Here is a 56,339-nt window from a genome sequence, read left to right as displayed (position 1 = left end):
AGCGGATCGCGCAGATACACCAGGATCGCGTCGGCGAAGGTGGGCACGGTGGCCCGGCACAGGCCCAGCACGATCTCGTCCAGGTCGATGCCCCGGGCGATCCGCCGGGTCGCGGCCCCCACGAACCGCAGCCGGTCGCCGCCCCGGTCCCGCGTGGCGGCCTCGGCGGCGGCGGTGGATCCGCCCGCGGGCGGCGCCGTGGGCACTCCGCCCTCCGGCGCGCTGTACGTCACCTCGCCCGCCGAGGCGGCCGCCGCGTGGGTCTCGACGGCACGCTCCGGGTGCTCGCCCGCGCCGGCGCCCCGGCGCGCGGCTTCCCGGCCCCGGCCGCCGCTCTGGGCGGCCGGGGGCTGCTCGTCGGGGCCGGTGCCGCCGCTCGGCCCTCCGGGCCGGCCCGACGCGCCCCTTGCGGCATTGCGATCCGCGTCCCACACAGGCTCGCCCTCCGGTGTGCCGTGCTCCGGCTGCGCCGGGTGCTCGCTCTCCGCCGTGTTCCGGCGCTCCCTGCCTCCGCCACCGCGCGCCGCGGCGGCGCCTGGCCGCCCGTCGGTGCCGTCGGTGCCATTGGCGCCGTCCCTGCCGCGGCCACGGCGCCCGCGCCCGGTCCGGCCGGCGCCGTCGGGGGCGCCGCCGCGCTCTCTGGCGCGCGGCAGGGGCTCCCCTTCGGGGCCCGGGGGTCCGTCATGGGCCGCCGGGCCCGCGGATCCGGCGCCGACCGGACGGGGCGCGGCAGGACGCGGGCGGCCGTCGCCGGGCTCCTGGCCGGGGGCAGCCGTCTGCCGCACGGCGGTCCGCGGGTCCGGGACCGCGCCGTGCGCGTCGTCGGGCGCGGGTGCGCCCGGGGCGGCGGCAGAGGTGGCCGCCTGCCGCCTGTTGTGGGAGGTGGGGTGCTCCGTCACGCGTGGGTTTCCATCCGTCCGGGGCCGTGCGCCCGCAGGTCGTGGGCGCACCGAGTGTCAGGCACGTCGTCGGCAGTTCAGATAGAGCTGGATCTCGGGTGGTACGTCCGTGCTGGCCGGGGCGTACGCGTGTGAGTCCTCCCCGGCGATCTCGAAGCCCGCTTCGCGTACGACCTGGCGCAGCTCGTCCCGCAGATAACCGGATACCCGGACCGAGTTGCCGAGGAACGGGATGGGGAAGTCGTCGATGTCCGCCTCCACCATGCCCAGCCCCAGCAGCCCCCCGGGTCTGAGCACCGCGTGCAGGGTCCGCAGGGCGTACGGGATCTCCTGGCGGGGCAGCAGCAGCAGGGTGAAGTACGCGGCGATGCCGTCGAAGGGGCCGAGCTCCCGGGGGCCTCCCGGGCCGTACCGGCCGCCCACCCGCAGATCGACGATGTCCACATGGTGGAAGGTGGCCTCCGGCACATTGTCCCGGGCCAGCTTGAGCATCCCCGGGGAGATGTCGATCCCGACCACCTCGTGCCCCGCGTCGACCAGCTGACGGGCCGTGGGCAGGCCCGTACCACAGCCGACGTCGAGCACCCGGGAGCCGGGCGGCAGCGATTCGGCCAGCCACTGGCCGGCCGCGAGCTGGCCCTCCTTGTACGGAAAGGCCTCGTCATAGCGGTCGCCGATGGTGTCGAAGGCGTCCGCCTGACCGCTGCGGTCCAGTGCGAGGCGGTCGAAGTCCTCATAGCCCTCGTAACCGTCCCCGCACGCGTCCTCACCGCTCACGACTCCGCCCCCTCCTGTGACAATACGTCAGATCTTGCGCATCGCCCGTGACTTGCGCCGGCGTCTGGTGTCCCGCATGGGCAGTGTTCCGGACGACGATCCTACGTTTGAAACACTGGGACACGACAAGAGGTTCATGACCTCGAGTGTGCCGAGGTGTGCTTGTTGTCCGTACGGCCCCAGTCCGCCGGAAGGGCGGGCACGGACCATGCGGGGTCGGGCCGCCAGTCCTCCCACCCGTCCCGGAACGGCGCTCCCCAGGACTCGATGGCCGCCACGGCCGCCCGGCCCGCGGTCCGGACCCGCTCCGCCTGCTCGGGGCCCATCAGCCCGGCCCGCTGCGCCTGCGCGAACTCGTCCTCGTCCTTCCATTCCCAGCTGCGGTCGGGGTAGACCGCGATGTCCAGGAAGTGGTCCTCGGAGTCCACTCCGCGGGCCCAGCGGACCAGGGGCTCCTCCAGGTTCACGTACCAGTTCTTGAACTGCCAGCCCTGGTCCCAGAACAGCCAGACCGACCACGGCTCACCGGGCCGCGCCAGCTTCAGCACCCCGGTGCCGAACCACTGGGACAGCGCGGTGGTCCGCGGCTTGGTGTAACGGGTGGACAGCGGCTCGTGGTGCACCGAGGTGCCGTCGGTGAGCTGCGGTTTGACGCAGGGGGTGCCGGGGGCGAGCCAGACGGCGAGCAGCTCGGCGGTGTCCTCGACGACGGTCACGGGACGGCAGATGTGGATGAGCTCGGAGGCGTTGGCCCGATAGCGCCACAGGATATGGTCACCCGGTGCCCACCGGGCGATGTCCGCCGTCCCCGTCGTCTCCGCGATGTCCGCTGTCATGAGCAGATCTTAGGTGCGCCGGGGCCGCGATGCCGTGACCTATGCCGCAACCGGCGGCCAACGCCCGGCTAAGGATGCGTCATGCGCAGGACGTCCAGCGCCTCGTCGAGCTGCTCCACCGTCAGCAGCCCGCGCTCCACGTAGCCGGACTCCAGCACCACCGCCCGGATGGTCTTGCGCTCCGCCAGCGACCGCTTGGCCACCTTCGCCGCCTCCTCGTAGCCGAGGTAGCGGTTGAGCGGGGTGACGACGGACGGCGAGGACTCGGCGTACTCCCGGGCCCGCTCGGCGTTGGCGGTGATCCCGTCGACGGTACGGTCCGCGAGCAGCCGGGAGACATTGGTCAGCAGCCGGATCGACTCCAGCAGATTCTTGGCGATCACCGGGAGCATCACATTGAGCTCGAAGTTCCCGGCGGCCCCGGCCATGGCCACGGTGGTGTCATTGCCGGTGACCTGCGCCGCGACCATCAGCGTGGCCTCGGGGATCACCGGGTTGACCTTCCCCGGCATGATCGAGGAGCCGGGCTGCAGATCGGGCAGGGCGATCTCGGCGAGCCCGGTACGGGGGCCCGACGCCATCCAGCGCAGATCGTTGGAGATCTTGGTGAGGCCGACCGCGATCGTCCGCAGCTGCCCGGACGTCTCCACCAGCCCGTCCCGCGCGCCCTGCGCCTCGAAGTGGTCCCGGGCCTCGGTCAGCGGCAGCCCGGTGGCGCGGGCCAGCTCGGCGATGACGGCGGCGGCGAACCCGGGCGGGGTGTTGATCCCGGTGCCCACCGCCGTACCGCCCAGCGGCAGCTCGGCCAGCCGGGGGAGCGCGGCGCGCAGCCGCTCGATCCCGTACCGCACCTGCGCCGCGTAGCCGCCGAACTCCTGACCCAGGGTCACCGGAGTGGCGTCCATCAGATGGGTGCGCCCCGCCTTGACCACCTTCGCGAACTCGGCCGCCTTGCGCTCCAGCGCCTCCGCCAGATGGGCCAGGGCCGGGATCAGATCGCGGGTGACGGCCGCGGTGGCCGCGATGTGGATCGACGAGGGGAAGACGTCGTTGGAGGACTGGCTGGCGTTCACATGGTCATTCGGGTGCACCGGGCGGCCCAGACGCTCGCTCGCCAGGGTGGCCAGCACCTCATTGGTGTTCATATTGGACGAGGTGCCGGAGCCGGTCTGGAAGACGTCCACCGGGAAGTGATCGTCCCAGCGGCCCTCGGCGACCTGGGCCGCCACCTCCGCGATGGCCCCCGCGATGTCCTTGTCCACCACGCCCAGATCGGCGTTGACCAGGGCGGCCGCGCCCTTGATCCGGGCCAGCGCCTCGATGTGCGCCCGCTCCAGCCGCTGCCCGCTGACGGGAAAGTTCTCCACCGCCCGCTGGGTCTGGGCGCGCCACTTGGCGTGCGCCGGGACCCTCACCTCTCCCATCGAGTCGTGCTCGATGCGGTAGCCCTCCTGGGGGCTGTCGTCGCGGTGGCTCTCGTCGGTCATGGGGACACCTCCGTCCAGCACAGCGTCATCACGCCACCCCGTGTTCCCGCGCCCGACGTGCCGAACGAGTGAGCCCGGTCACCGTACGGCCTCCGGCGCCCGCGGGGTCTCCACCTCACCGGTGCGCTTGAGCTTCTGCCACGGCAGCAGGGCGCCGGTCGCCGCGGTGACACAGGAGTGCAGCAGCACCAGATACATCAACTGGCGGTAGGCGATCTGCTGCAGCGGCAGTACGGCCAGTGCCCGGTAGTTCTCGCGGTCCAGCCGGAACGCGTACGCCGCGCCCAGCAGCTGCACCAGCAGCAGCGCGCCCCAGGCCAGCAGCGAGCGCACCGGGTCCAGGAAGATCACCCCGTAGAGGGTGAAGAGGTCGATCAGCGGCGCGCACAGCGGGGTGAGGATCTGGAAGAGCACCACCAGCGGCATCCCCACCCGGCCGAACCGCCCCGAGGGCCCCCGGTCGATCAGCGACCGGCGGTGCTTCCACAGCGCCTGCATGGTGCCGTAACTCCAGCGGTAGCGCTGCTTCCACAGCTGGCCGAGCGAGCTGGGCGCCTCGGTCCAGGCGCGGGCGTGCTCCTGGTAGACCACCTGCCAGCCGGCCCGGTGCAGGGCGATGGTGATGTCGGTGTCCTCGGCCAGGGTGTCCGCGCTCATGCCCCCGGCCTCCAGCAGCGCCCGGCGGCGGAAGGCGCCGATCGCGCCGGGGATGGTGGGCATGCAGCGCAGCAGGTCGTACATCCGCCGGTCGAGGTTGAAGCCCATCACGTACTCGATGTGCTGCCAGGCGCCGATCAGCTTGCCCCGGTTGCCCACCTTGGCGTTGCCCGCGACCGCGCCCACCCGCGAGTCGGCGAACGGACGGACCAGCTCACGGATGGTGGTGGCCTCGAAGACGGTGTCGCCGTCCATCATCACGATCAGCTCGTGGCCGGCGTGGGCGATGCCCCGGTTGAGCGCGGCGGGCTTGCCCGCGTTGGCCTGGCGCAGCACCCGCACGTTGGGCAGCCCCATCGCCTCGGCGATATCGGCCGTGCCGTCGGTGGAGCCGTCGTCCACGACCAGGATCTCGATCGGGTGGGTGGAGGCGGACAGCGACTTCAGGGTGTTGGCGATGCACTCCTTCTCGTTGTACGCGGGCACGATCACGCTCACCGGATCCGTCACCTCCTGCACCCGGCTCCAGCGCCGCCGCTCCCGCGAGCGCCGGTGCCACCAGGCGAGGACCACCATCAGCAGCAGCCGCCCGATCACCGAGAAGCCCACCAGCCCCAGCAGCGCCATCAGCGCGGGCAGCGCGCTGTGGGTGAACGCGGCGGCCCAGATCAGCGCCCGGCCCTCCCAGATCGGCACGGTGCGGGCCGGGTGGTTGGCGCTGTGGGCGCCGAGCGCACCGGTGACGGTGGTGAAGGAGTAGCCCTTCTTCTGCATCCGCTCGATGTACAGCCCCAGAGCCTTCACGGTCCGCGCGCGGTTGCCGCCCGCGTCGTGGAAGAGCACGGACGCGCCCTTCTTCCCCTCGGGAGTGGCGTTCTGGACGATCTCCTTGACCGGGGGCCGCTGCCAGTCCTCGCTGTCGGTGTCCACGAACGCGCTGATGTAGCCCTTGGAGCCGATGTGCTGCTGCACCGGCCAGGTGCGGTCGTCCAGCGCACGGACCTTGGAGGCGTACGGCGCGCGGAACAGCGAGCTGGTGATGCCCGCCGCACCGGCCAGGGCCAGTTGGGACTGGGCCAGTTCGCGGTCCATGCGCCCCTTGTCCTGGTACGACAGGTCGACATGGGAGAAGGTGTGCACCCCGACCTCATGGCCCGCGGCCCGCATCCGGCGGACCAGCTCCGGATGGCGGACCACCATCTGGCCCAGTACGAAGAAGGTCCCCCGCACTTTGTGGCGGCGCAGGACGTCGAGGATCTCCGGGGTCCAGCGGGGGTCCGGGCCGTCGTCGAAGGTCAGCGCGATGGTCTTGGACGGGATGGCGTGCTCGGTGGCCTTCCCCTTCCGGTCGAAGGTGATCACCGGCCCGCCCTTGCGCAGCCGGTCGGGGACGGTGCGCGAGGCGTGTGAGCGGTACACCCGGGCGTCGTTGCCGACCTCGGCGTGCAGATAGCCGTCCAGCAGCAGGGTGCACACCAGCGCGAGCAGGGTGGCGAGGGCGAGCACCATCCGGGTGCGGGTGCGGAGCTTTCGCAGCTTGACGGTACGGAGCCCGGGAGCGTGGCCGCCGACTTTGAACAGCTTGGGGGTGCGGAGCCCGCCCTTGACCCGGAGCCTGCTTGTGACCCGGAGCTTGCCCATGACCCGGAACCTGCCCATGACCCGGAGCCTGCCCGTGAGCCTCGCGGCGCGGCGCCCGGAGCCGGTCAGCCGGAACACCGCGCGGGGCGCGCCGTCCTGACGGGGCGCGGGGGGTCGGCGGCGCGGCCGCGGCAGCCTCGGCGGTCTGCCGCCGCTCATGACTCCTCGCCCTCGGCCTCGGGGGTGCCCGGCCCACCGGCCGGGTTGCCGCCGCCGGCGGGCCCCTGGGGGCCCTTCGGGGGCTTGGGCGCGTTGGCCTGCGGGGGCTTCTGGGTCTGGGGCTTCTGGGGGGAATTGGCGTGGCCGGGCTTCGTGGCGTGGCCGGGCTTCGTGGTGTGGCCGGGCTTGGTGGTGTGGCCGGGGGCCTGCGGGCGGCCGGACCCCTTGGCCGGCGGCTTGGAGGTGGCCGGGTGCTTCTTCGGCGGGGTGTGCGACGCGTCCACGGGGTGCTTGACGGGCGGGTGGGCGGCCGGATGCGAGGGCGCGTGGGGGTGCTTGCGGTGCCCCGCGGCCCGGTGTTCCTCAGCGGACTGGCGGGCGCCGGGGCGGGGGTGCGCGGGGGAGTGCCGCGGCGCCGCGCGGTGGGCCTTGGGCGGGGCGGGCTGCGGGGGCGCGGGCCGCGGCCGGGTGGTGATGGGGGGCAGGGCCACGGGCTCCCGGGCGGCCTGGGGCTCCGGACGCCCGGAGTCGTGCCGGTGGCGCTGGTGCTGACGGTGGGTCGGGGCGTACGCGTACTCCCGCGCGTCCTCGCGCCGCTCATGCGATCCGGAGGGCCCCGTGCGACCCTCCGGGCTGTGCTTCGGCTGCCGGCCGAACGCCTCGGTGGAGACGGGATGCCCGGGGATCAGCGTCTGCGGCGCGAACGGCGTACCGCCCGCGTAGCCCAGCCCCAGGACCGCCGAATAGCCGAGGCAGGCGGCCCCCGCGACTACGCCCACATGTCGTACCAGTCGGCCACGGCGCCCGGAGAGGTCCACGAACACGGGCCCCTTCCGGGCCACGTCAGCGCGGAGGGGACGCGAAGGCGCGCGCTCGGCCACATCTGACTGAGGATCCATACGGAAGAGGCTAATGCAGAAAATACGACATGCGACATATAAGTCAAACATGCGGTGTGTCATAGTTCAGTAGGCTTCACGGAATATGCGAGGTTTGGCGAGGAGAACGGCTCGGGCGGCGCAGCCCCCGGCGCCTCGTACCGGACCGCAAGAAGGAGCCAGAGCCATGAGGGCCAGCCCCCGCATGAGCGGAATCGCCGTGGCCGGCGCGGTGGTCTGCGCCACCATCGCCGTATGGGCGGGACACCACAAGCAGTCGCCCGAGCCGCACGCCGCGCCCTCACCGCCGCAGGCGTCGCAGCCCCCCGCGGCGCGGCCACCCGCCGAGTTCGTGCCGTACGTCAACGCCTGGTCGGACTCGGGGTACGACATGGCCGCCGCGGCCGCCCGCGGGGTCAAGGAGTTCACCCTGGGCTTCGTCGTCGCGGGCGACGGCTGCGCCCCGGTGTGGGACGGCGGCACCTCGCTCGACGACGAGGCGCTGGAGGCCCGGGTCGAGGGCGTCCGCCGGGCGGGCGGCGACGTACGGATCTCCTTCGGCGGCGCCGAGGGCACCGAGCTCGCCACCGTCTGCACCGACGTCCCCGAACTCGCCTCCGCCTACGCCGAGGTGATCGAGCGCTACCAGGCACACCGGATCGACTTCGACCTCGAGGGCGAGGCGCTCGCCGACCCCGAGGCCGCCGCCCGCCGCGCCCAGGCGCTCGCGCTGATCCAGCGCACCCACGAGGGCCTGAACATCTCCTTCACCCTGCCCGCCATGCCCGACGGGCTGACCGCCGACAGCGTCGCCCAGTTGGAGGCCGCCAAACAGGAGGGGGTCATCCTCTCGACCATCAACATCATGGCGATGAACTACAGCGGGAACCATACGGGCGACATGGGCGACTACGCCGTCCAGGCGGCCACCGCCGCACAGGCCCGGATCCGCGAGGTGCTCGGCATGTCCGACGCCGCCGCCTGGAAGGTGCTCGCCGTGACACCGATGATCGGGGTCAACGACGTCACCGGCGAGACCTTCACGCTGGAGGACGCGTCCGGGCTGGCTCGGTTCGCCGCGGACAAGGGGATCGGACGGCTGTCGATGTGGTCCGCCGAACGCGACCAGCCGTGCACCCCGGACATGACCCAGTCGGCCACCCCGACCGACCCCACGGCCGGTGCCGCGGGCCCCGAGACGGCCGAGAACGTCGTCCCGAACACCCGCTGCAGCGGCGTCACCCAACGCCCCGGAGCCTTCGAGGCAGCGCTGAGAGGCTGACCGATCCAGCCCGTCCGGCGCTTGAGGACAAGGCCCACCCGGGCCGGCCGGGGGCTTGGGGCGCAGCCCCCGGGATGGGACGGGTAAGGGCGGCGGGGCGCATCCACGCCCCCGCCGCCCCCAAAGCGTTACGCCACCCCGGGCCCCCGCACCGGAATACTCGTGAACGTCGGCTGCGGCGCCGGATCTTGGAAGAAGTCGTTCCCCTTGTCGTCCACCACGATGAACGCGGGGAAGTCCTCGACCTCGATCCGCCAGACCGCCTCCATGCCCAGCTCCTCGTACTCGAGGACCTCGACCTTCTTGATGCAGTCCTGCGCCAGCCGCGCCGCCGGACCGCCGATCGAGCCCAGGTAGAAGCCGCCGTGCGCGGCACACGCGTCGGTGACCTGCTTCGAGCGGTTGCCCTTGGCCAGCATGACCTTCGAGCCGCCCGCCGCCTGGAACTGCTCGACGTACGCGTCCATCCGGCCCGCCGTCGTCGGCCCGAACGAACCGGAGGCGTAGCCCTCGGGGGTCTTGGCCGGGCCCGCGTAGTACACCGGGTGGTTCTTCAGGTACTCGGGCATCTCCTCGCCCGCGTCCAGCCGCTCCTTGATCTTCGCGTGCGCGATGTCCCGGGCGACGACCAGCGTGCCGGTGAGCGAGAGCCGGGTCTTGACCGGGTGCCGGGTCAGCTCGGCCAGGACGTCGTCCATCGGCCGGTTGAGGTCGATGGCGACCGCGTCCAGGTCCGGGCCCGCGCCCTTGGTCAGCTCCTCCTCGGTCGTCTCCGGCAGGAAGCGCGCCGGGTCGGTCTCGAGCTGCTCCAGGAAGACGCCCTCCGGTGTGATCTTGGCGAGCGCCTGGCGGTCGGCGGAGCAGGAGACCGCGATGGCGACCGGGCAGGAGGCGCCGTGGCGCGGCAGCCGGACCACGCGGACGTCATGGCAGAAGTACTTGCCGCCGAACTGCGCGCCGATCCCGATCTTCTGCGTCAGCTCGAAGACCTTCTCCTCCAGCTCCTTGTCGCGGAAGCCGTGCCCGGTCGGGGAGCCCTCGGCGGGCAGCTCGTCCAGGTAGTGCGCGGAGGCGTACTTGGCGGTCTTGAGCGCGTACTCGGCGCTGGTGCCGCCGACCACGATCGCCAGGTGGTACGGCGGGCAGGCGGCCGTGCCCAGCGAGCGGATCTTCTCCTCCAGGAACTTCATCATCGATGCCTCGTTCAGCACCGCCTTCGTCTCCTGGTAGAGGAAGGACTTGTTGGCCGAGCCGCCGCCCTTGGCCATGAAGAGGAACTTGTAGGCGCCGCCGTCGGTCGCGTAGAGCTCGATCTGCGCGGGCAGGTTAGAGCCGGTGTTCTTCTCCTCCCACATGGTCAGCGGGGCCATCTGGGAGTAGCGCAGATTGAGCTTGGTGTACGCGTCGAAGACGCCCCGCGACAGGGCCTCCTCGTCGCCGCCTTCGGTCAGTACGTTCTGCCCGCGCTTGCCCATGACGATCGCGGTGCCGGTGTCCTGGCACATCGGGAGCACCCCGGCGGCCGCGATGTTGGCGTTCTTCAGCAGGTCCAGCGCCACGAAGCGGTCGTTGGCGCTGGCCTCCGGGTCGTCCAGGATGCGGCGCAGCTGGGCGAGGTGGGCGGGGCGCAGATAGTGCGAGATGTCGTGCATCGCCTCGGCCGCGAGCTTGCGCAGCGCCTCCGGCTCGACCTTCAGGAAGGTGCGCCCATCGGCCTCGAAGGTGCTCACGCCGTCGGAGGTCACCAGGCGGTACGGCGTGGTGTCTTCTCCCAGGGGCAGCAGGTCCGAATAGGCAAACGCTGGGTGGGCGGGACGGGAGACGGGGGGCATCGCGGCCATTCCTCACTCGACAGGGCTTCGGCTGACTTCGTCGACAGCGCGTTCATAAGCGTAGAACGGGGCGGCGGAACGGGATCTGTGAGGTAGGGCTCAGTAGCGGGGTCGGCCGCGGGCGCGGGGACGAGCGCGGGGACGGGTGGGGGAAGGATCAGGGATCCGTCAGGGATCGTCCCCTAGTCGCGATAGATCGCGACTGGATACCCTGAGTCCGTGGATGAGCAGCAGCCCGTGCCCCTGACCAAATCCGCCCCCGCACCCGCCACGGCGGCCCCCGCGCCCGTCACGGCGGCCCCCGCGGTCGCCCCGGCTCCGACCCCGGCTCCGGCTCCGACTCCGGCCCCGGCGTCCGCGCCCGTCGCGGAGGGGGAGTTGCGCGCGTCCGACGCGGACCGCGACCGGATCGCGGACATCCTGCGGGAGGCCCTCGCCGAGGGGCGGCTCCAGCCGGAGGAGCACGCCGAGCGGATCGACGCGGTCTATCGCGCCAAGACCCTCGGCGAGCTGGAGCCCCTGGTGCGCGATCTGCCCGCCGCCCCCGACCGCGGCACCGGCCCGGCGCCGGCCCACGACGCGGAGCCGGACTGGGCGCGCACCGTGCCCGAGTCGGAGAACCTGGTGGCGGTCTTCGGCGGTTCGACGCGCAAGGGTCGCTGGCGGGTCAGGCGCCGTACGAACGCCCTGGCGGTCTTCGGCGGCGTCGAGATCGACCTGACCGAGGCGGTCTTCGAGCACCGGGAGATCGTCATCAATGTCGTGGCGGCCTTCGGCGGGGTGGACATCAAGGTCCCGGAGAACGTCTCGCTGCGCGGCTCGGGCGCGGGCATCCTCGGCGGTTTCGACGTCAGGACGTACGAGGCGCAGGACCCCGACGCACCGGTGATCCACGTGACCGGGTTCGCGGTCTTCGGGGGTGTCGAGGCCAAGCCCAAGCGGGGAAAGCGGCTGAAGAACCTGCGGGCATAAGCCCTGAAGAACGAGCATGCGCGGGGGAAGTTCCGGGTGGGACAACGGTGTGCATAAGCGCGCGCACAGCGGGTAAGGCTTGGTGCATCGTCTCTCGTACGGCTGATGGGGGTGCTCACGGGGCCGTACACCTCGAGGCGGGCAAGGGTGACCACCGGAGCCGTCGTCAGGAGTAGACCGTGCTGCAACCGCATCAGCCCCTGCTGGAAGCCGCCGTGCCCCCGCAGCGCGTTCCCGCGCGCGATCAGGCCGGCCCCTGGCACTCGGAGGCGGTGTGCCGACGGGACGAGGCCGGGCTGTTCTTCGCTCCTTCCAAGGAGCCCACGGCTGCCAGGCTGTCGCGGGAAGAGGCCGCCAAGCGCGTCTGCGCGCGCTGCCCGGTCATGGTCGAGTGCCGGGAGCACGCACTGCTGCAGCCCGAGCCGTACGGCGTGTGGGGCGGGCTGACCGCGGCCGAGCGCCGGGTCGTGCTGGCCCGCCGCCGGCGCCGGGAGGCGGAGCTGCAGCGCGCGGTGCGGGTCGCCGCCGCGGGCTGAACTCTTCGGGACCAGGGCCGGGCCCCGCCGGGAGGCGGAGCCCGGCCCTTGTCATGTGCCGTCGGCGTTACCCGCTGTCTGTGTGACGTACCGCGCGCTCAGCTGGGCCGTTCGAAGTCGACAGCGGCGTAGGCGCGCAGCTTGGCCAGCCGGTGGGTGGAGTCGATCTGCCGGATGGTGCCGGACTTGGACCGCATGACCAGCGACTGGGTGGTGGCGGTCTCCGCGCGGTACCGCACCCCGCGCAGCAGATCCCCGTCCGTGATGCCGGTCGCGACGAAGAACACGTTGTCGCCGCTGACCAGGTCGTCGGTCTCGAGGACCTGGTCGAGGTCGTGGCCCGCGTCCAGGGCGCGCTGCCGCTCCTCGTCGTCCTTCGGCCACAGCTTGGCCTGGATGGTGCCGCCGAGGCACTTGATCGCACAGGCCGCGATGATGCCCTCCGGTGTACCGCCGACGCCCAGCAGCAGGTCCACGCCGGTGCTCTCGCGCGCGGCCATGATCGCGCCGGCCACATCGCCGTCGGAGATGAACTTGATCCGGGCGCCCGCCTCCCGGATCTCCTTGACGATGCCCTCGTGGCGCGGCCGGTCGAGGACCACGACGGTGACGTCCTCGGGGCTGGACTTCTTGGCCTTGGCGATCCGGCGGATGTTCACGCCAGGGGGAGCGGTGATGTCGACGAACTCGGCGGCGTCGGGGCCGGTCACCAGCTTGTCCATGTAGAAGACGGCCGACGGGTCGAACATGGTGCCGCGCTCGGCGACCGCGAGCACGGAGACGGCGTTGGCCATGCCCTTCGCGGTGAGCGTGGTGCCGTCCACGGGGTCCACGGCCACGTCGCACTCCGGGCCGGTGCCATCGCCCACGCGCTCACCGTTGAAGAGCATCGGGGCCTCGTCCTTCTCCCCCTCTCCGATGACGACGACGCCGTTCATCGAGACGGTGTGCACGAGGGAGCGCATGGCCTTCACGGCGGCGCCGTCGGCGCCGTTCTTGTCGCCGCGGCCCACCCAGCGGCCGGAGGCCATGGCACCCGCCTCGGTGACCCGGACGAGTTCCAGGGCGAGGTTGCGATCGGGAGCCTCGGGGCTGACCTCGAGCTGGGAGGGGAGATGATGCTCGGTCATCGGAGCGCACCTTTCTGTACGGCGACGGACCGGGAGGTCCCTCCTTCCCGCGTGGGGCTAGGAGGGTGAGGGTGTTCATGACTTTATCCGCTGATTGGCTAAGTGAGCAGACAGCCCCACGCATGAGCACGGCCCTGTTGCGAGGTGCGGCGACCGGATGAGGGACGATAGGGGGCGTGGCAGGTATGCGTGGCAAAGAGACGGTCCGGGACATGGTGCTGTCGCTGGCGGCGATCGGCGTCGTCGCGGCGGCCATCTACCTCTTCGGCATCCCGCACGACGAGGGCGCCAAGGGCTCCGGGGTGAAGACGGTGGACTACCGCGTGGAGCTGGACACGGCCCGCCGCGCCGCCCCGTACCCGGTGGCCGCCCCCGAGCCCGGGAGCCTGCCCAAGGGCTGGCGTGCGACGTCGGTGACCTACCGCCCGGCCGCCGAGCCGGACGGCGCGCTCTGGCACCTCGGCTTCCTCGACCAGGACGAGGAGTACATCGCGGTCGAGCAGAGCGACGGCAAGCCCGTGCCGTTCGTGGAAGAGGTCACACAGCAGGCGCGGCAGACGAAGCGCGTCCAGCGGATCGACGGCGAGGAGTGGGTCCGCTACGAGGGCGACAAGTACGACGCGCTGGTGCGCCAGGAGCCGGGCGTGACCACGGTGGTCACCGGGACGGCGTCGTACGGGCAGCTGACGAAGATGGCCGGCGCGCTCACCGAGAAGAAGGGCTGAGCGCGACGACCGAAGGGCGTGGTCCGGACCGGCGGTCCGGACCACGCCCTTCGGCGTGTGGTCTGTGGTGGCTCAGACCGTGGTGATGACCTGGTCGTAGTCCAGGCGCGGGCCACGGGGGAACCAGGCGTCCTCGCCCGGCTTGCCGATGTTGATGACCACCAGCGGGGTGTGGTCCTCGTCCAGGAACTCCTTCTGGACCCCGGCGGCGTCGAAACCGGTCATCGGGCCGGCGGCGAGACCGGCGGCGCGGATGCCCAGGATGAAGTAACCGGCCTGCAGCGAGGCGTTGAGCGCGGCGGCCTGCTCACGGGCGGCGCGCTCGGAGAAGAAGACGTCCTTCGCCTGCGGGAAGTGCGGGAAGAGCGCGGGGAGCTCCTCGTGGAACTCGTTGTCCGCGGCGAGGATCGCGACCAGCGGGGCGGTGGAGGTCTTGGCCTGGTTGCCCTCGGCCATGTGCTGGACCAGCCGCTCACGGGCCTCGGGGGAACGGACCAGCACAACGCGCAGCGGCGACTGGTTGAACGCGGTCGGCGCGTACTTGATCAGGTCGTAGATCGCCTGCACCTGCTCCTCGGTGACCGGCTCGTCGGTGAAGGTGTTCGCGGTGCGGGCCTCACGGAAGAGAAGGTCCTGAGCGGCGGGGTCGAGTACGAGTGCCATGGAAGAAACCTCTGCATAAGCGGGGATATCGCTGACGGCCTCTACTGTACGGCGCTTAGATTAATGTTCAACTAAAAAGTTGGCGCAGGGTGCGGAAGGTGCTCTGAATCACATGGTGCGCAGCGCGCGAGGACCGGGCGCGCTGCATCGAGTGCGGCCGTACGACGGCGGGTGATCGGGCGCGGCCGGTCATCGACGGCCGTGCGACGGCGGGCAACAACCGAACCCGGCCGCGCGGCGCCGGGCAGCACCCAGCCCGGCCGGTCGGCGGCGAGCAACAAGGGGTGAACGGCAAGCGGTGAGCGGCAAACCGCCGGCGGTCACCCCTCGGGCGGGCGCTCCTCGCCCTCGCCGTCCCCTTCCGCGTCCGCATCCGTCTCGTCCGCCAGCGCCGCGTCCAGCCGTGCCCGCGCGCCCTCCAGCCAGCGGCGGCAGACCTTGGCCAGCTCCTCGCCCCGCTCCCACAGCGCGAGCGACTCCTCCAGGCTGGTGCCGCCCGCCTCCAGCCGGCGGACCACCTCGACCAGCTCGTCCCGCGCCTGCTCATAGCCGAGCGTGGTCTCCGCCCCCGGGGCGTCGCTCCGCGCGGTCTGCTGGGCCTGCTCGTCCGTCTTCGCCATGCCCCTCACCCTATTCAGCCGGACCGACAGCGACGCGCGCCCGGAACTCGCCCTCGGCGACCCGCGCGCGCAGCTCCTCGCCCTCCGTGACCTCGTCGGCCGCCCGCACCACCGAGCCGTCGGGGTGCTGCAGCACCGCATAGCCCCGCCGCAGCGTCGCGGCGGGGGAGAGGGCCACCACCCGCGCCTGGGTGTGGGCCAGCTCGGAGTCGGCCCGGTCCAGCAGATGGCCCAGGCAGCGGCGGGCGCGCTCCAGCACCGCCGTGATCCGCTCCGCCCGCTCGTCCACCATGCGGTGCGGCTCCCGCATGCAGGGCCGGGCCAGCGCGGCGGCCAGCCCCCGCTCCTCCCGGTCCAGCAGCCCGTGCACACTGCGCAGCGCGCGCTCCCGCAGCTGCTGGACGCGCATCAGCTCCTCGCCCACATCCGGCACGATCTTCTTCGCCGCGTCGGTGGGCGTGGAGGCGCGCAGATCGGCGACCAGGTCGAGCAGCGGTGAGTCCGGCTCATGGCCGATCGCGGAGACCACCGGCGTACGGCACGCGGCCACCGCCCGCACCAGCTGCTCATCGGAGAACGGCAGCAGATCCTCCACACTGCCGCCGCCGCGCGCCACCACGATCACGTCCACTTCCGGCAGCGCGTCGAGCTCCTTGACCGCCTCGATCACCTGCGGCACCGCGTGCACCCCCTGCACCGCCACATTGCGCACCTCGAAGCGGACGGCGGGCCAGCGCAGCCGTGCGTTCTCCAGCACATCGCGCTCGGCGGCCGAGGCGCGCCCGCAGACCAGCCCTATCAGCTGCGGCAGAAAGGGCAGCGGCTTCTTGCGCTCGGCCGCGAACAGCCCCTCGGCCGCCAGCGCCTTCTTCAACTGCTCGAGCCGCGCGAGCAGTTCGCCCACGCCCACCGGGCGGATCTCGGCGGCCCGCAGGGACAGCTGGCCCCGCGGCGCGTACCACTCCGGCTTGGCGTGCACCACGACCCGCGCGCCCTCGCGCACCGTGTCCGCGATGCGGTCGAAGACGGCGCGGAAGCAGGTGACGGTCAGCGAGATGTCGTAACTGGGGTCGCGCAGGGTCAGAAACACCACACCGGCGCCCGGGCGCCGGGACAGCTGGGTGATCTGCCCCTCGACCCACACCGCGCCGAGCCGGTCGATCCAGCTTCCGATCAGCCGGGACACCTCGCCGACCGGGATCGGCGCCTCCGCGGACGTGTTGACAGCCATGACCGCGAGGGTATCGGTCACCACCGACAGACCCCGGGGTCATCGCCCCTACCATGGGGGACATGACTGCAACCTCCGCCCGAAGGGTCCTGCTCGCGGCCCCCCGTGGCTACTGTGCCGGTGTCGACCGTGCCGTGATCGCCGTCGAGAAGGCCCTGGAGCAGTACGGCGCGCCGATCTATGTGCGCAAGGAGATCGTCCACAACAAGTACGTCGTCCGGACCCTGGAGAAAAAGGGCGCCATCTTCGTCGACGAGACGGAAGAGGTGCCCGAGGGCTCCATCGTGATCTTCTCGGCGCACGGTGTCGCGCCGGTGGTCCACGAGGAGGCCGCCGAGCGCAAGCTGGCCACCATCGACGCCACCTGTCCGCTGGTGACCAAGGTCCACAAGGAAGCAGTCCGGTTCGCCAAGGAGGACTACGACATCCTCCTGATCGGTCACGAGGGCCATGAGGAGGTCATCGGCACCAGCGGTGAGGCCCCGGAGCACATCACCCTGGTCGACGGCCCCGACGATGTGAAGAACGTCGATGTGCGCGACGAGTCCAAGGTCGTCTGGCTCTCCCAGACCACCCTCTCCGTCGACGAGACCATGGAGACCGTGGACGCGCTCAAGGAGCGCTTCCCGCAGCTCATCAGCCCGCCCAGCGACGACATCTGCTACGCCACCCAGAACCGCCAGATCGCCATCAAGCAGGTGGCCGCCGAGTCCGACCTGGTCATCGTGGTCGGCTCCAAGAACTCCTCCAACTCGGTGCGGCTGGTGGAGGTCGCCATCGGCGCGGGCGCCAAGGACGGCCATCTGGTCGACTACGCGAGCGAGATCGACGAGGCATGGCTGGAGGGCGTCACCACGGTCGGCGTGACCTCGGGCGCCTCCGTTCCGGACGTGCTCGTCGAGGGCGTCCTGGAGTGGCTGGCCGAGCGCGGCTTCGGCGATGTCGAGGTCGTCCAGCCGATGCAGGAGTCCCTGACCTTCTCGCTCCCCAAGGAGCTGCGCCGGGACCTGCGGGCGGAGGCGGCAGCGGCCGCGACGTCCGCCGGTGAGCCGGAGGCCGGTGAGCCGGCGGCCGGTGAGCCGGCGGCCGCGGCGGTCGCCGCCGAGGCGGAGGGACCGCAGCGGTGACGCAGGACCAGGGGGCCACGGGGGCGTCCGCGGCGAAGGTGTTCGGCATCGACATCGGCGGTTCGGGCATCAAGGGCGCCCCGGTGGACCTGGACCGGGGTGAGCTCGCGGAGGAGCGCCATAAGGTGCTCACCCCGCATCCGTCCACGCCCGAGGCGGTCCTGGACGGTGTGGTGGAGGTCGTCCGGCATTTCGGCTGGTCCGGGCGGCCGGTCGGGGTGACCTTCCCGGGTGTGGTGAAGAACGGTGTCACTCTTACCGCCGCGAATGTCGACAAGAGCTGGATCGGCACCGATCTGGCGTCACAGCTCGGCGAGCGGCTGCACTGCCCCGTCACGGTGCTGAACGACGCGGACGCGGCCGGGGTCGCGGAAGTGGCCTTCGGCGCCGCCCGCGGCGTGAAGGGCACCGTGATCGTACTCACCCTCGGTACCGGCATCGGCAGCGCGCTCTTCACCGACGGCCATCTGCTCACCAACACCGAGCTGGGCCATCTGGAGCTGGACGGCCACGAGGCGGAGAAGCGGGCCTCGACCAAGGCCAAGGACGATCACGAGCTCAGCTGGTCGCACTGGGCGCGCCGGGTGCAGAAGTACCTCCATCACCTGGAGATGCTGTTCTCGCCGGAGCTCTTCGTGCTGGGCGGCGGGGTGAGCCGTAAGGCGGACAAGTTCCTGCCGCTGATCGAGGGCGTCAGGGCCGAGATCGTGCCTGCGCAGCTGCAGAATAACGCGGGGATCGTGGGGGCCGCGATGGCCGCGGCCGCTGCTGCCGACGACGCCGGGTGACCAGCACCGCCCGCCGTACGAGCACGATCACCACGGTCAGCAGCGTCCCCGCGTAGAGCCAGCCGGCCTGCAGCGACAGTGCGGTGAACACCCCCACCGCCTGTCCGCTGAAGCCGGCCGACCCGTCGTTGATCGGCAGCAGCCCGACCGTATAGGCCAGCGGCGCCGTCACCGGCGCCGCCAGCAGATCGGCGGGGCGCACCCACAGCCCGCAGGCCGCGCAGGCCGGCAGGAAGAGCACGCTGTACACGGTGGGTGAGCCGGAGAACAGCAGCGCGTCCAGACAGCCGATGCCCAGCATGGTGAGCGCGGTCAGCAGCCCCGCGCCCAGCCCGGTCAGCCGGGGGTCCGGAAGGGACAGCCCCCGGGCCCGCCGCAGCGCGGCGGGCAGCGCCGCGGCCGGACCGGACGGCCCCGTCCGCCGCGCGGGCGGCCGGACGTCCCGGGCCGCGCCACCGGGCCGTCCACGGCCCTGACCGGCGCCTCGGCTCCGGCCGGTGTACGTGTCGTCCGCGGCCGGGCGGGGCGGCGGGGCCGCCGCGCGGCGCGGCGTACGCGTGCTGTATTGCTCCACCCGACCAACGTAGGCGGCCGGAGGGCGGGAATCCGGTCTTGGACACGCCCTTCGCAGGACCTTGGCAGTGTGTTCGACCGATTGTCAGCCCGGCTGGGTGATCGGCCGGGCGATCGGGGGCGGCCCCGTAGACTGGTGGACCGGCCCCGCCGGGGTCCGTCCTCTGTCCTCACATCCCGACCACGGGAAGTTACGGGAAGTCGCCAACGTGTCGCTCACGATCGGAATCGTCGGTCTGCCGAATGTCGGCAAGTCGACCCTTTTCAACGCCCTGACCAAGAACGACGTGCTGGCGGCCAACTACCCGTTCGCCACCATCGAGCCCAACGTCGGCGTGGTCGGCGTCCCCGACCCCCGCCTGGACAAGCTCGCCGAGATCTTCGGCTCGGCCCGCAAGCTCCCCGCCACCGTCGACTTCGTCGACATCGCGGGCATCGTCAAGGGCGCCTCGGAGGGCGAGGGCCTGGGCAACAAGTTCCTGGCGAACATCCGTGAGTCCGACGCCATCTGCCAGGTCATCCGCGCCTTCAAGGACGAGAACGTCGTCCACGTCGACGGCAAGATCTCGCCCAAGAGCGACATCGAGACGATCAACACCGAGCTGATCCTCGCCGACCTCCAGACCATCGAGAAGGTGCTGCCGCGCCTGGTCAAGGAGTCCCGGATCAAGAAGGACAAGCAGCCCCAGGTCAAGGCCGTCGAGGAGGCCAAGGCCATCCTCGACGAGGGCCGCACTCTCTTCTCCGCCGGCATCGTCCAGGGCAGCGAGCGCGCCGCCCTCCTCCACGAGCTGCACCTGCTCACCACCAAGCCCTTCCTCTACGTCTTCAACGTCGACGAGGACGAGCTCACCGACGAGTCCTTCAAGGCCGAGCAGCGCGCCCTCGTCGCCCCCGCCGAGGCGATCTTCCTCAACGCCAAGCTGGAGGCCGACCTCGCCGAGCTGGACGAGGACGAGGCCCTCGAGCTCCTCCAGTCCGTGGGCCAGGAAGAACCCGGCCTCGCCACCCTCGCCCACGTCGGCTTCGACACCCTGGGCCTGCAGACCTACCTCACCGCCGGCCCCAAGGAATCCCGCGCCTGGACCATCAAGAAGGGCGCCACGGCCCCCGAGGCGGCCGGTGTGATCCACACCGACTTCCAGAAGGGGTTCATCAAGGCCGAGGTCATCTCCTACGAGGACCTCGTCACCACCGGCTCGGTGGCCGATGCCCGCTCGGCGGGCAAGGCCCGCATGGAGGGCAAGGACTATGTGATGCAGGACGGGGACGTGGTGGAGTTCCGCTTCAACGTATGAACTCCTCCCCATCGCTGACCTGGGGAGATGAGGTCTCCGCGGTAAGCGCGGCCGGCGACGCCGGGTCGGTTCGGCCCGGCGCCGGCCCTTCACGGCCGTCCTCCGTGACCGGGCCGGACAACGTCGCGGTGGCCGTGCCGCGGCCCGCGCAGGAGGCCCTCCGCCGGGGCCGTCGCGCCCAGTGGGGTACACCCGGCCGGACGGACGAATAAAATCGGCTCTCATGTCGAACGCTGACGAACTGCTCGTCGACCTGGCCGCCATGGTGGAGTCCGAGCGGAGCAATCAGATGTCCCTGACCGTGGTCACCGGCGGCGCCGTCATCACCGGACGGTTGGCTCCCGAAGCCGTGTGGAGGCAGCGGGTGTCGGAGATCCTGAGGGACTCGGACCGCCTCGGCCCCTTCTCCGGCGTCTTCACCGCCGACGAGACGCAGGACCGGCCGGACCGCGCTGGGCCGCCCACCCATCTGCATTTTCATGTCGCCCGAATCCTGCAAGGAAGCATCGGGATCCCCGAGACGGGCGGGATGTACCGCGTCGCGATCAAGGACGTCAGCGGCTGGACCGTTGGCGACTTCAGCTACTCCGACGCATGAGTCACGGACCCCTGGTCGGCCCTGGAGGCACCGTCTTGCCGACCCGACACTGAATGGAATGGGTTGAGGGCTCGACCGGCGCGCGCCGGTCGAGCCCTCAACGCTGTCCTGGTCTCGGCTTTCGTCTGCCCCGCCGGTTACCTGAGCGGGGGCCGAGTCTCACTTCTCCGGCGCGCGTCGACGGCTCTGCTACCAGTAGTGCCGACGCCTACCAGTAGTGCCGACGCCCACCGATCGCGTGCCCGGCGGCGCCCAGGACCCAGAGGATCGCTCCGATGACGAGAAGGATGATGCCAATGGTCCACAGGACGGAGATGCCGGTCACAAAGCCGACGATGAGGAGAATGATCCCGAGGGCGATCATGGATTCCTCCGATCTTCGGGAAACTCCCTTTTGAGTATTCCTCTCGTATCAGCTCCACGCCAATTCGTCCCCCGTTACGGCCCCACGTAACGACCTTTGGGTGGGCCTTTTGCGGAACGCGCGTCACAGGGAGGGTGATCACAACCAGCTCGAGGTGTTCCAGCGGCCGCCTCCGCGCATCTCGCACCCGAGGCGGCTTCCGGCCGGGTTCTGGAACGGGCTCGGGAACGCCTCGCGCGCCGCTCAGCCCGGGAAGCGGCCCGTCGAGCGCAGCTGCCAGCGCCGCTCGGCGTAGGCCAGGTCGTCCCGCCACAGCCGGCCGGCCGCGGCGCGCATCAGGGGACGCAGCAGGGGCGCGGCCCGGCGGGCGGCGGCGAAGCCCGGGCGGTCCGAGGCGGTCACCACCGCCTCGATGACGGCGGTGCGGGGGCGGCCGGAGTCGTCCGCGCCGAGCGGGGTGGCATGGGTCTCCACGACGGAGCCCGCGCCCTCGCCCTCGGTGATGCGCATGACGACGGTGCGGGGTTCGGGTGCCGTGAAGACGGCACGGACCGGCACGACCAGCCGGCCCGCCACCTTGAAGGACACGTCGACGGTGAGGGCGTCCGCGCCGCCGTCCGCCGCGCGGGCCGGTCCGCCAGGCGCGTCCACCACCGTCAGATCGACGAACGAGTAGGGGTGGAACCACGCCCCGTGCCATGGATCGAGCCGGTTGGCCAGCACGTCCTCGGGCTCACAGACACCCACCCCGGTGTAGACGGCCGTCAGGGCGCGGGCGGGCTCGGGCCGCCGCGGTACGACGGGTGCGTCCAGCGGCTCCTCCCCGCCGACGGTGTCCAGCCGCACCCACACCAGCACCCCGTCGTCGTGCACCGGCAGCGGCGACCAGCCCGCGTACGGGCTGCCGTCCAGGGCCAGCCCGTGCCAGTGGCACACCAGCGTGCCGCAGCGCACCGGGCTGTCCCGCAGCGGCGCCCCCAGGTGCGGGCAGATCCCCGGTCCGCCGACGAGGCGCCCGCCGGGGCCGCGCCAGACCACGACCTCCTGACCCGCCACGGTCCGCGACGCCGGCTTGGCGTCCCCCCGCAGGGCGCGGGAGGCGCCGACGACGTACCAGTTCCCGGACGGGCGGGCCTGCGCCCGCTTCAGCGCCCCGGCGATCACCGCGGGCCGGGCCTCGCGCCAGGTGGGCCGTTGACGCTCCCAGGGCACGGCGTGATGACGCAGCGTCAACGGGAGGCGACGGCGGTTCACGCGACCTCCTCGGCGGAGCAGACGGCCATCGCCGGCGGGGGCGCGGCCGCGGGCAGGGGGCGGGCGCGGGCGGGCGGCCGGTCTCCGGGGCCGGTGCGCGCCCGCAGCCGGGCCGCCGCCACCCGGGCCAGCCCGTCGACGGCGACCACCGCCCGGTGCCGCCGCTGCACCGCCGACCGCCGGTGCAGCACGGCGTAGCCGTCGCGGGCGACGGTGTCCAGGATGCCGCCGTACAGGACGGTCGCCGTGCGGATGCAGGGGCGCGCCACCGGTTCGAGCAGTTCGATGCCGGGCACCGCCGTCCGGTACACGCCGCGGGTCAGCGCCTCGAACTCCTTGAGCGCGGCGGTGATCCGGCGGTCCGGATGGCCCGTCGCGCGGCTCCGGACCAGCAACTCCCGGTCCACGCCGTGACCGGCGAGCAGGTCGGCGGGCAGATAGACGCGCCCGCGGTCCAGGTCCTCGCCGACATCCCGCAGGAAGTTGCTCAGCTGGAAGGCGACGCCGAGCGCCGCGGCGTACGGCGCGGCCTCCTCCCGCGGCACCACCGTGCCCAGCACCGGCAGCATCTCGAGCCCGATCACCGCGGCCGAGCCGTGCATATAGGCGCGCAGGTCGGCGTAGGTGGGGTAGGCCGTCACCACCAGGTCGGAGCGCATGGCGGTCATGAAGTCCCGGAAGTGGGCGTGGTCGATGGCGTAGCGGCGGGCGGTGTCGGCGAGCGCGCGCACCACCGGCTCGCCGCTGTCGCCCCGCCGCAGCCCCTCCTCCAGCTCCCCCTGGAGCCGGCTCAGCGCCCGCACCCGCATATCCGGTCCGGCGCCGGAGTCGAGGGAGTCGACGATGTCGTCGGCCCAGCGGGCGAAGCCGTACAGGGCGTGCACGGCGGGTCGGCGCTCGACGGGCAGCAGCCGGGTGGCGAGGAAGTAGGTCTTGCCGTGCCGGGCGTTCAGGGCGCGGCAGTGGCGGTAGGCCGCACGCAGCGCCGGATCGGTGATACCCGCCGCGTCGAGCTCTCGATCGGTCATCCGGTCCTGCCTTCGATCGCGGGGGCCGTCGGGTCGGTCGGGTCGGCCGGGGGGCTCTCCGGCACCGGGGGCTGAAGCGCGGCGGGCGGGGGCTGCGGTGAGGAGGCCGGGGGCTGCGGTGAGGAGGCCGGGGACTGCGGTGAGGAGGCCGGCGGCTCCGGCGCGCCGGTCGGGCAGGGGCGAGGTGTCTCAGGCGCTCGTGGGGCGGCCGCCGCCTCCCGCGTGACGGCCGCCAGGGACACGGACGGGGCCGGGGAACCCGGGCGGGCCGGGGCACCGGCCCTCGTCGGGTGGGCGGTGGTCGCCGGGCGGGCGGCGGTCGCCGGGTGGGCGGTGGTCGTCGGGGCACCGGTCCTCGTCGGGAGGGCGGTGGTCGTCGGGAGGTCGGCCCTGGCCGGGGCTCCGGCCCTCGTCGGGAGGCTGGGGGTTGCCGGGTGGGCGGTGGTCGCCGGGGGGCTGGCGGTTGCCGGGGGGTCGGCGGTCGTCGGGAGGTCGGCCCTGGCCGGGGCTCCGGCCCTCGTCGGGAGGCTGGGGGTTGCCGGGAGGTCGGCGGTCGCCGGGGGGCTGGTGGGCGCCGAGAGGCCGGCCCTCGGCGGGAGGTCGGCGGTCGCCGGGGCGTCGGCCCTCGCCGGATGGGCAGCCCTCGCCGGGAGGGCGGACGTCGTGGAGGGCCGCGGGCGGGTGGTCCCGCGTCCGGGTACGCCGGTCACGCGGGCCGCGGCCAGCTTTCCCGACAGCAGCACGGTCGGTACGCCGACGCCGGGTGTGGTGCCGCAGCCGGCCAGCACCGCGTTCTCCGTCCCGCGCACCAGGTTGCGGGGCCGGAACGGGCCGGTCTGGGCGAAGGTGTGGGCGGCCGAGAAGGGTGTCCCGGCGGCGTGGCCTCGGGTGTGCCAGTCGGCCGGGGTGATCAGGCACTCCTCCTCGATGGCGGCTTCGATGCCGTCCAGTCCGCGGCGCTCCAGCTCCCGCAGCAGCGTGTCCCGGTAGCGCGGGCCGAGGTCGGACCAGGCCGCCGCGTGCGGGCCGATAGCGGTGTTGGGGCAGGGGGCGAGGATGTAGTGCAGGTGGCGGCCGGGCGGCGCGAGGCCGGGGTCGGTGGCGGTGGGCCGGGTGATGAGCAGCGACGGGTCGCTCATCAGCCGTCCGGCACGGGCGAGTTCGTCGAACGTGGTGTGCCATGCCGCGCCGAACGACAGCGTGTGATGGGCGAGTTGGGGCCAGGTGCGGTCCGTGCCGATGTGCAGCACGACCGCGGAGGGGGAGTGGCGCAGCCCGAGCGGTCTGCGTGGCCGACGGCCGAGCAGCCGGTAGGCGACGGGCAGGTCCGGGGTGAGGATCACCGCGTCGCACGGGATGCGGCCGGTGTCGGTGACGACGGCGGTGATCCGCTCGCCCGACCGTTCCAGGCGGGTCACCCGTTGCCCGTACCGCAGCTCGGCGCCCGCGTCGGTGGCCGCCTCCGCCATCGCCCGCGGAAGGGCGTGCATGCCGCCCCGGGGGAAGTACACGCCGGCGACGGTGTCCATGTAGGCGATGACCGCGTAGGCGGCCAGCACCCGCGCCGGGGGCACACCCGCGTACAGGGCCTGGAAGGAGAACACCCGGCGCAGCCGCTCGTCGTTCAGGAAGCGGCCGATCCGGGCGTCGAGGCGGCCGAAGCCGCCCAGCGCGGCCAGCCGGGCGAGGTCGGCGTTGAGCAGGCCGAGCGGCGAGTCGAAGTTGACGTCGATGAACCGGCGCAGCTGCGCCCGGTACAGCCGCTCCAGCCAGTCGCGCAGCCGCCGGTAGCCCGCCGCCTCGGCCGGCCCGGCGAACCGTTCCACCTCCGCGGCCATCGCGTCCGCCCCGGTGTGGACGTCGAGGCTGCTGCCGTCCGCGAAGCGGGCCCGGTAGGCCGGGTGCAGCGGGACCAGGTGGACCCGCTCGCACAGGCTGTCGCCGACGGCGGCGAACGCCTCGTCGGCCAGCTCCGGCATGGTCAGCACGGTGGGCCCGGTGTCGATCCGGTAGCCGGCCAGGTCGAGCCGTCCGGCCCGGCCGCCGGGCAGGTCCTCGCGTTCGAGGACGGTGACGCGGCGTCCGGCGCCCAGCAGGTGCAGCGCCGCCGACAGCCCGGCGAGTCCGGCGCCGACGACCACCACGTGGTCCGTGGGACCGGGCAGGGCGCGGGTCATCGGCCGGTCCCCTCGGTGCCGCGGGGCCGAGTCCCGCCCGGATCGTGCGCGGGCCGCGGGCGTACGGCGGCGTCCTGACCCGGCCGCGCCCCGGCCGTCGCGAGCAGCAGATCCCGCAGCGGGCCGGTGCCCTCCGGGTCGAGCCGGGCGCTGTCGAAGTGCCCAAGACCCCGCGCGGCGAGCCGGTCGATCGTGGTCTCCACGGTGGCCCGCGCCCCTGTCGCGATGAGTACGTCCCGCACCTCGTCCAGGCCGCGCTCGGTGAGCGCCGCGTCACCGAGCCACCGCTCCAGCACGGCGAGCGCGGCGCCGTCGCCGGCGGCCTCGGCCCGCGCACGGGCGACCGCGACCAGATAGGTCGGCTTGCCCTCCCGGATGTCGCCGCCGCATGCCTTGCCGGTCTCCCGCGGGCCGCGGAAGACGTCGTCCAGGTCGTCGCGCAGCTGGAACGCCAGGCCGACGCATCGTCCGGCGTCGCACAGCCGGCGCAGTGTCGCCTCGTCCGCGCCCGCCACGGCGGCCCCCAGGGTGAGGGGCCGCTCCACCGAGTACAGGGCGCTCTTCAGGCAGGCGGCGCGCAGCGCGCGGGCCAGGGACCGCGCGGCGGTGATCTGGCCCCGTACGTCCAGGTACTGGCCCGCCACCATCTCCGTGCGTAGATCGCTCCACAGCCGCCGCACCACCGCCCCGGCCGTGGGTGCCAGCGGCGTCTCCACCACCAGGTCGTCGGCCCAGGCCAGCGCCAGATCCCCGGCGAGGACCGCGGCCGACTGCCCGAACCGCTCGGCCCGCTCGGCCCCCACCCGGCCGGCGTGGCGATCGGCCAGGTCCGTGTGGAGCGCGGGCCGGCCGCGCCGCAGCACCGCCCGGTCCATCACGTCGTCGTGGACGAGCGCGCAGGTCTGGAGCAGTTCCAGGGCGCCGCCGATCCGCAGGGCCGCTGCCGCGGACGCCGGATCCCGGCCGGCGCAGGCCCGCGCGGCCCACCACACCAGCTGCGCGCGGGTGCGTTTGCCGCCCTTCAGGGTGAAGCGTGTCACCCGTTCGGCCAGCTCCTCGGCGAACAGCGGATCCGCCGGCCGAGCGCGGTGCAGGCGTTCCGCCAGCACATGGTCGAGCACCCGGCCGACGGCGCCGGGCACGTCGGCGTCGACCTGGCGCACCTCGGCGGACCCGGTGGGCAGCGGCCCGCCCGCCGCGGTCCACGCCTCCGTCGCGCCGTGTCCTGCGTCGCCGTCGGCCACTGGCCCGCGCGCGAGTGACGGCACGGGCGCCTTGGCCACCGCGACCGGGTGCGACGGCGCGGTCGCGGGGTGGTCCTTCGCGTGGGTGGGACGCATTCCGGTTCCCTCCGTCGTGTCCGTCGTGTCCGTCGTGTCCGTCGTGTCCGTCGTGTCCGTCGTGTGTCGTGTCCGTCGTGTCCGACGTTCTCGTCACACGTCTGCTTCGGCGCGGGCGGTGCGGACGGATATGCGAACGCCTCACGCGCGTGGCGACCACCGCCCCTTCACGGTGCCGTGTCCGGCGCCCGGGCGCTCGCCGTCAGGGGGCGTCCTGCGTCCGCCGGGGTACACAATTTGGGAAAACCAGGCCAAGACGGCCCGGAACGGGTGCCGTGTGCCCCACCCGCCCGGCCGCGCGGGAGCACCCGACGGCACGGCACCAGACCGAGGAAGGGAGGCATCGTGCCGGAGACGGACGTGGCCGTTGTGGGAGCGGGCGCCGCCGGGCTGTCGCTGGCCCACCGGCTCGCCGGACGCGTACCCGGCCTGCGCACACCGTCCGTGGTGCTGGTGGACGCGCCGCCCGGTCCGCTGCGCCCGCCGCCGCGCACCTGGTGCTACTGGGCGGCGGGACCCGGGCGGTTCGACGCGGCGGTGCGGGCCGAGTGGCGGCGGCTGAGGGTGCGTCCGCGCACCGGCGCCCCGGTCGAGGGGGACATCGCCCCGCTGCGCTACCGAATGATCCGCTCCGTCGACTTCGAGCGCCTGGTCTCCCGGGACCTGGCCCGCAGCCCCAACGTCCGGCGCCTGGAAGCCACCGTCGAAACGGTGGAGGACGTGCCCGGTGGCGCTCACGTCCACCTGAGGGACACCGATGGCCGGGCGCGGGTGCTCAGCGCCCGCTGGGTGCTGGACTCCCGCCCCCCGAGCAGCCTGCCGGCCGCTCGCACCACCCTGCTGCAGCACTTCCACGGCTGGGTCGTGCGCACCGCCCGGCCCGCCTTCGACCCGGCCGCGGTGGAGCTGATGGACTTCCGTACCCCGCAGCCCGCCCACGGCCTGTCCTTCGGCTACGTCCTGCCGCTCGGGCCGTACGAGGCGCTCGTGGAGTACACCGAGTTCTCCGCGCGCACCCTCACCCCGGACCGTTACGAGGCCGCCGTACGCCACTACGCCGACGAGGTGCTGCGGCTCGGCGAACGGCAGGTCCTGGCCACTGAGACCGGCGTCATCCCGATGACGGACGCGCCGGTCCCCCGGCAGGCCGGCGCCTCGGTCTTCCCCATCGGCGCCGCCGGCGGAGCCACCCGCCCCGCCACCGGCTACACCTTCGCCGGACTGCAGCGCCAGACCCGGGCCGTCGCCGACGCCCTGCGCCGTGGGCGCCGCCCGGTGCCGCCCGCCGCCCACTCGGTGCGCTCCCGTGCCATGGACGCGGTCCTGCTGCGCGCCCTGGACAGCGGCCGGGCCGACGGCCCAGAGCTGTTCAGCCGCCTGTTCGCCCGCGTGCCCATGGCACGGCTGCTGCGCTTTCTCGACGGCGGCACCCGCCTGCACGAGGACGTGTCCATCGGCCTGCGCACGCCCGTCGGGCCGATGCTGCGCTCCGCCCTGGAGCTGCCCCGCCTGCCCCGCCGCCGCTTCGACCTCCCCGCGTCGCCGCATCCGGCGGCGCGCCCCGCCACTCCGCCGCATCCGCCCGCGCGTCCCGCCACTCCGCCGCATCCGCCCGCGCGTCCCGCCACTCCGCCGCATCCGCCGGCGCCTCCTCCCGCCACTCCGCCACCTCCCACGTCGGACCCGCCCGCCCCGCCCCCCACGGAGACCGCATGACGCTGCTGCGCGACGAGTGCCTCGCCGCCGCCTTCGACCACGCCTCCCGCAGCTACGACACGCTCGTGGCCGCCAATCCCGGCTACCACGCCCATCTGCGCCGCTCGGTGCGCCGGCTCGGGCTGCCCGGACATGGGCAGGGGCTGCGCCTGCTCGACCTCGGCTGCGGCACCGGCGCCTCCACCGCCGCCCTGCGGTGCGTCCTGCCCGCCGCCGACATCACGGCCGTGGACGCCTCGGCCGGCATGCTCCGGCGGGCCGCGGCCAAGCCGTGGGCGGACGGGGTGACCTTTGTGCACGCCCCCGCAGAACGGCTGGCCGAGGCCGGGGTACGCGGCCCCTTCGACGCGGTCTTCGCGGCGTACCTCTTCCGCAACGTCACCGACCCCGACGCCGTCCTCGCCGGCGTGCGCGGGCTGCTGCGGCCGGGCGGCCGGCTCGGCGTGCACGAGTACGCCCTCCGCGGGCGGCGAGCCGATCGCGCGGTGTGGACGCTGGTGTGCCGGGGCGTCGTACAGCCCGTGGCGACCCTGCTGGGGGACGGGCCGCTCTACCGGCACCTGTGGCGCAGTGTGCTGGAGTTCGACACTGCCGGGCGGTTCGCGCGGCGCCTCGACACGGCCGGCTTCGACCGGATCCGCGCCCTGCCGCTGCCGGGTTGGCAGACGGGCATCGCCCACACCTTCGTCGCCCGCCGGGGATGCGACCGGCGGGAGGACGCATGAGGGCCCCACGTCGCCTGCCGGGGATGCGACCGGCGGGGGGACGCATGAGGGCCCCGCGCCGGGGTGCCGCGCGCCGGGGATGCGACCGGCGGGAGGGCGCATGAGGGCCCCGCGCCGGGGTGCCGCGCGCCGGGGATGCGACCGGCGGGAGGGCGCATGAGGGCCCCGCGCCGGGGTGCCGCGCGCCCGGGACGCGACCGGCGGGCCCGGACGCTGCCGGCCCGGCCCGGCGTCCCCCGGGTGCCGGGGCCCCCGCCGTCGGTGGCGGTGGTCGGCGCGGGCATCGCCGGCCTGGCCGCCGCCACCGCGCTCGCCGAGCGCGGGGTGGCCGTCACCCTGTACGAGAAGCGGCCCTACCTCGGCGGGCGGGTCGGCGGATGGCCGACCGCACTGCGCGACGGCACCACGGTGACCATGAGCCGCGGCTTCCACGCGTTCTTCCGTCAGTACTACAACCTGCGTGGACTGCTGCGCCGGACCGACCCCGGCCTGGAGCGGCTCACCGGCCTCCCGGACTACCCGCTGCGCAACGCCGACGGCCTGCACGACAGCTTCCGGCACGTCCCGCGCACCCCGCCGTTCAGCGCGCTCGGCTTCGTGGCGCTCAGTCCCTCCTTCCGGCTCGCGGACCTGCGCGCCTTCGACCCCGTGGCCGCCCTGCCCCTGCTCGACGTGCGCGTGCCGGAGGTGTACGAACGCCTGGACGGCACCAGCGCCCATGACTTCCTGGACGCGGTGCGCTTCCCCGAAGGCGCCCGTCACCTCGCCTTCGAGGTGTTCTCCCGCAGCTTCTTCGCCGACCCGCGGGAGCTGTCGGCGGCCGAGATGGCGCTGACGTTCCACATCTACTTCCTCGGCTCCGCCGAAGGGCTGCTGTTCGACGTCCCCCGCGCCCCCTTCCCGGCCGCCCTGTGGGACCCGCTCGCCGGCTATCTGACCCGCCACCACGCCGAGGTGCGCACCGGCACGGCCGTCGAGCACATCGCGCCCGTCCCGGACGGCGGTTTCGTGGTCGCCTCCGACCGGGACGAGCGCCGCCACGACGGGGTCGTCCTCGCACTGGACACCGCGGGGCTGCGCTCGCTGGTGGCACGCTGCCCACAGCTGGGCGACCCGCCGTGGCGCGAGCGGATCGGACGGCTGCGCACCGCACCGCCCTTCCTGGTCAGCCGCCTGTGGCTGGACCGGCCCGTCGCACCCGACCGGCCCGGCTTCCTCGGCACCAGCGGCTTCGGCACCCTCGACAACATCAGCGTGCTGGAACGCTACGAGGACGAGGCGGCCCGCTGGAACGCCCGCACCGGTGGCTCCGTCGTCGAACTGCACGCCTACGCCGTATCGCCCGACGCCCCCCGGGACGTCGAACACAAGCGTCTCCTCGACCAACTGCACCGCGTCTACCCGGAGACCGGCACGGCCACGGTCGTCGACGCCCGCCACGAGTGGCACGACGACTGCCCCCTGTTCCCGGTGGGCGGCTACGGCGACCGCCCCACCGTCCGCACCCCGCACCCTCGACTGGTCGTGGCCGGCGACGTGGTCCGCACCGGCTTGCCCGTGGCGCTCATGGAACGGGCGGCGACGAGCGGCTTCCTCGCGGCCAACGCCCTGCTGGAGCGGTGGGGGGTGCGGGGGCAGACGCTGTGGACGGTGCCGCACCGCGGGCGGGGCGCGCTCCTCAGAGCCCTGGCCACCTGGGGGCGGACACCCGCCGTCCGCGTACGGCCGGACTGAGCCGTCCGTGGAACCGATCCGGTCCCGCCGGACCGGACCCGCTCCTTCGGAGACGGGAGACGGGAGACCGGAGACCGGAGACCGAGACCGGAGACGAGTACGCCGGAAGAACCGTGGGGGAAGATCCGTCGGCAGGAGAACAGAACCATGAGGACAAGCGGACGAGGACTCGGCCGCCACGGCATCGGCCGCTACGGCATCGCCCGCCGCGGCATCGCCCGCCCCCCGGGCCCGCCCACCGGCGTCTCACCGCTGCGCGGACGCGTGGCCGTCGTCACCGGAGCCGCCCGCGGCGTCGGCGCGGCCGTAGCCGCCGCGCTGTCCGAGGCCGGTGCACGGGTGGCGCTGCTCGGCCGGGAGGAGGAGCGGCTGCGGGAGGCGGCGGCCGGACTGCCGACGCCCACCCTGTGCGTCGAGGCGGACGTCACCGACCCGGCCGCCCTGGACGCCGCCGCACGCGAGGTCGAGGCACGGCTCGGCCCCGCCGACGTGGTCGTGGCCAACGCGGGCATCGCCGTCAGCGGGCCCTTCCGCACCACCGCGGCCGACCTGTGGCAGCGGGTCGTCGACGTCAACCTGACCGGCGCGGCCAACACCGCCAGGGCCTTCCTGCCCCACCTCACCCGCACCCGCGGCTACTTCCTCCAGGTCGCCTCCACCGCCTCGTTCGGCTCCGCGCCCATGATGAGCGCGTACTGCGCCTCCAAGGCGGGTGCCGAGTCCTTCGCCCAAGCCCTGCGCTGCGAGCTCGAACCCGACGGCGTTGCCGTCGGCATCGCCTATCTGCACTGGACCGGCACCGACATGATCGGCGGCATCGACGACAACCCGGTGCTGCGGGCCCTGCGCGCACACCAGCCCCGGTTCGCCCGCCGCGTCCAGACTCCGGAGCGGGTGGCCGCCCTGCTCACCGACGGCATCGCCCGCCGCGCCCCCACCGTCCACGCGCCGCCCTGGCTGCGCTGGTGCCAGCCGCTGCGCCCGGTCTTCCCCGCCCTCGTCGCCCGCGTCTCCCGGCGGGAGTTGCGACGCCCGAGCGGGGCCGAGTTCACCACCGGCACCGGAGTCCTGGGCGCGGGCGGCCGCGCCGACTGGAACGCGCGCCGGTCCCCACCGAGTCCGCGGCCGAACGGGCAGGCGGACTGACCGGCAAGGACGCTCGGAGTGAACCGGCGCCGCGAACCCCGCCGGTTCACTCGACCGGGTGAACCACCCATCCGCCCAGCGGCTCCGATGACCCGCGTGAGGACGACGACGCGGCCGCCCCCGGCCCGGCCCGCCATGTGCCGGCGGACGTCGGCGGCCTGCTCGCCGGCACATGGCGGCCCTGACCGTGGCTAAGACGTCGTCGCATGTGGCGTGGCGGATACCTGCCGAGGCGATGCCACCGGGGATCGCGTTGAGAACCGTTGGCTGTGAGCGAGGGTTCAGTTGAGCATGTCCTCGACCGACGGATATTCCAGTCCCCGGCGGCGCGAGATCCAGTAGGTGCGCTCTCGGGCGACCGGTTCGACGGTGAGGATCTTCCACTGGGGCACCGCTGAATCGGTGGTCAGACGCCATTGGTCCGCGGCGCCTGGCACCCGTTCGATCGGGCATCCGGTCATCACCAACTCCCAGCGATCGGTGATCCCTTCATCACGCCGGTCCGTGGCGATCACGGCGCCGGCTATGCGATGCGGCAGGGGGCGTCCTTGTCCCTGTGCGTCCTGGTTGTCAGCCCACTGCCGCAACGTCAGCGTCCCCTGGAGATGGAAGCGATACGGCTCTCTGCCGGGCATCAGGAAATCCTCAATCGGCTGGCCAGGCTGCCACGCGGGATCCGCCAGCTCGTCGACCGGCCGGACGTCACCGTGGATCGTCACCTCAACGTCCCGCGTGCCCCGGTTGGTGAGTTCAACCGCCAGTGTGCACACGAGCGTCTTCCGCTCGTCACCTGGGAAGCTCCAAACGGTGTCGCGCGTCGGAAGGGAGGCACTGTCCTGTGCATCACTCAGCGGAGGCCATGCCGGGGCAAGGGCCCTGACATCGAGATCCGGCGCCTCTGCGTCCAGCCGCGCCTTCGCGGAGTCGATCACAACGGCGTGAGCGCTGGCGTTTGCGCGACGTGCAAGCCGGGCCTGCCAGGCGACCAGCCCTGTGGCCACCGCTGCCGCCGCCGCTGATGCGACTGTCCCGACAGCCGCAGCCACGTCCCACCCGTTCACCATCGCTGTCCTCCTGGTCCGACGCGACCATGATTGTGGCAAGGAGGATGGCAGCCATAGTCCAACGGGGGCCGTTCGGTACACCGGCGACCAGGACGGTCCAAAGACTTTCCGTGATCAGGGTGGCGGTGGGGTGCCGGTCGAAGGCTCCGGCATAGATCAGCCGCATGGCGTGGCCGCCGGTCCCGGCCTGCCAGCTCCAGCCGGCCCCGTACATCTCGGGCCGCCCGCGCATGACGTGCCAATCGTCGTAGGCAGCGAGCCGGGGTGGAGGTACAACGGCACCTGGAGCTCTTCCAGCGCGCTCCACAGCTCGTCGTAGGCGGGATCGTCGAGGTATCGGCCGTGGGTGTGGTCGTTGACCAGGGCGCCCCTGAAGCCCAGTTCATGGTGTCCGTCCGGCCGTTGACTGCTGGGCGCGCGGCGCGGGAGCGGTACGGCCATGGTCGCGGGGCGTTCGTCGCATTCGTCCGCGACCGTGGGGCGTTCGTCCGCCGGCCGCCTGGGCGAGGACCGCGCCGAGGACGGCGGGGACGGCGAAGAGGATGAAGTTCCACCGGGGTGCCAGGTCGGCCGCGAGGAGCCAGCCGCCGAGCGTGGGGCCGGCGATCGCGCCGATGCGGCCCACTCCGAGCGCGACGCCCACCGCGCTGGCCCGCGCTGTCACCGGATACGTGCGGGCAATGTACACATTGAGCAGCCCCTGGACGCCGACCGCGCCGCAGCCGCCGAGGATCACGATGCCGTAGAGCACCGGCAGCGGCAGCTGGGCGCTCATGCCGACGATCGCGGCGGCTCCGAGGGCGAAACTGGCGGTGACCGCTCCCTTCGACCCGGCACGGTCGGCCAGCAGTGCCATGGCGAGTCCGCCGACGGTGGCGCCGAGATTCAACAGGACGAGGAAGGTCTGCGAGGACCCCAGCGGATAGTCCGCGGTCCTCATCAGCTCCGGCAGCCAGGTGTTCATGCCGAAGATGAGCAGGAACGAAAGGGCCGCCATGGCGCAGAACAGCAGTGTGGTGGTGAGGTAGGGCGGCTTCAGCACCAGCCGTACACCGCGGCTGCCGGGGGCCGGGGCCGACGTGGTCACCGCCCGCTGGTATTCCGTGGACTCGGGCAGCCAGGCGTAGGCCATGGGCAGCACGAGCAGACCGGCGAACCCGCCGACCAGATACTCCGCAGGAAAACCGTGCCCGCTCAGCAAGGTGTTGGCGGCGAGGGCCGCGAACGCGCCGCCGATGGGCGTTCCGCACTGCACGATCCCCGAGTACAGATTCTTCCGTCCGTCAGGGGCGAGTTCGAAGATCAGCGGGGCCATCGCCGGGTAGATCGCACCGGCGCCGAGCCCGACGACGAAACGGCCCGCACCGAACAGGGACGGCAGGGGTGCCGCGGCGCAGGCGAACATCCCGGCGCTGACGAGCGCGGCACTGACCAGGGTCGTCCGGCGCCGGCCGAACCGGTCGGTGAACTGGCCGACCAGCAGGGAGCCGACAAGCATACCGATCGGCGTGAGGCTGCCCAGCAGGCCGACCAGGGCGACCGTGAGGTCCCAGGGCCGGTAGTCGAGCAGCAGGGGTGTGGTCGCGCCGAAGGCGACGAGATCGAAGCCTTCCAGTGTCATCACCGCCAGGCCGACGGCGAGTGCGGTGCCGGTCGGCGTGGACAGGCTCCGGGGCGGTTTCCCGCCCGTGTGGGGGAACGCGGGTGTGCTCAATGATCCGATTCCGTTCGTCTGAACGCCGGGGCCCGAGCGCGATTCGCTGACTCGAGCCCCGACAGCCCGGCCCCTCCGCACCCGGCTCCGCAGAAGCACGGGCGACGGAGGGCCGGGGGTGAGGTGACGCAGGAGGGGCCGGTCCCCCCGCGTGGCGGATTCCTCAGGCCCGCCGTCCGCCGTCGACCGACAGGGCGATGCCGGTGACGTAGGACGCGGCGTCCGAGCAGAGCCAGACGGCGGCGGCCGCGGCCTCCTCCGGGGTGGCCATCCGGCCGAGCGGCGTGATCGCCTCCTGCATGGCGATCAGGTCCGTACCGGCCGCCACCCGCTCGAACCCGGGCGTGCGGGTCGGGCCGGGGCAGACGGCGTTGACCCGGATGCGGTCCGGCGCGTAGTCGACCGCGGCGACCTTGGTGAGCCCGACGACGCCGTGCTTGGCGGCCACGTAGGCGGGGGCGGTCGGGATCGCGTACAAGCCGCCGTTGGAGGCGATGTTGACGATCGCGCCGCCCTCGCGGCGGCGCAGTGCGGGCAGTTCGTACTTCATGCACAGAAAGGTTCCGGCCAGATTGACATGAACCACCCGCTCGAACTCGTCCAGAGTCATCTGCTCGAGCTGCCGGTGATGGGAGGCCAAACCGGCGTTGTTCACGGCGAAGTCGAGGCCCCCGTACTCCGCGACCGTACGCTCGACGGCCGCCCGCACGGAGTGTTCGTCGCCGATGTCGACGGGGACGGCCAGCGCCTCCCCACCGTCCGCCCTGATCATCTCGGTGGTCTCGGCAGCGGTGCTCTCGTCGATGTCGAGCACGGCGACCGCGGCTCCGCACCTTGCGAACTCCAGCGCCGCCGCGCGGCCGATCCCACTGCCCGCGCCGGTGACCAGTCCCACCTTCCGGGGCGCGGCGCTCATGCGAGCGGCTCGTGGTTGGCCCAGGCGACCTTGTACGGGTGCCGTGACTGCCAGCGGTGGATGACCTCGTGGAGGCCGGGCGCGGCGAACCCCTTCGCCAGGGCGTCGATGTCGGCCACGGAGAACTGCACGATCGCGGTCGCGATCAGCGCGGGAATGGCCTCCTCGCCGGGGACGGGAAGGTGGCGGCGGGCCGCGACCGACTCCACGAAGCCGGTGTCGAGCATGGCTCGTTCGATATCCCCGAGGTATTGGTCGAGTTCCGTATCGGGCAGCGGCTGATCGAAGGAGACGATCATCGTGTGCTGGATCATGTGGCAATTCTTGCGACCGCTTGCCGCAAGTGTCCAAGATCAGCATGGAATCCGGCGATAACCTACAGGCATGGTTGAACTGGAGACCCGCGAGCTCGAGTACTTCGTCGCCGTCGCCGACGAGCTGCACTTCGGCCGGGCCGCCGCCCGGCTCTCGATCGCCCAGCCGGCGCTGTCGAAGGCGATCCGGCGGATCGAGACCCGGCTCGGCGTCCCGCTGTTCCTCCGCTCCAGCCGGCACGTCGAACTCACACCGGCCGGGGAAGCGTTGCAGGAGCACGGACGGCACGCGCTCAACGCGGTCGCCGCCGCCGTCCGCAGCGCCCGGCGCGCCGTCGACACCCAGGCCCACCTGCGGCTCGTACTCAAGCCCGGCGGCGACGCCGGTCTGCTGTCCGGGATCCTGGCCGAGTACTCCCACCAGCCCGATGCCCGCCGCGTCGACATCCTCTTCAGCGGCCCCGCCGACCGCACCGACTTCCTGCTCGACGGCCGCGCCGACGTCGGCCTGCTCTACGTACCGTTCGACGATCTCCACGGCCTGGACCACGAAACCCTCCACGCCGAGGAGCGGGTGGCCATCGTCCCCACCACACACCGCCTGGCCGGGCTCGCTTCGGTACGGATGGCCGACCTGGAGGGTGAGACGCTGCCGCGCTGGAAGGGCGTGCCCGGGGGCGACGGCACCGGTCCGGAGGTCGCCGACGTGGTCCAGCTGCTCCAGATGATCAAAGTGAGCCGGATGATCGGGGTCCTTCCCCGCTCGCTCGTCGACCCGCTCCCGCCCGGCCTGGTCGGTGTACCGGTATCCGACGCCCCGCCCAGCCGCCTCGTCCTCGCCTGGAACGAACAGGACCGCCGCCCGCTGCTCGCCTCATTCGTGGCCGCGGCGCTGAGGGTTCCGCCGAGAACGACCGGCGTGGTGGGGGCGGGGGCGGATGCGGCGGGGGTGTCCTGACGTCGGGCCGAGGGGGCGCCTGAGCCCCCTGACGGGGATGCCTCCACCGTGCCGGGGCGGCGCCAGGACGGGAGTGGTACGTTATTCAGTACCACTCTCGGAAAGGGTCAGGTCATGTCGATAACTGCGAGCGAAGCCCGCAAGGCTCTCTTTCCGCTGATCAAGAAGGTCAACGACGATCACGAGGCAATCGAGATCGTCTCCAAGCATGGCAACGCCGTGCTTGTCTCGGCCGAGGACTACGCGGCGCTGCGCGAGGGCTCGTACCTGTTGCGCTCGCCGGCCAACGCACGCCGACTGCTCAAGGCGTACGAGAACGCGCTGGACAACATCAACGTGTCGGAGCGCGAGCTGATCGACCCCGACTCGCCGGATGCGGCCGGCGAGGGTCCCGCGTGAGGCTTGTCTTCGAGGATCAGGGCTGGGAGGACTACACGTCCTGGCTCAAGAACGATCGCAAGATGCTGGCTCGGATCAACAGGCTCATCGAGGACGTCAAGTGCGACCCCTTCGCGGGGATCGGCAAGCCCGAGCCGTTGAAGTACCACTTGCCCGGAGCCTGGTCGAGGCGGATCGACGACGAGCACCGCTTGGTCTACCTGGTCACGGACAAGGAGATCGTGATCCTCGCGGCTCGCTACCACTACTGACTGGAGCCCCGACCGGGCCGGTCGTAGCGATTCTCCGGCTTGCCCTTGCCGTACAGCCAGACGTCGAAGAGGCGGGTCAGGTCCTTCCCCGACTTGCGTTCGCACAGCGAGATGAACTGCTTCGTGTCCGCGTTGCCGTGCCGGTGGTCCTTCAGCCACGTGCGGAGGATGGAGAAGAAGGTCTTGTCGCCGACGGTCCGGCGGAGCTGGTGGAGCACCATCGCGCCGCGGCCGTAGACGGGCGGGTCGGAGACGCTGGCGACGCTCGGGGGGTTGGCGGGCGGGAAGTCCCAGATGCCTTCGCTCTCGTCGTCGGTGCCGTCGTAGAAGTCGTCGAAGATCTGCTGGGCGGTGCGGCCGTCGTGGTCCTCCTCCCACAGCCACTCGGCGTACGTCGCGAAGCCCTCGTTGAGCCACATGTCCTTCCAGGCCCGGGGCGTGACCGAATCGCCGAACCACTGGTGGGCGAGTTCGTGCACGACGAGCGTCTTGTCCGGGGCCGCGTCGAAGTACGGCTTGGTCTGGGTCTCCAGGGCGTAGCCGAGGCCGGGGAGGTGGTCGACGACGGCGCCGGTGGAGGAGAAGGGGTACGGGCCGAAGGTGCGGGTCTCCCAGGTGATGACGTCGTCGACCTGGTCGGTGATGTTCTTGGCGCGGTCGGCCTCGGTGGGGTCGACGGCGACGTAGACGGGCAGGCCCTTGCCGGTGGTCGTGGTGCGGACGTCGAAGCGGCCGATGGCGACGGTGGCCAGATAGCTCGCCATGGGCTCGCCCATGTGCCAGCGGAAGGTGGTGCGGCGGTCGCGGGTCTGCCGGCCCTTCAGCTCTCCGTTGGAGACGGCGGTGTAGCCCTCGGGAACGGTGACGGCGATGTCGTAGGCGGCCTTGTCGGAGGGGTGGTGGTTGCCGGGGAACCACGTCATGGAGCCGGTCGGCTCGCCGAGCGCCGCGGCGCCGTCGTCGGTGCGGATCCATCCCTCCTTCCCGGTGTCCTCGCCGGTGAGGGTCTTCGGCTTGCCGTCGTAGACGACGGTGGCCGTGAAGGTGCGGCCCTTGGGGAGGGCCGAGGCGGGCGTGAGGACCAGCTCGGTGCCGCTGCGGGCGGCCTTGGCGGGGCGGCCGTTCACCGTGGCCTTCCGCACCCGCAGCCCGGCGAGGTCGAGGTGGAAGGAGCGCAGGGCCCGGTCCGTGCGGGCGGTGATGCGGGCGGTGCCCTTCAGACGGCGGGAGGCGGGTGTGTAGTCGAGGGCGAGACGGTAGCTCCGCACGTCGTAGCCGCCGTTGCCGAGCCGGGGGAAGAGCGCGTCACCGACCCCCGCGGTGCCGGCTCCGGCACCGGACGCCTCGGCCGCGCCCTGCGCCCCGGAGCCACCGGTGCAGCCCGTGGCGCACAGTGCCAGGAGCAGCACGCCGGGCAGCACCCGTGAGCTGCGGCGAACGGGTCTGGGTGCCACGCGGTGGGGCTCCGGGGCGAGCGGTTCGTCGTCCATCGCGGTCCCTACGCTTCGGCGGCTGCTGTCAGGAGAGTAACGGCCGCCGGGGCCCGCCCGGCGGAGATCCGGGGCCCACCCGGCGGACATCAGGACCGGCCCCGCGTCGCCCCCACGATCAGCGTGATCTCTCGGACACACCTCGGTGGGCAGCCCACGCCCGTGCTGCGTCGGCCATGCCCGCCAACCAGGCCGTGTCGGGGTGCCGGTCCGCATGTGACTCGCTCATACGGAGGGTGGCCGCTGCGAAGGCGTCGATGGCGGTTGCGTCCGCGTTCATCCACGCCCTGCACCCAGACGCCCATCCCTCGGCCTCCTCGGCGGAGTGTCCGGCCGCGATGAGCTGCACGATGAGGCACGCGGGGTCGATGAACCCAGCCCCGCGGGTGGGCCACGACCAGTCCACCGCCCAGGCTCGCCCCTTCCCGATCATGAAGTTGTCCGGGTTGACGTCGGTGAAGAGGAGCGTCTCGCCTTCGAACAGCTTGGCGTCCCCATCGCCGGCGAACCGGTTCCAGCGGGTCTCCGGCCAGTCGTATGCCTCAGCCGGCAGGCGGAGGCCCCCGATCCGGTCGAGGAGGTGGATCACCGCAGGAAGGTCGGGCGAGTCCGGTGTGAAGTCCGACGATCGTCCTTCCAGGACCTCGAAGCCGAGTGCGGTCCACTCCGCGTCCTCGGCGTGCCACCACAGCTTCGGCGAGACGGCGCGCACCAAGGGATTGATCAGTCGCTCCCGGACCATGGAGGCGCGTCGGCCGCGTGCCTGGTTGCGGCACGCTTTCACGAAGACCGGACCGTGTTCACACCTGACGATGGCGGTGACGTTCGAGCCGTTTCCCCGCGAGGTGGGTTGGACCTCGTGTTGTTCGCCGGTGTGTGGGCGCACCATCGCCCACAGCGCTTCGGTATGGGGCGAGTCGTTGTCCATCAGTTCCTCGGGCTGCATGAGCTGCTCGGATATCCGGGGGAGCATTCCCCGTCTCCGACGGGGTCGCATTCCTCGTCGTCCTCGTCCCCACCTTTCGCGACCGCACCACGAATGGACGCGCATGCTTCGGCCATGACAGGACCGCTGAGAATAGCGGCCAGTGGGGAGCGCCGGACGTTTCCGACGCCCATTGTGTCGGCGGAGAATACGCACGGGGACACGTTGCCGTCCGGGTCGACGGAAGCTTTGCCGATGCCGCATCGTCCGCACAGGCCGGAGGGCTCTGGGGCCTGCCCGTGCCCTCCCCTCCCGAAGGGGCGCACGTGATCCAGGCCGATGCGCTTCACCCCGAGTGCTTCGAGCTCCCTCCGCGCCGCCTCGACACGCTGTACCTCGGAGGCGGCGACGATCCCGACGCGCAGGGTAATACCGAGCCGTAAGGCTTTCTTGATGTTGGTCAGGGTGCGGGTGTGGCTGGGGCGTCCGGTCATCGCGTTGTGCTCAACGGCCCGATCCGAGTAGTACGACGTTGCCACGGAGACTCCCTCGCGCCCGAGCAGTTCCCACCACTTCTCCGAGACGTGCACGAGATTGCTGTAGACCTCGACGCCGAGGCCCAGGGACAGCGCCCGTTCGACGATGGCCGGACCGTCCGGGTGCATCGTCGGCTCGCCTCCGATCAACTGCACACGGCGTACGCCATACCCGGCCCCCTGGTCGAGAACGGCGAACCAGTCCTCACGCGTCATGGTGCCGTGCGTTCCGTCCGGGCCCGAGCTGTTGAAGCAGTGGCCGCAGGCGAGTTGGCATTTGCGCGTCAGGTCCAGCCACAGGAATTGAGTGGTGCTCTTCTTCGCAATCGTTGCATTGATGGCCGTTGCCATAAGTCATGGCCCCTTTCGTCGTTCGTTGATGTGGGAGGTGGTTCCGAGGAGGTGGTTCATGTCGAACCGTCACGCGCTATGCCATCGGTGCCGAGTTCGGCCCAGACGACCTTGCCCCAGCGCCGCAGGTCGGTGTTCCAGCGGCTGGCCAGGACGGATACGAGGAGTAACCCTCGGCCGGATGACTCCTCCGGGGTGGGATCTCGCACGACGGGCAGCTGACGGGACTTGTCCGCGACGGCGACACGGACGAGTCCTTCGCCAGGTCTAGCGACGCTGACTCGCAGCATGCGGCTTTCGCTGTGCCGCACCGCATTGGCGACGAGCTCTGCGGTAATCAAGGCGGCGTCCTCCGCAAGCGTGTCGAGGCCCCATGCGTGGAGAGCCGCCATCACCAATTGCCGAGCTCGACGTGAGGACTCCTCCTCGCAGCGGTATGCCTCGCTGTATCGGGGGATGCCGATTGCGTTGGCTCTTGTGGCAGTCGTGCTCACTGGGGTGCCTCCGGGACGGTGGACCGCCCAGCCCATGACATTGAGGCCGAGCGATCTGGCCTTTCGCCATCACGACCGCAACCCGTGATGGTTCGCGCCGGTTGGTGATGCTGACAACGTCAAGAGAACCGCTCCGCGCCGGTGCGCTCCACGGCATCCATGCGGCAGGCTCGATGCAGAAGCGTGCACGGCGTGCGGGACCGCCGAGTGGCGGTCGACGGGGTGGGGTAGGGAGGTGTCGTGGGACTCGCTGAGCGGCGGAAAGCGCTGGGTTACAGTCAAGAAGGGCTCGCTCATGTGCTCGGTGTCGACCGCACCACGGTTGGCCGTTGGGAGAGCGGTAAAACCGAGATCCAACCGCCGTTGCGCCAAAAGTACGCAGCGGCGCTGCAATTAGACCTCGCTGCATTAGACGCCCTGGTAATCAGGCCCACAGCAACGCTCCCGGAGCCCGCGGGGTCGTCTTCAAGGGACAGCTATGGCTCAGGGGATATCGACGACATGATTCGGCGCGAATTTTTCCGCATAATTACCGTTGCCGGGGCCTTGGCCGCCCTCTCCGCAGAGGAATCGGAAGCTCTCGCGGAAGGGGCCCACCGTCGAGCTTCCGAAGACTTTCTCCGTATGAATGGCCACCTATGGCAGGTGTACCAGCTTGCCCGTGCCAAGGGATCCGTCCACCCAATCGTTCGCGATCAGCTCACGGGGCTCACGAAGGCCCTGGGCGGCCGTTCGGAGAAGGAGACACGAGCCTTGTGCGGTGCGGCGGGTGACCTATTTCAGCTTGCGGGCGAGCTGGCTTTCGACAGCAATCGGTACACCGATGCCGCGGCCTCGTACACGTTGGCGGCTTCGGCCAGTAAGGACGCGGGGGCCCTTGACCTCTGGGCATGTGCCCTTACCCGACACGCGTACGTCGATGTGTACGAAGGCCGCTACCGGGAGGCTGCCGACACGCTGTTGGTAGCCGGACGCATTGCTCGGCGGGGTGACAGTTCGCTCTCGACACGGCACTGGGTCGCCGCGGTACAAGCGGAGGCGTATGCCGGACTTGGTGATTTGACGGAGTGCGAACGTGCCCTCGACAAGGCAGAGCAGGTCGAGGACCTGACCGGACCAGCGCAGAACGGGGGCTGGCTACGTTTCGACGGCTCTCGACTCGGAGAGGAGCGTGGTGCTCGTTACGTGCAGCTCGGTCGGCTCGACCTTGCCGAGCGGACGCTTCGGAGTGCCCTCGCACAAGAGGCCCTCGCGGAGGGCCAATCCTTTCGGCGCCGAGGTGTCGTGCTCGTGAACCTGGCCGCCGTCGGAGTCAAGCGCAAAGACCCGGAGCAGGTGGTCGCGTCTGCCCGCGAGGCACTCCACCTGGCGCGTGAATCCTCCTCCGGCTATGTCGCCCGTAGACTCCAAGCCCTGCGTTCGGCGTTCGGCCCACTGGCTCGTGACAGGCGCATTGCGGAGCTGGACGCCGAGATCAAGGCACTGAGTGTGACGTGACGGAGGGGATGGGTATGTCGCAGACCGAAGGCGGGCGGCTGTTCCGTGAGGCGTGGATCGCGGGCGTGCGCCGGCACTTCCCCGGTGAGCCCAAGCCCGGCTATGTGACGCCCTGGGAGGACACGCCGCAGTGGGAGCGCGAGGCCGCCGGGGCGGTCTGTGCCCAGGTGCGGCAGTTCCTCGAGCTGAGTGGTGGGCATGGCTCGCGCCTGACGCGTGAGCAGAAGGGGCGCTTCGTCGCGACGTGCTGGATCGCGCAGATGTACCGGCACTTCGAGGACCCGAAGCCCGGGTACGTGGCCGACTGGGAGGATCTCCCGGGCTGGCAGCAGGAGACGGACGCGGACATCTTCGAGGCGATCGAGAAGGACATGAGCTGACGGGGCGACTGCGCGTCGCGGTTGCAAAGGGCGCGCCAGGGGGCGGGGTTGGGCAGCTCAGCGGGCTCTGGGCGAGTTAAACGTCTCTGAGCTGCAGTTCACCACTTCTAGTGAAGCTATGGCCTTGAGTTGCGATCGACAACGCTGGGTTGCCAAGCTGTGGCTGACTGTCAACCCAGGGAGTGCACGTGGCCTTTGGTGACCAGCCCGCATACCTCCGCGTCGCCGACGATCTGCGGAAGAAGATCGCCGGGGGTGAGCTGCCACCGCATGCGCGTCTCCCCTCTCAGGCCAGGATCCGGGAGGAATACGGGGTTTCGGACACCGTGGCCCTCGAGGCCCGCAAGGTGCTGATGGCCGAGGGGCTGGTCGAGGGGCGGTCGGGGTCGGGGACGTATGTGCGGGCCCAGCCTGTGCCGCGGCGGGTCGTGCGGGGTGGGTTTCATACCGCTGGTGAGGCCACGCCGTTCCGGCAGGAGCAGGCCGATGAGCGGGTCATCGGGAGCTGGGACGCCCACAGTGAGCAGGAGGAGGCCGGGGCGGAGACCGCCGGGCGGCTGGGGATCGACGTGGGGGAGCGGGTGATGTGCACCCGCTATGTCTTCCAGTCGCAGGGGGAGGCGGTCATGCTCTCCACCTCCTGGGAGCCGCTTGCCCTTACCGGCCGTACGCCCGTGATGCTGCCCGAGGAGGGGCCCCTGGCCGGGCGCGGGGTCGTCGACCGGATGGCCGCCCTCGACCTGGTGGTGGACAACATGGCGGAGGAGGTCGGCGCGCGCCCCGGCCGTGCCGAGGAGGTGCTGGCGCTCGGCGGGGTGCCGGGGCACTGGGTGCTGGTCACCTCGCGTACGTACTTCGCGGGCGGCCGTCCGGTCGAGACCGCCGATGTGGTGGTGCTCGCCGAGCGATATCGGGTCGCCTACCGGCTGCCGGTGAAGTGATCTTTCGTCCGTTCGGCCCGTAGGTGCCCAGCTCTTCGCCAGCGTTCGCCGATCTCGCCGGCGCTCACCGATAGTCGGGCGGCCCGTCCCGGCGCGTCTTACCGCGAGTTAACCGCCTCCCCGCCGCCGTAACGGCCCGGCAATACCGCACCGCCGCCGCCCGTCACCTGCGGCTTCTAGCTTCCTGGGTCGTGCGGAACGGCTCGAGCGACAGGGGAAGCCGGTATGACGGATACGGTCGGCACGGTCGATACGGCCGCACCCGAGGCGGGAGCATCCGCGGCGGCGGCCCCGCGCCGCGGCTACGCCCGGCTCGCGGCGGACGAGAGCCGCGAGGACTACTCGCTGCGCTACGCCCCCCACTCCTACCGCCGCTGGTCGCCGACCATGGTCGCCTCGACGGCGCTCGGCGGGATCGCCTATCTCGCGGACTTCGCCATCGGCGCGTCCATCGTCTTCACCTACGGCTTCACCAGCGGTATCGCCTCGATCCTCACCGCGGCGACGATCATCTTCCTGACCGGCATCCCCATCGCCCGCGCCTGTGCGACCTACGGCCTGGACATGGACCTGATCACCCGCGGTGCCGGATTCGGCTACTTCGGCTCGACGCTGACCTCGCTGATCTACGCCAGCTTCACCTTCATCTTCTTCGCGCTGGAGGGCTCGATCATGGCGCAGGCCATGCACCAGGCCCTCCATATCCCGCTGCCGGTCGGCTATCTGCTGACCACCCTCATCGTGATCCCGATCGTCTTCCGCGGCATGGGCGCGCTCGCCAAGGTGCAGGCGTGGACCCAGCCCGTCTGGCTGATCGGGCTCGCCCTGCCGTTCGTGGTGCTGGCCGTCGAGGCACCGGACTCCTGGGGCGCGTTCGCCTCCTTCGGCGGGACCGAGGGCGCGGGTTCCGGTTTCGACTGGATCGGATACGGCCTGGGCACGGGGGTCGCGCTCTCGCTGATCGCGCAGATCGGTGAGCAGGCCGACTATCTGCGGTTCATGCCCGCCAAGACCGAGGAGAACCGGCGGCGCTGGAATCTGGCGGTCCTGGCCGCCGGCCCCGGCTGGGTGGTCATCGGCGCGGCCAAGCAGATCGGCGGCGCCTTCCTCGCGTTCGTCGCGCTGGGCGCGGTCGGCAAGACCCATGCGCTGGAGCCCATCGCCCCGCAGATCGAGGCGCTGAAGCCCTGGCTGGGCTCGGTCGCGCTGCCCGCCGCCGCGCTCTTCGTGGTGGTTTCCCAGATCAAGATCAATGTGACCAACGCCTACAGCGGCTCGCTGTCCTGGTCCAACTTCTTCTCCCGGGTGACCCACCGCCACCCGGGCCGGGTCTGGTACATCTTCCTCAACCTCGCCATCGCGCTGGCGCTGATGGAGATGAACATGTTCGCGGCGCTCAACAAGCTGCTGGGCTTCTACTCCAACGTCGGCATCGCCTGGATCGCCGCCGTCGCCGCCGATCTGGTCATCAACAAGCCGCTCGGGCTGAGCCCGAAGTACATCGAGTTCAAGCGGGCCTATCTGCATCCCGTGAACCCCGCCGGATTCGGGGCGATGGTGATCGCCTCGACGGTCTCGATCGTCGCCTTCTTCGGGGCCTTCGGGGAGGTGGCCGAGGCGTTCTCGACCTTCATCGCCTGCGGTCTGGCGCTGGTGCTCTGCCCGCTGCTGGCCTGGCTCACCGGGGGCCGCTACTACCTGGCCCGGCCGAATCCGGTGAACGGTCCCGGCGCCGAGATCCCGGACATCACCGCCACCCACGTCTGCGCCTCGTGCGAGACGGCGTACGAGCTGCCGGACATCGCCGACTGCCCGGTGCGGGCGGGCGCCGTCTGCTCGCTGTGCTGCTCACTGGATGCCGAGTGCGGGGATGTCTGCCGTAAGGCGCCCACGGGCGAGCCGGTGCTGATGCCGCTTCCCAGCGTGCGTAACGGCCCGACCACCGGCGTCTGAGGGCGGGCCCTCGCCCATGGCACCGGTTCCAGCATCCTTTGTTGCAAAACTCACATCAACGCAGGTGAAAGGGGTTACTGGAAGGCGATCATCCATTTCGCTCTTACGATGGATCGGTTTGTGTCCGGTCGTCGGGGGGCGAAGGGAGTGCCAGGAACGTTGAGCACGGAGCAGGGTTCCCACTCGCATTATCGAAGGTCACTCGGACCGGTGGCCCTCACCGCCGTGGGGCTCGGGTCGATCATCGGTTCCGGCTGGCTCTTCGGCGCCGAGCGCGCCGCCGCGCTGGCCGGGCCCGCCGCCATCCTGGCCTGGGTGATCGGCGCCGCCGTCGCCCTGACCATCGCCCTGACCTACTCCGAGCTGGGTTCGATGTTCCCCAAGGCCGGCGGCATGGTCCGGTACGGGCAGTACTCCCACGGCTCGCTGGCCGGATATCTGGCCGCCTGGGCCAACTGGATCGCGATCGTCTCCGTGATCCCCGGTGAGGCCACCGCCTCCGTGCAGTACATGAGCTCCTGGGACTTCGGCTGGGCCAAGGCGCTGTACGACGGGAAGGAGCTGACCGGCAGCGGTGTCGCGCTCGCGTCCGTGCTGCTGCTCTTCTACTTCTTCCTCAACTGGTTCGCGATCACCCTCTTCGCGAAGACCAACACCGCGATCACCGTCTTCAAGGTGGTCGTACCGACCCTGACCGCAGGGGCCCTGCTGCTGTCGCACTTCGACACCGGCAATGTCACCGGCCACGGCGGCTTCACCCCCAATGGCTGGAGCTCCGTGTTCACCGCGGTCGCCGTCTCCGGCATCGTCTGGGCCTACAACGGCTTCCAGTCGCCGCTCAACATGGCCGGTGAGGCCCGCAACCCCGGGAAGTCGCTGCCCAAGGCGGTCATCAGCTCGATCCTCATCTCGCTGGTGATCTACGTCGCGCTGCAGATCGCCTTCCTGACCGCCGTCCCCGCCGCCGATCTGGCGCACGGCGGCTGGTCCGGGCTCTCCTTCAACTCCCCGCTCGCCGATCTGTCCCTGGCCTGGGGCCTGAACTGGCTGGCGATGCTGCTGTACGCCGACGCCTTCATCTCCCCGTCCGGCACCGGCATGATCTACGCGGCCACCACCTCCCGCATGATCCAGGGCGTCCAGGAGAACGGCCATCTGCCGGGGATCTTCGGCAAGGTCGACCCCAAGACCGGCATTCCGCGCCCCGCGCTGCTGCTCAACCTGGTGATCGCCTTCATCTTCCTCGCGGTCTTCCGCGGCTGGGGCTCGCTGGCCGAGATCGTCTCCGTCGCGACCGTGATCTCGTACATCACCGGCCCGGTCGCCGTGATGTCGCTGCGCCGCCTCTCCCCGGACCTGCCGCGTCCGGTGCAGCTGCGCGCGATGCCGGTGATCGCGCCGATCGCGATGGTCTTCGGCTCGCTGGTGCTGTACTGGGCCCGCTGGCCGCTCACCGGCAAGGTCATCTTCATCATGGCGATCGGGCTGCCCATCTGGGCCTGGTACGAGCTGCGCAAGCCGTGGGCGCAGCTTCGGCCGCATCTGGCCGCCGGTGCCTGGATGGTCACGTATCTGCTGGTCATGGCGGCGGTGTCGTGGGCCGGTGGCAAGGAGTTCGGCGGTCGCGGCTATCTGCCGGGCGGCTGGGACATCCTGGTCGTCGCCCTGATCGGGCTGGCCTTCTACGTCTGGGGCGTTCGCAGCGCATGGCGCAATCCGACGCTGCTGGAGGCCGAGCGCGAGCTGGGCACCGCCCCGGCCGGTGAGGACAGCGAGGCCGACGAGCGGGCGAAGACCGACGCGCGCGTCTGAGGGGTACGTCGGCGACATGGCCGGATGAGTGCCTCGTTGTAAGAACTCGTATCCGCTGCGTGAAGGTAGGGCGTAGGCTCGGGCATATGCGGATCGGGATTTCCTTCATGGTGTCGCGGGGGCGTACGCCCGGGCGTGCCACAGCGGAGAGGGCGGGGAGATGAGTGACGGGAACGCTGTGCTGCCCTGGCTCGTGATCCGCCAGGACACCAATGGCAACCGCTACCGCGTCGGGCGCTACGCCACGAGGACGGAGGCCCAGGAGGTGGCCGACCGCCTGGAGGGCCAGGGCCAGGAGCAGCTGTACGTGGTCGAGCGGACCGCCGCGTCCCGTCAGTCCGGCTAAGCGCTCCGCGGGAAGTGCCGCGAGGAGCGGTCGTTCATCCGCGGCTGTGTCGTGGCTGGTCGCGCCCGCGCGGCGGAGCCGCACATCGACACGGCCCCGCGCCCCTTCGGGGCGTACCCGAACCGCACCGGACTTCGTCGAGGCCGCTGAGACCGCAGGATCGGCTGGGCCGCGTGAATCGGCTGGGCCTACAAGAAGCGGCTGGGCCGACAAGGAGCGGGACCGCCCGCGGACATACGTATGTCTTCCCAGGCCCCGGGGCGTCGCCCCGGGGCCTGGTGCGTATCGGCGCAGGCCAGGCAGGCTAAGGTGCGGCGCATGAGCGTGCGTGTGGTCGTGGGTGGAGCGGTGTTCGACGGGGGGCGGCTGCTGGCCGCGCGGCGCAGCGCCCCGCCCGAGCTCGCGGGCCGCTGGGAGCTGCCCGGCGGCAAGGCCGAGCCCGGGGAGACACCGCCGCAGACGCTCGTCCGCGAGCTGCGCGAGGAGCTCGGGGTCGAGGTCGAGCCGCTGGAACCGTTGCCGGGGGAGTGGCCCTTGAAGCCCGGCTATGTGCTGCGGGTGTGGACCGCGGCCCTGCGCTCCGGGGAGCCGCGCCCGCTGGAGGACCACGACGAGCTGCGCTGGCTCCCCCCGGACCGGGTGGACGAGGTCGACTGGCTGGACGAGGACCGCCCCGCGGTGGTCGAGGCGGTCCGCCGACTGCGCGCGGCGGAGGGGCAACGCGCCGAGCGGAGTGCCGGGCAAGGTGCTGGGCAGGATGCCGAGCGGAGTGCCGGGCAAGGTGCTGGGCAGGATGCCGGGCAAGAGCCCGGGCAAGGCGCCAAGCGCGGCGCCGGTCAGGGCGCCGAGCAGGCTGCCGAGGGTGCTCCTCCGCGCACCCCCTGAGACCGTCCCGCGCGGGGCCCGTTCGAGGTCTCGTACCGGGAGAATCCATGGGGTTCGAGCCGCCTCCACCTGGTTAGGAGTGAGGGGGAGCGCTGATCATGAGCGCTTCACCAAAAGCCGGGACGGAAACCGATGGCGGGCTGAGATAGTGCTGTGATCGTGAAGACCGTACTCGGGATGGCCGATGTGCTGGATACTCGGCTATCTGGAGCCGGTCGGAGCACCTGAGCCGGAGGGGACGGGCGCATGAGCGAGAAGCCAGCGGGGGCTGATATCCCCGAGGAGACGGTTGGTTCGCAGGTGTCGCCGGTGTCACAAGGGTCTTCGCTGCCGGACATGTCGCCCATGTCCTCGATGTCGGCGGTGTGGCAGAGCAGCCCGCCCGGCTCGATCTATGACTACATCCAGGTGGCTTCCTTCGCACTGGGGTCCGACGGCCGGATCGCGCAGTGGAGCGAACGGGCCGCGGAGTTGCTGGGGCTGTCGGCGCCCCAGGCCATCGGCAAGGATCCGGTGGAGGCGTTCGTACCGCCCGAGTACCAGGAGACCGGCCATCGCGCGGTCGCCGACATCCTGGACGGCCGGGAGTGGACCGGGCTGGTCCCCTACCGTAGTCCCCAGTCGCCGAGCGGACATGGCATCGCCGAGGTCTATGTGATGCCCGCTCAGGATGAGGACGGGAAGCGGTCCGCGCTCTGTATCGCGGTGGACGTCAGCGCGTTGCGCGGGCTGGAAACGGATCTTGCTTCTTCACAGGCCGTTTTCGGTCAATCTCCGCTCGGTTTCTTCCTCTTCGGGACCGACCTGCGGATGCTCCGGGTCAATGAGCGTTTTGCGAAGGTTTTCGGCCGCCCCACCGAGGAATACCGCGGGGTGACCCCGCACGATCTGCTGCCGCGCGGCGAGGCCGACCGGCTGGCCGCCGCCCTGCGCCAGGTCCTGGACTCCGGGCAGGCGCTGACCGATATGCCGCTCATGGGCCAGACTCCGGGCAGCACCGACCGCCGCCGCTGGTCGGTCTCGCTCTACCGGCTGCACAGCGGCTCCGGCCGCCCCATCGGCATCGCCGGACTGGCCACGGACGTCACCGGCCGCCGCCGCGCCGAACAGGAGGCCGCGGGCGTACGGCGCAATCTGGCGCTGCTGAACGAGGCCGGGGCCCGAATAGGCACCTCGCTCGATCTGGAGACCACCGCCCGGGAGCTGCTGGACGTGGCCGTGCCGCAGTTCTGCGACCTGGCCTCCGTCGACCTCTACCAGGGGCTGCTCTCCGGCGACGAGACCCCGCCCGGACTCGCGGACGGCAGCGCCGAATTGCGCCGCGTCGCCTTCGCCAGCGCGGTCTCCGACGGCCCGGTCGCCTTCGGTGACATCTGCCGCGTCAACACCGCCGAGGACCCCAAGCCCATCCAGGTCGGCGAGGTCCACCGCTACCCCTTCAACTCCCTGTGCGCCCACGCCCTGCGCACCGCCCAGGTCCGGGTCGTCCCCGGGCGGGACGGCAGCGAGAGCCTGGAGCTCGGCGCCATGCTGCAGTCCACCCTCGTGGTGCCGATGGTCGCCCGGGACACCGTCGTCGGCCTCGCCCAGTTCTCCCGTACCAAGGGCAGCGAGCCCTTCGGCGAACGGGACCGCGCGCTCGCCGTCGAGCTGGCCGCCCGCGCCGCCGTCAGCATCGACAACGCCCGGTTGTACCGCAGAGAACATGAACGCGCGCTGATACTGCAGCGCAGCCTGCTCCCGCCCGGCGACCCGGAGGCCGCCGGGCTCGACATCGCCTGCCGCTATCTGCCGGGCAACGCGGCGACCGAGGTGGGCGGCGACTGGTTCGACGTGATCGAGCTGCCAGGGCACCGCACCGCGCTGGTGGTCGGCGACGTCATGGGGCGGGGGCTGCGCGCCGCCGTGGCCATGGGCGAACTGCGCACCGCCGTACGCACCCTCGCCCTGCTCGACCTGGAGCCCGCCGAGGTGCTCTCCGCGCTGGATGAGATCGCCCTCGGCCTCGGCACACCGGGCGGCTCGCACGCCGGCGCGCGAACCGGATCGCGCGCCCTGGCCCGCGGTGGCCAGGCCGCCGAGGACTCCTCCGACCTGACCGAGGTCTACCTCGCCACCTGCGTCTACGCCGTCTACGACCCCGTCACCCGCCGCTGTACCTTCGCCAACGCCGGTCATCCGCCCCCCGTCCTGGTGGAACCCGGTGAGAACGCCCTGCTGATGGAGGTCCCGCCCGGTATGCCGCTGGGCGTCGGCGGCGAGCCGTTCGAGGAGATCGAGGTCGAGCTGCCCGACGGCGCGCTGCTGGCCCTCTACACGGACGGTCTGGTCGAGTCCCGCGACCACACCCTCGACGAGGGGCTCCAGGCCCTGCGCGCGGCCCTCGACACCCCCGAGGGCGCCGAGGCCGGAAACGCCGCGGCCGGATCCCTCGAGGACGTCTGCGACCACGTCCTGGGCACCCTCGACACCCACCACGGCGAGGACGACATCGCCCTGCTGATGGCCCGGGTGCAGGGCCTGTCGGCCGAGTCGGTCGGCGACTGGCGCCTGCCCAGCGCCCCGCAGTCCGTGGGCCGGGCCCGCGAACTGGCCCGGGAGCAGTTGGAATCCTGGGGCCTTGACGGTCTGGTGGACACCACCGAGCTGCTGGTCAGCGAGCTGGTGACCAACGCCCTGCGGTACGGCGAGGGAGAGATCAGGCTGCGGCTGCTGCTGGACCGCACGCTGGTCTGCGAGGTCTGGGACGGCGGTCTGGTCCAGCCCCGGCGGCGGCGCGCCCGGGACACCGACGAGGGCGGGCGCGGGCTGCAGCTGGTCGGGCTGCTCAGCGCGGGCTGGGGGAGCCGGCGGACCCCGCTCGGCAAGACCGTCTGGTTCGAACTGGCCCTGCCGGACGGCCAGTCCTCGGGGCCGGACTCGGTGGAGGCGCTGCTCAGCCTCTGGTGACGGGCCACAACGGGTACAGCGACAGGCACTGACGGCAGCGGGCCCGCCGGTGGCGGGTCCGCGACACGAAGCGCGGGGAGCGCTACTGCTCCCGGCGGGTCTTTCCCCACCCCGCCCCTTCCCGAACTGGGGCTCCGCCCCAGACCCCGCTCCTCAAGCGCCGGAGGGGCTGGATGGTGGGGCTCCGCCCCTGGACCCCGGGGGCTGGAGGGGCAGAGCTCCGGTCCGGGGTCTGGGGGGGGGCGGAGCCCCGGTCCGGGGTCTGGGGCGGAGCCCCAGTTGTGGGAAGGGGCGGGGAGGGGATCAGCCCGCCGCAGGCGTCACTGCCCCCGGCGCCGGATCTTGTTGCCGAGCCAGACCAGCGGATCGTACTTACGGTCCACCGCCCGCTCCTTGAGCGGGATCAGCGCATTGTCGGTGATCTTGATCTGCTCGGGGCAGACCTCCGTACAGCACTTGGTGATGTTGCAGTAGCCCAGTCCGTGCTCCTCCTGGGCGGTGCGCTTGCGGTCCAGCCCGGTCTCGGCCGCCGCGTCCAGCGGGTGCATGTCCAGCTCCGCGACCCGCATCAGGAACCGCGGCCCGGCGAACGCCTCCTTGTTCTCCTCGAAGTCCCGCACCACATGGCAGGTGTCCTGGCACAGGAAGCATTCGATGCACTTGCGGAACTCCTGCGACCGCCCCACGTCCTCCTGCCACATCCGGTACTCACCCGGCCCCACCCCCTCCGGGGGCACGAAGGACGGCACCTCACGGGCCTTGGTGTAGTTGAACGACACGTCCGTCACCAGATCCCGCACCACCGGGAAGGCCCGCAGCGGGGTGATGGTGATCGTCTCGGCCCGGTCGAACACCGACATCCGGGTCATGCACAGCAGCCGGGGGCGGCCGTTGACCTCGGCGCTGCACGAACCGCATTTGCCTGCCTTGCAGTTCCAGCGGACCGCCAGATCGGGGGCCTGGGTCGCCTGCAGCCGGTGGACGATGTCGAGGACGACCTCGCCCTCGTTGACCTCGACGTGGAAGTCCTTCAGACCGCCGCCGTCCTGGTCGCCCCGCCACACCCGGAAGTGGGCCTCGTACGCACTCACTGGGTCAGCTCCTCGTCCGTCAGGTACTTCACCAGCTCGTCCTTCTCGAACAGGTTCAGCAGATCGGGCCGGATGGGCGGCATCTCGCGCCGCTCCAGCCGGATCTGGCCGTGTCCGGTGTCGGGCGCCGCCAGCCCGCCCGACGGGTCGGAGAGCCGGCAGACCAGATTGAGCCGCCGCCATTCGCGGTCCATCTCCGGGCAGTCGTCGCGGGTGTGCCCGCCACGGCTCTCGGTCCGCTCCAGCGCGGCACGCGCCACGCACTCGCTGACCAGCAGCATGTTGCGCAGATCGATCGCCAGATGCCAGCCGGGGTTGAACTGCCGGTGGCCCTCGACCCCGGCGCGGCGCGCCCGGACCCGCAGACTCGCCAGCCGGTGCAGCGCCTCCTCCATCTCCCCGGCCTTCCGGATGATCCCCACCAGGTCGTTCATCGACTGCTGGAGCTCCTGGTGGAGGGTGTACGGGTTCTCCGGCGGCCCGGCGGGACCCGCGCTCTCGTCCGGCTCACCGGCCTCGGCGCTGAACGGGCGCAGCGCCTCGGCCGCCGCCAGGTCCAGCTGGGTCTCGTCCGGCACCGGACGGGTGCCCGATGCCGCGGTCTCCTGGGCGTAGCGGGCCGCGTGGAGCCCGGCGCGGCGCCCGAAGACCAGCAGATCGGAGAGGGAGTTGCCGCCGAGCCGGTTGGAGCCGTGCATCCCGCCCGCGACCTCGCCCGCGGCGAACAGACCGGGCACACCGGTCGCGGCCGCGGTGTCCGGGTCGACGTCCACCCCGCCCATCACGTAGTGACAGGTCGGGCCCACTTCCATGGGCTCGGCGGTGATGTCGACGTCCGCGAGCTCCTTGAACTGGTGGTGCATGGAGGGCAGCCGCCGCTTGATGACCTCGGCGGGCATCCGGGTGGACACATCGAGGAAGACCCCGCCGTGCGGGGAGCCCCGGCCCGCCTTCACCTCGGCGTTGATGGCGCGGGCCACCTCGTCGCGGGGGAGCAGCTCGGGCGGGCGGCGGTTGTTGTCCGGATCCTCGTACCAGCGGTCGGCCTCACCCTCGGACTGGGCGTACTTCTCCTTGAAGACGTCCGGGATGTAGTCGAACATGAACCGCTTGCCCTCGCTGTTGCGCAGCACCCCGCCGTCGCCGCGCACCGACTCGGTGACCAGGATCCCCTTCACCGAGGGCGGCCAGACCATACCGGTCGGATGGAACTGCACGAACTCCATGTTGATCAGCGGGGCGCCCGCGAGCAGCGCCAGTGCGTGGCCGTCGCCGGTGTACTCCCAGGAGTTGGAGGTCACCTTGAAGGACTTGCCGATACCGCCGGTGGCCAGCACCACGGCCGGGGCCTCCAGCGCGAAGAACCGCCCCGACTCGCGCTCGTAGCCGAAGACACCGGCGACCCGGTCGCCGTCCTTGACGATCCGGGTGACCGTGCACTCCTGGAAGACCTTCAGCCGGGACTCGTAGTCGCCGGTGGCGGCCTTGTCCTCCTGCTGCAGGGAGACGATCTTCTGCTGGAGGGTGCGGATCAGCTCCAGGCCTGTGCGGTCCCCGACATGCGCGAGCCGGGGGTACTCATGGCCGCCGAAGTTCCGCTGCGAGATCTTGCCCTCGGGTGTGCGGTCGAAGAGCGCGCCCCAGGTCTCCAGCTCCCAGACCCGGTCCGGGGCCTCCTGGGCGTGCAGCTCGGCCATCCGCCAGTGGTTGAGGAACTTGCCCCCGCGCATGGTGTCGCGGAAGTGCACCTGCCAGTTGTCGCGCTCGTTGACATTGCCCATGCTGGCGGCGATGCCGCCCTCGGCCATCACCGTATGGGCCTTGCCGAACAGCGACTTGCAGATGACGGCGCAGCGCATGCCCTGCTCGCGGGCCTCGATCGCGGCACGCAGCCCGGCGCCGCCCGCGCCGATCACGACCACGTCCCACGCCTGCCGCTCGACTTGCGTCATCGATGAGCACCTCTCCTAGAAAAAGCGGGGATCGTCGAAGGCACCGCTCGCCACCAGATAGACGTAGAAGTCCGCGACGGCGACGCTGATGAGAGAGGCCCAGGCCAGCTGCATATGGCGGGCGTTGAGCCCGCTCACCCAGCCCCAGAGCCGGTAGCGCACCGGGTGCCGGGAGAAGTGCTTCATCCGGCCGCCGACGATATGGCGGCAGGAGTGGCAGGAGAGGGTGTACGCCCAGATCAGCGCGATGTTGGCGAGCAGCACCAGGGTGCCCAGGCCCATATGGCCCCAGCGGCCCTGCTCGTCCCGGAAGCCGAGCACGGTGTCATAGGTGAGGATCCCCGCGACGATCACCGCGAAGTAGAAGAAGTAGCGGTGAATGTTCTGCAGGACCAGCGGGAAGCGGGTCTCGCCGGTGTACTTGGCGCGCGGCTCGGCGACCGCGCAGGCGGGCGGCGAGGCCCAGAAGCCCCGGTAATACGCCTTGCGGTAGTAGTAGCAGGTGAGCCGGAACCCCAGCGGGAAGATCAGGATCAGCAGCGCGGGGGACAGCCCCCACCACGCGCCGAAGATCTCCCAGTTGGCGCCGCCCTTCATGGGCACGCAGTTCTGGGCGATGCACGGCGAGTAGAAGGGGGAGACATACGGCTCCGCGTAGTAGTCGTCCCCGGCGAAGGCGCGCCAGGTGGAGTAGACGATGAACGCGAACAGTCCGGCGGCGGTGATCGCCGGGGAGAGCCACCAGCGGTCGCTGCGCAGATGGCGTGCGGGGATGGCGGCGCGTGTGGCGCCGTGCACGCCGTGCGGGGCCGTCCCGCCGCCTGCGGGCGCGGGGGTGGTGGCTTGGGGGTCGGTGCCTGTGGCCAAGGGGAACTCCGCGGTGGAGTGGTATGGGGGGACGATGGGGGGCGCCCCGACGACGGGAGGC

General features: G+C 71.7%; 50 protein-coding genes and 2 pseudogenes (1 of these 52 only partly in view). 23 read left to right on the top strand and 29 right to left on the bottom strand.

Annotation, left to right across the window (positions count from 1 at the left end; translation table 11 throughout):
• From J8403_RS16580 to J8403_RS16555, 6 genes are all read right to left on the bottom strand, one after another.
• On the bottom strand, positions 1–899 hold the start of the coding sequence (locus tag J8403_RS16580) for a SpoIIE family protein phosphatase (protein ID WP_211123862.1). 1,558 nt of this gene lie to the left of the window's left edge; the window shows 899 of its 2,457 coding nt (coding positions 1–899); its start codon is at positions 897–899; its stop codon lies beyond the left edge, outside the window.
• 57 nt (positions 900–956) lie between these two features.
• Positions 957–1,676, bottom strand: a complete 720-nt coding sequence (locus J8403_RS16575) for a class I SAM-dependent methyltransferase (protein WP_211123861.1) — start codon at positions 1,674–1,676, stop codon at positions 957–959.
• Between the two features lie 134 nt (positions 1,677–1,810).
• Complete coding sequence (fomD, locus tag J8403_RS16570) at positions 1,811–2,512, bottom strand: cytidylyl-2-hydroxypropylphosphonate hydrolase (protein WP_211123860.1); 702 nt, start codon at positions 2,510–2,512, stop codon at positions 1,811–1,813.
• 68 nt (positions 2,513–2,580) lie between these two features.
• Positions 2,581–3,999, bottom strand: coding sequence for a class II fumarate hydratase (locus tag J8403_RS16565; RefSeq protein WP_211123859.1), 1,419 nt, complete (start codon positions 3,997–3,999; stop codon positions 2,581–2,583).
• A 78-nt stretch (positions 4,000–4,077) separates the two neighbouring features.
• On the bottom strand, positions 4,078–6,315 hold the full coding sequence (locus J8403_RS16560; RefSeq protein ID WP_425519797.1) for a bifunctional polysaccharide deacetylase/glycosyltransferase family 2 protein: 2,238 nt from the start codon (positions 6,313–6,315) through the stop codon (positions 4,078–4,080).
• A 137-nt stretch (positions 6,316–6,452) separates the two neighbouring features.
• Positions 6,453–7,235, bottom strand: a complete 783-nt coding sequence (locus tag J8403_RS16555; RefSeq protein ID WP_211123858.1) for a hypothetical protein — start codon at positions 7,233–7,235, stop codon at positions 6,453–6,455.
• 286 nt (positions 7,236–7,521) lie between these two features.
• Between J8403_RS16555 and J8403_RS16550 the strand changes: the two genes are divergently transcribed.
• On the top strand, positions 7,522–8,616 hold the full coding sequence (locus tag J8403_RS16550) for a chitinase (RefSeq protein WP_211123857.1): 1,095 nt from the start codon (positions 7,522–7,524) through the stop codon (positions 8,614–8,616).
• A gap of 128 nt (positions 8,617–8,744) precedes the next feature.
• Here the strand turns inward: J8403_RS16550 and J8403_RS16545 are convergent, their stop codons facing one another.
• Positions 8,745–10,448: a fumarate hydratase gene (locus tag J8403_RS16545; RefSeq protein ID WP_210565913.1), complete on the bottom strand. Its 1,704-nt coding sequence runs from the start codon at positions 10,446–10,448 to the stop codon at positions 8,745–8,747.
• Positions 10,449–10,667: 219 nt separating this feature from the next.
• On the opposite strand from J8403_RS16545, the gene J8403_RS16540 reads away from it, so the two are divergent.
• Both J8403_RS16540 and J8403_RS16535 read left to right on the top strand, forming a co-directional pair.
• Entirely contained in the window at positions 10,668–11,420 is a 753-nt protein-coding gene (locus J8403_RS16540; protein ID WP_211123856.1) for a DUF1707 SHOCT-like domain-containing protein, read from the top strand.
• 179 nt (positions 11,421–11,599) lie between these two features.
• The gene (locus J8403_RS16535; protein WP_020868722.1) at positions 11,600–11,956 is read left to right on the top strand and encodes a WhiB family transcriptional regulator; all 357 of its coding nucleotides are present in this window, start codon (positions 11,600–11,602) and stop codon (positions 11,954–11,956) included.
• Positions 11,957–12,054: 98 nt separating this feature from the next.
• Here J8403_RS16535 and glpX read toward each other — a convergent pair whose 3' ends face one another.
• Positions 12,055–13,086, bottom strand: a complete 1,032-nt coding sequence (glpX, locus tag J8403_RS16530) for a class II fructose-bisphosphatase (protein WP_211123855.1) — start codon at positions 13,084–13,086, stop codon at positions 12,055–12,057.
• 185 nt (positions 13,087–13,271) lie between these two features.
• Here glpX and J8403_RS16525 point away from each other — a divergent pair, with 185 nt between their 5' ends.
• Complete coding sequence (locus tag J8403_RS16525) at positions 13,272–13,811, top strand: DUF4245 domain-containing protein (protein WP_211128281.1); 540 nt, start codon at positions 13,272–13,274, stop codon at positions 13,809–13,811.
• A 72-nt stretch (positions 13,812–13,883) separates the two neighbouring features.
• Here the strand turns inward: J8403_RS16525 and J8403_RS16520 are convergent, their stop codons facing one another.
• From J8403_RS16520 to xseA, 3 genes are all read right to left on the bottom strand, one after another.
• Positions 13,884–14,474, bottom strand: a complete 591-nt coding sequence (locus J8403_RS16520) for a malonic semialdehyde reductase (protein ID WP_211123854.1) — start codon at positions 14,472–14,474, stop codon at positions 13,884–13,886.
• Between the two features lie 320 nt (positions 14,475–14,794).
• Positions 14,795–15,094, bottom strand: coding sequence for an exodeoxyribonuclease VII small subunit (locus J8403_RS16515; RefSeq protein ID WP_211123853.1), 300 nt, complete (start codon positions 15,092–15,094; stop codon positions 14,795–14,797).
• Between the two features lie 10 nt (positions 15,095–15,104).
• Entirely contained in the window at positions 15,105–16,325 is a 1,221-nt protein-coding gene (xseA, locus tag J8403_RS16510) for an exodeoxyribonuclease VII large subunit (protein WP_211123852.1), read from the bottom strand.
• 53 nt (positions 16,326–16,378) lie between these two features.
• Between xseA and J8403_RS16505 the strand changes: the two genes are divergently transcribed.
• Both J8403_RS16505 and ppgK read left to right on the top strand, forming a co-directional pair.
• Positions 16,379–17,452, top strand: a complete 1,074-nt coding sequence (locus J8403_RS16505) for a 4-hydroxy-3-methylbut-2-enyl diphosphate reductase (protein WP_211123851.1) — start codon at positions 16,379–16,381, stop codon at positions 17,450–17,452.
• Positions 17,449–18,240, top strand: coding sequence for a polyphosphate--glucose phosphotransferase (ppgK, locus tag J8403_RS16500; RefSeq protein ID WP_211123850.1), 792 nt, complete (start codon positions 17,449–17,451; stop codon positions 18,238–18,240). The genes J8403_RS16505 and ppgK overlap by 4 nt, the downstream gene beginning before the upstream one ends.
• Here the strand turns inward: ppgK and J8403_RS16495 are convergent.
• Complete coding sequence (locus J8403_RS16495) at positions 18,146–18,814, bottom strand: DUF6542 domain-containing protein (protein WP_211123849.1); 669 nt, start codon at positions 18,812–18,814, stop codon at positions 18,146–18,148. The genes ppgK and J8403_RS16495 overlap by 95 nt on opposite strands.
• 208 nt (positions 18,815–19,022) lie before the next feature.
• Here J8403_RS16495 and ychF point away from each other — a divergent pair, with 208 nt between their 5' ends.
• Positions 19,023–20,111, top strand: a complete 1,089-nt coding sequence (gene ychF, locus J8403_RS16490) for a redox-regulated ATPase YchF (protein WP_211123848.1) — start codon at positions 19,023–19,025, stop codon at positions 20,109–20,111.
• A 223-nt stretch (positions 20,112–20,334) separates the two neighbouring features.
• Positions 20,335–20,709, top strand: a complete 375-nt coding sequence (locus J8403_RS16485; RefSeq protein WP_211123847.1) for a hypothetical protein — start codon at positions 20,335–20,337, stop codon at positions 20,707–20,709.
• A 208-nt stretch (positions 20,710–20,917) separates the two neighbouring features.
• On the opposite strand, the gene J8403_RS16480 is transcribed toward J8403_RS16485, so the two are convergent.
• From J8403_RS16480 to J8403_RS16460, 5 genes and pseudogenes are all read right to left on the bottom strand, one after another.
• Entirely contained in the window at positions 20,918–21,073 is a 156-nt protein-coding gene (locus J8403_RS16480; protein WP_211123846.1) for a DUF6131 family protein, read from the bottom strand.
• A gap of 243 nt (positions 21,074–21,316) precedes the next feature.
• Complete coding sequence (locus J8403_RS16475; protein WP_211123845.1) at positions 21,317–22,327, bottom strand: Rieske (2Fe-2S) protein; 1,011 nt, start codon at positions 22,325–22,327, stop codon at positions 21,317–21,319.
• Positions 22,324–23,355 carry a phytoene/squalene synthase family protein gene (locus J8403_RS16470; protein WP_211123844.1) on the bottom strand — a complete coding sequence of 344 codons (1,032 nt, stop codon included), beginning with the start codon at positions 23,353–23,355 and terminating at the stop codon, positions 22,324–22,326. Before J8403_RS16470 ends, J8403_RS16475 begins: the two co-directional genes overlap by 4 nt.
• A 638-nt stretch (positions 23,356–23,993) precedes the next feature.
• A pseudogene (locus J8403_RS16465) lies at positions 23,994–25,532 on the bottom strand (phytoene desaturase); the annotation flags it as partial.
• Positions 25,529–26,872, bottom strand: coding sequence for a polyprenyl synthetase family protein (locus J8403_RS16460; protein WP_211123843.1), 1,344 nt, complete (start codon positions 26,870–26,872; stop codon positions 25,529–25,531). The pseudogene J8403_RS16465 and the gene J8403_RS16460, both read right to left, overlap by 4 nt.
• Positions 26,873–27,217: 345 nt before the next feature.
• On the opposite strand from J8403_RS16460, the gene J8403_RS16455 reads away from it, so the two are divergent.
• The 4 genes from J8403_RS16455 to J8403_RS16440 all read left to right on the top strand — a co-directional run bounded on the left by J8403_RS16455 (position 27,218) and on the right by J8403_RS16440 (position 32,193).
• A complete protein-coding gene (locus tag J8403_RS16455; protein ID WP_246585865.1) occupies positions 27,218–28,588 on the top strand; it encodes a lycopene cyclase family protein in 1,371 nt (456 codons plus the stop codon).
• On the top strand, positions 28,585–29,313 hold the full coding sequence (locus J8403_RS16450; RefSeq protein ID WP_211123842.1) for a class I SAM-dependent methyltransferase: 729 nt from the start codon (positions 28,585–28,587) through the stop codon (positions 29,311–29,313). The genes J8403_RS16455 and J8403_RS16450 overlap by 4 nt, the downstream gene beginning before the upstream one ends.
• 156 nt (positions 29,314–29,469) lie before the next feature.
• Positions 29,470–31,047: an FAD-dependent oxidoreductase gene (locus tag J8403_RS16445; RefSeq protein ID WP_211123841.1), complete on the top strand. Its 1,578-nt coding sequence runs from the start codon at positions 29,470–29,472 to the stop codon at positions 31,045–31,047.
• A 147-nt stretch (positions 31,048–31,194) separates the two neighbouring features.
• A complete protein-coding gene (locus J8403_RS16440; RefSeq protein WP_246585864.1) occupies positions 31,195–32,193 on the top strand; it encodes an SDR family oxidoreductase in 999 nt (332 codons plus the stop codon).
• 281 nt (positions 32,194–32,474) lie between these two features.
• On the opposite strand, the gene J8403_RS16435 is transcribed toward J8403_RS16440, so the two are convergent.
• From J8403_RS16435 to J8403_RS16415, 5 genes are all read right to left on the bottom strand, one after another.
• Positions 32,475–33,257, bottom strand: a complete 783-nt coding sequence (locus tag J8403_RS16435; RefSeq protein ID WP_211128723.1) for a hypothetical protein — start codon at positions 33,255–33,257, stop codon at positions 32,475–32,477.
• Positions 33,258–33,413: 156 nt separating this feature from the next.
• A complete protein-coding gene (locus J8403_RS16430) occupies positions 33,414–33,698 on the bottom strand; it encodes an amidohydrolase family protein (protein ID WP_246585863.1) in 285 nt (94 codons plus the stop codon).
• A complete protein-coding gene (locus tag J8403_RS16425; RefSeq protein WP_211123840.1) occupies positions 33,640–34,971 on the bottom strand; it encodes an MFS transporter in 1,332 nt (443 codons plus the stop codon). The genes J8403_RS16430 and J8403_RS16425 overlap by 59 nt, the downstream gene beginning before the upstream one ends.
• A 163-nt stretch (positions 34,972–35,134) precedes the next feature.
• Positions 35,135–35,887, bottom strand: coding sequence for an SDR family NAD(P)-dependent oxidoreductase (locus tag J8403_RS16420; RefSeq protein ID WP_211123839.1), 753 nt, complete (start codon positions 35,885–35,887; stop codon positions 35,135–35,137).
• Positions 35,884–36,201 (bottom strand): hypothetical protein, encoded by a 318-nt coding sequence (locus tag J8403_RS16415; protein ID WP_211123838.1) that lies wholly within the window; start codon positions 36,199–36,201, stop codon positions 35,884–35,886. The genes J8403_RS16420 and J8403_RS16415 overlap by 4 nt, the downstream gene beginning before the upstream one ends.
• A 70-nt stretch (positions 36,202–36,271) precedes the next feature.
• On the opposite strand from J8403_RS16415, the gene J8403_RS16410 reads away from it, so the two are divergent.
• The 3 genes from J8403_RS16410 (at position 36,272) to J8403_RS16400 (ending at position 37,809) form a co-directional block, all read left to right on the top strand.
• Entirely contained in the window at positions 36,272–37,159 is an 888-nt protein-coding gene (locus tag J8403_RS16410; RefSeq protein ID WP_211123837.1) for a LysR family transcriptional regulator, read from the top strand.
• Positions 37,160–37,273: 114 nt separating this feature from the next.
• Positions 37,274–37,558, top strand: coding sequence for a type II toxin-antitoxin system Phd/YefM family antitoxin (locus J8403_RS16405; RefSeq protein ID WP_211123836.1), 285 nt, complete (start codon positions 37,274–37,276; stop codon positions 37,556–37,558).
• Complete coding sequence (locus tag J8403_RS16400) at positions 37,555–37,809, top strand: Txe/YoeB family addiction module toxin (protein WP_211123835.1); 255 nt, start codon at positions 37,555–37,557, stop codon at positions 37,807–37,809. The genes J8403_RS16405 and J8403_RS16400 overlap by 4 nt, the downstream gene beginning before the upstream one ends.
• Here the strand turns inward: J8403_RS16400 and J8403_RS16395 are convergent.
• From J8403_RS16395 to J8403_RS16380, 4 genes are all read right to left on the bottom strand, one after another.
• Entirely contained in the window at positions 37,803–39,299 is a 1,497-nt protein-coding gene (locus J8403_RS16395; RefSeq protein ID WP_211123834.1) for a M1 family metallopeptidase, read from the bottom strand. The two genes, J8403_RS16400 and J8403_RS16395, sit on opposite strands and share 7 nt — an antisense overlap.
• 118 nt (positions 39,300–39,417) lie before the next feature.
• Positions 39,418–40,245 carry a phosphotransferase gene (locus tag J8403_RS16390; protein ID WP_246585862.1) on the bottom strand — a complete coding sequence of 276 codons (828 nt, stop codon included), beginning with the start codon at positions 40,243–40,245 and terminating at the stop codon, positions 39,418–39,420.
• The gene (locus J8403_RS16385; RefSeq protein ID WP_211123832.1) at positions 40,227–41,111 is read right to left on the bottom strand and encodes a radical SAM/SPASM domain-containing protein; all 885 of its coding nucleotides are present in this window, start codon (positions 41,109–41,111) and stop codon (positions 40,227–40,229) included. Before J8403_RS16385 ends, J8403_RS16390 begins: the two co-directional genes overlap by 19 nt.
• A gap of 56 nt (positions 41,112–41,167) precedes the next feature.
• A complete protein-coding gene (locus J8403_RS16380; RefSeq protein WP_281427925.1) occupies positions 41,168–41,641 on the bottom strand; it encodes an ATP-binding protein in 474 nt (157 codons plus the stop codon).
• A 204-nt stretch (positions 41,642–41,845) separates the two neighbouring features.
• On the opposite strand from J8403_RS16380, the gene J8403_RS16375 reads away from it, so the two are divergent.
• From J8403_RS16375 to J8403_RS16340, 8 genes and pseudogenes are all read left to right on the top strand, one after another.
• Complete coding sequence (locus tag J8403_RS16375) at positions 41,846–43,102, top strand: helix-turn-helix transcriptional regulator (RefSeq protein ID WP_211123830.1); 1,257 nt, start codon at positions 41,846–41,848, stop codon at positions 43,100–43,102.
• Positions 43,103–43,116: 14 nt separating this feature from the next.
• Positions 43,117–43,482 (top strand): hypothetical protein, encoded by a 366-nt coding sequence (locus J8403_RS16370; RefSeq protein ID WP_211123829.1) that lies wholly within the window; start codon positions 43,117–43,119, stop codon positions 43,480–43,482.
• 188 nt (positions 43,483–43,670) lie between these two features.
• Positions 43,671–44,423 carry a GntR family transcriptional regulator gene (locus tag J8403_RS16365; RefSeq protein ID WP_211123828.1) on the top strand — a complete coding sequence of 251 codons (753 nt, stop codon included), beginning with the start codon at positions 43,671–43,673 and terminating at the stop codon, positions 44,421–44,423.
• A gap of 225 nt (positions 44,424–44,648) precedes the next feature.
• Positions 44,649–46,376, top strand: coding sequence for a purine-cytosine permease family protein (locus J8403_RS16360; RefSeq protein WP_211123827.1), 1,728 nt, complete (start codon positions 44,649–44,651; stop codon positions 46,374–46,376).
• A gap of 108 nt (positions 46,377–46,484) precedes the next feature.
• The gene (locus tag J8403_RS16355) at positions 46,485–48,188 is read left to right on the top strand and encodes an APC family permease (RefSeq protein ID WP_246585861.1); all 1,704 of its coding nucleotides are present in this window, start codon (positions 46,485–46,487) and stop codon (positions 48,186–48,188) included.
• 160 nt (positions 48,189–48,348) lie between these two features.
• Positions 48,349–48,534, top strand: a complete 186-nt coding sequence (locus tag J8403_RS16350) for an SPOR domain-containing protein (RefSeq protein ID WP_014054660.1) — start codon at positions 48,349–48,351, stop codon at positions 48,532–48,534.
• A 318-nt stretch (positions 48,535–48,852) separates the two neighbouring features.
• Positions 48,853–49,248 (top strand): annotated as a pseudogene (locus J8403_RS16345) ((deoxy)nucleoside triphosphate pyrophosphohydrolase); the annotation flags it as partial.
• Between the two features lie 417 nt (positions 49,249–49,665).
• Positions 49,666–52,368 carry a SpoIIE family protein phosphatase gene (locus J8403_RS16340; RefSeq protein ID WP_211123824.1) on the top strand — a complete coding sequence of 901 codons (2,703 nt, stop codon included), beginning with the start codon at positions 49,666–49,668 and terminating at the stop codon, positions 52,366–52,368.
• 320 nt (positions 52,369–52,688) lie between these two features.
• On the opposite strand, the gene J8403_RS16335 is transcribed toward J8403_RS16340, so the two are convergent.
• From J8403_RS16335 to J8403_RS16325, 3 genes are read right to left on the bottom strand one after another with little or no spacing between them, the layout of a single operon-like run.
• Complete coding sequence (locus tag J8403_RS16335) at positions 52,689–53,459, bottom strand: succinate dehydrogenase/fumarate reductase iron-sulfur subunit (protein WP_211123823.1); 771 nt, start codon at positions 53,457–53,459, stop codon at positions 52,689–52,691.
• The gene (locus J8403_RS16330; protein ID WP_211123822.1) at positions 53,456–55,411 is read right to left on the bottom strand and encodes a fumarate reductase/succinate dehydrogenase flavoprotein subunit; all 1,956 of its coding nucleotides are present in this window, start codon (positions 55,409–55,411) and stop codon (positions 53,456–53,458) included. Before J8403_RS16330 ends, J8403_RS16335 begins: the two co-directional genes overlap by 4 nt.
• Before the next feature lie 15 nt (positions 55,412–55,426).
• Positions 55,427–56,278 (bottom strand): hypothetical protein, encoded by an 852-nt coding sequence (locus J8403_RS16325; protein WP_211123821.1) that lies wholly within the window; start codon positions 56,276–56,278, stop codon positions 55,427–55,429.
• Between the last annotated feature and the right edge of the window lie 61 nt (positions 56,279–56,339).

Origin of the sequence: Streptomyces yatensis, from assembly GCF_018069625.1 — a bacterium.
In the GTDB taxonomy this organism is placed as follows: Bacteria; Actinomycetota; Actinomycetes; order Streptomycetales; family Streptomycetaceae; genus Streptomyces; species Streptomyces yatensis.
This window is presented reverse-complemented; position numbering and strand designations above follow the sequence as displayed.

Excerpts from the sequence above, each read along its gene's own strand:
- fomD (WP_211123860.1), bottom strand. The coding sequence starts at position 2,512 with ATGACAGCGGACATCGCGGAGACGACGGGGACGGCGGACATCGCCCGG.
- J8403_RS16565 (WP_211123859.1), bottom strand. The coding sequence starts at position 3,999 with ATGACCGACGAGAGCCACCGCGACGACAGCCCCCAGGAGGGCTACCGC.
- J8403_RS16560 (WP_425519797.1), bottom strand. The coding sequence starts at position 6,315 with ATGGGCAGGTTCCGGGTCATGGGCAAGCTCCGGGTCACAAGCAGGCTC.
- J8403_RS16550 (WP_211123857.1), top strand. The coding sequence starts at position 7,522 with ATGAGGGCCAGCCCCCGCATGAGCGGAATCGCCGTGGCCGGCGCGGTG.
- J8403_RS16545 (WP_210565913.1), bottom strand. The coding sequence starts at position 10,448 with ATGCCCCCCGTCTCCCGTCCCGCCCACCCAGCGTTTGCCTATTCGGAC.
- glpX (WP_211123855.1), bottom strand. The coding sequence starts at position 13,086 with ATGACCGAGCATCATCTCCCCTCCCAGCTCGAGGTCAGCCCCGAGGCT.
- J8403_RS16525 (WP_211128281.1), top strand. The coding sequence starts at position 13,272 with ATGCGTGGCAAAGAGACGGTCCGGGACATGGTGCTGTCGCTGGCGGCG.
- J8403_RS16520 (WP_211123854.1), bottom strand. The coding sequence starts at position 14,474 with ATGGCACTCGTACTCGACCCCGCCGCTCAGGACCTTCTCTTCCGTGAG.
- J8403_RS16515 (WP_211123853.1), bottom strand. The coding sequence starts at position 15,094 with ATGGCGAAGACGGACGAGCAGGCCCAGCAGACCGCGCGGAGCGACGCC.
- xseA (WP_211123852.1), bottom strand. The coding sequence starts at position 16,325 with ATGGCTGTCAACACGTCCGCGGAGGCGCCGATCCCGGTCGGCGAGGTG.
- J8403_RS16505 (WP_211123851.1), top strand. The coding sequence starts at position 16,379 with ATGGGGGACATGACTGCAACCTCCGCCCGAAGGGTCCTGCTCGCGGCC.
- J8403_RS16485 (WP_211123847.1), top strand. The coding sequence starts at position 20,335 with ATGTCGAACGCTGACGAACTGCTCGTCGACCTGGCCGCCATGGTGGAG.
- J8403_RS16480 (WP_211123846.1), bottom strand. The coding sequence starts at position 21,073 with ATGATCGCCCTCGGGATCATTCTCCTCATCGTCGGCTTTGTGACCGGC.
- J8403_RS16470 (WP_211123844.1), bottom strand. The coding sequence starts at position 23,355 with ATGACCGATCGAGAGCTCGACGCGGCGGGTATCACCGATCCGGCGCTG.
- J8403_RS16460 (WP_211123843.1), bottom strand. The coding sequence starts at position 26,872 with ATGCGTCCCACCCACGCGAAGGACCACCCCGCGACCGCGCCGTCGCAC.
- J8403_RS16450 (WP_211123842.1), top strand. The coding sequence starts at position 28,585 with ATGACGCTGCTGCGCGACGAGTGCCTCGCCGCCGCCTTCGACCACGCC.
- J8403_RS16445 (WP_211123841.1), top strand. The coding sequence starts at position 29,470 with ATGAGGGCCCCGCGCCGGGGTGCCGCGCGCCCGGGACGCGACCGGCGG.
- J8403_RS16440 (WP_246585864.1), top strand. The coding sequence starts at position 31,195 with ATGAGGACAAGCGGACGAGGACTCGGCCGCCACGGCATCGGCCGCTAC.
- J8403_RS16435 (WP_211128723.1), bottom strand. The coding sequence starts at position 33,257 with ATGGTGAACGGGTGGGACGTGGCTGCGGCTGTCGGGACAGTCGCATCA.
- J8403_RS16430 (WP_246585863.1), bottom strand. The coding sequence starts at position 33,698 with ATGGCCGTACCGCTCCCGCGCCGCGCGCCCAGCAGTCAACGGCCGGAC.
- J8403_RS16420 (WP_211123839.1), bottom strand. The coding sequence starts at position 35,887 with ATGAGCGCCGCGCCCCGGAAGGTGGGACTGGTCACCGGCGCGGGCAGT.
- J8403_RS16415 (WP_211123838.1), bottom strand. The coding sequence starts at position 36,201 with ATGATCCAGCACACGATGATCGTCTCCTTCGATCAGCCGCTGCCCGAT.
- J8403_RS16410 (WP_211123837.1), top strand. The coding sequence starts at position 36,272 with ATGGTTGAACTGGAGACCCGCGAGCTCGAGTACTTCGTCGCCGTCGCC.
- J8403_RS16405 (WP_211123836.1), top strand. The coding sequence starts at position 37,274 with ATGTCGATAACTGCGAGCGAAGCCCGCAAGGCTCTCTTTCCGCTGATC.
- J8403_RS16395 (WP_211123834.1), bottom strand. The coding sequence starts at position 39,299 with ATGGACGACGAACCGCTCGCCCCGGAGCCCCACCGCGTGGCACCCAGA.
- J8403_RS16390 (WP_246585862.1), bottom strand. The coding sequence starts at position 40,245 with ATGCAGCCCGAGGAACTGATGGACAACGACTCGCCCCATACCGAAGCG.
- J8403_RS16385 (WP_211123832.1), bottom strand. The coding sequence starts at position 41,111 with ATGGCAACGGCCATCAATGCAACGATTGCGAAGAAGAGCACCACTCAA.
- J8403_RS16380 (WP_281427925.1), bottom strand. The coding sequence starts at position 41,641 with ATGGGCTGGGCGGTCCACCGTCCCGGAGGCACCCCAGTGAGCACGACT.
- J8403_RS16370 (WP_211123829.1), top strand. The coding sequence starts at position 43,117 with ATGTCGCAGACCGAAGGCGGGCGGCTGTTCCGTGAGGCGTGGATCGCG.
- J8403_RS16360 (WP_211123827.1), top strand. The coding sequence starts at position 44,649 with ATGACGGATACGGTCGGCACGGTCGATACGGCCGCACCCGAGGCGGGA.
- J8403_RS16355 (WP_246585861.1), top strand. The coding sequence starts at position 46,485 with ATGGATCGGTTTGTGTCCGGTCGTCGGGGGGCGAAGGGAGTGCCAGGA.
- J8403_RS16350 (WP_014054660.1), top strand. The coding sequence starts at position 48,349 with ATGAGTGACGGGAACGCTGTGCTGCCCTGGCTCGTGATCCGCCAGGAC.
- J8403_RS16340 (WP_211123824.1), top strand. The coding sequence starts at position 49,666 with ATGAGCGAGAAGCCAGCGGGGGCTGATATCCCCGAGGAGACGGTTGGT.
- J8403_RS16330 (WP_211123822.1), bottom strand. The coding sequence starts at position 55,411 with ATGACGCAAGTCGAGCGGCAGGCGTGGGACGTGGTCGTGATCGGCGCG.